At 66.8% G+C, this 57,478-nt stretch carries 50 protein-coding genes and 1 pseudogene (1 of these 51 only partly in view); 15 read left to right on the top strand and 36 right to left on the bottom strand.

The window, feature by feature from the left end:
* From ADL12_RS40140 to ADL12_RS57340, 3 genes are all read left to right on the top strand, one after another.
* A protein-coding gene (locus ADL12_RS40140) for a histone-like nucleoid-structuring protein Lsr2 (protein WP_062712653.1) crosses the window boundary here: on the top strand, positions 1–224 show its 3' portion. 157 nt of this gene lie to the left of the window's left edge; the window shows 224 of its 381 coding nt (coding positions 158–381); the start codon falls outside the window, past its left edge; its stop codon occupies positions 222–224.
* A gap of 479 nt (positions 225–703) precedes the next feature.
* Complete coding sequence (locus ADL12_RS57345) at positions 704–1,780, top strand: WD40 repeat domain-containing protein (protein WP_244188232.1); 1,077 nt, start codon at positions 704–706, stop codon at positions 1,778–1,780.
* Positions 1,767–2,648 carry a hypothetical protein gene (locus ADL12_RS57340; RefSeq protein WP_244188231.1) on the top strand — a complete coding sequence of 294 codons (882 nt, stop codon included), beginning with the start codon at positions 1,767–1,769 and terminating at the stop codon, positions 2,646–2,648. The genes ADL12_RS57345 and ADL12_RS57340 overlap by 14 nt, the downstream gene beginning before the upstream one ends.
* Positions 2,649–2,789: 141 nt before the next feature.
* On the opposite strand, the gene ADL12_RS40130 is transcribed toward ADL12_RS57340, so the two are convergent.
* The 3 genes from ADL12_RS40130 to ADL12_RS51770 form a co-directional block, all read right to left on the bottom strand.
* A complete protein-coding gene (locus ADL12_RS40130; RefSeq protein WP_063806793.1) occupies positions 2,790–3,773 on the bottom strand; it encodes a phosphotransferase family protein in 984 nt (327 codons plus the stop codon).
* 357 nt (positions 3,774–4,130) lie between these two features.
* Positions 4,131–4,577, bottom strand: coding sequence for a hypothetical protein (locus ADL12_RS40125; RefSeq protein ID WP_062712649.1), 447 nt, complete (start codon positions 4,575–4,577; stop codon positions 4,131–4,133).
* Between the two features lie 403 nt (positions 4,578–4,980).
* The gene (locus tag ADL12_RS51770; protein WP_208614713.1) at positions 4,981–5,535 is read right to left on the bottom strand and encodes a flavoprotein; all 555 of its coding nucleotides are present in this window, start codon (positions 5,533–5,535) and stop codon (positions 4,981–4,983) included.
* A gap of 351 nt (positions 5,536–5,886) precedes the next feature.
* Here ADL12_RS51770 and ADL12_RS40115 point away from each other — a divergent pair, with 351 nt between their 5' ends.
* Positions 5,887–6,555, top strand: coding sequence for an HAD family hydrolase (locus ADL12_RS40115; protein ID WP_062712645.1), 669 nt, complete (start codon positions 5,887–5,889; stop codon positions 6,553–6,555).
* A 4-nt stretch (positions 6,556–6,559) separates the two neighbouring features.
* A complete protein-coding gene (locus ADL12_RS40110; RefSeq protein ID WP_062712765.1) occupies positions 6,560–7,414 on the top strand; it encodes an NAD(P)-dependent oxidoreductase in 855 nt (284 codons plus the stop codon).
* Positions 7,415–7,450: 36 nt separating this feature from the next.
* Here the strand turns inward: ADL12_RS40110 and ADL12_RS40105 are convergent, their stop codons facing one another.
* Both ADL12_RS40105 and ADL12_RS40100 read right to left on the bottom strand, forming a co-directional pair.
* Entirely contained in the window at positions 7,451–8,011 is a 561-nt protein-coding gene (locus tag ADL12_RS40105) for a hypothetical protein (protein ID WP_062712642.1), read from the bottom strand.
* Positions 8,008–9,048, bottom strand: a complete 1,041-nt coding sequence (locus ADL12_RS40100) for a P-loop nucleotide/nucleoside kinase family protein (RefSeq protein ID WP_062712640.1) — start codon at positions 9,046–9,048, stop codon at positions 8,008–8,010. Before ADL12_RS40100 ends, ADL12_RS40105 begins: the two co-directional genes overlap by 4 nt.
* Positions 9,049–9,569: 521 nt before the next feature.
* On the opposite strand from ADL12_RS40100, the gene ADL12_RS57890 reads away from it, so the two are divergent.
* Positions 9,570–10,175 carry a helix-turn-helix domain-containing protein gene (locus ADL12_RS57890; protein ID WP_341846400.1) on the top strand — a complete coding sequence of 202 codons (606 nt, stop codon included), beginning with the start codon at positions 9,570–9,572 and terminating at the stop codon, positions 10,173–10,175.
* Between the two features lie 223 nt (positions 10,176–10,398).
* On the opposite strand, the gene ADL12_RS51760 is transcribed toward ADL12_RS57890, so the two are convergent.
* Complete coding sequence (locus ADL12_RS51760) at positions 10,399–10,947, bottom strand: GNAT family N-acetyltransferase (protein ID WP_079052533.1); 549 nt, start codon at positions 10,945–10,947, stop codon at positions 10,399–10,401.
* Positions 10,948–11,016: 69 nt separating this feature from the next.
* Positions 11,017–11,934: a hypothetical protein gene (locus ADL12_RS40095; RefSeq protein ID WP_159053442.1), complete on the bottom strand. Its 918-nt coding sequence runs from the start codon at positions 11,932–11,934 to the stop codon at positions 11,017–11,019.
* A gap of 840 nt (positions 11,935–12,774) precedes the next feature.
* Here ADL12_RS40095 and aspS point away from each other — a divergent pair.
* Positions 12,775–14,097 (top strand): aspartate--tRNA(Asn) ligase, encoded by a 1,323-nt coding sequence (gene aspS / locus ADL12_RS40090; protein ID WP_062712636.1) that lies wholly within the window; start codon positions 12,775–12,777, stop codon positions 14,095–14,097.
* A gap of 59 nt (positions 14,098–14,156) precedes the next feature.
* Here aspS and ADL12_RS40085 read toward each other — a convergent pair whose 3' ends face one another.
* The 5 genes from ADL12_RS40085 to ADL12_RS40065 form a co-directional block, all read right to left on the bottom strand.
* Positions 14,157–14,942, bottom strand: a complete 786-nt coding sequence (locus ADL12_RS40085; RefSeq protein ID WP_062712634.1) for a cupin domain-containing protein — start codon at positions 14,940–14,942, stop codon at positions 14,157–14,159.
* A 3-nt stretch (positions 14,943–14,945) separates the two neighbouring features.
* A complete protein-coding gene (locus ADL12_RS40080; protein WP_244188229.1) occupies positions 14,946–15,854 on the bottom strand; it encodes a radical SAM protein in 909 nt (302 codons plus the stop codon).
* The gene (locus tag ADL12_RS40075) at positions 15,851–17,152 is read right to left on the bottom strand and encodes a radical SAM protein (RefSeq protein ID WP_244188228.1); all 1,302 of its coding nucleotides are present in this window, start codon (positions 17,150–17,152) and stop codon (positions 15,851–15,853) included. The genes ADL12_RS40080 and ADL12_RS40075 overlap by 4 nt, the downstream gene beginning before the upstream one ends.
* Before the next feature lie 4 nt (positions 17,153–17,156).
* Positions 17,157–17,513, bottom strand: a complete 357-nt coding sequence (locus ADL12_RS40070; RefSeq protein WP_062712632.1) for a hypothetical protein — start codon at positions 17,511–17,513, stop codon at positions 17,157–17,159.
* Between the two features lie 224 nt (positions 17,514–17,737).
* Positions 17,738–18,103: a helix-turn-helix domain-containing protein gene (locus ADL12_RS40065; RefSeq protein ID WP_244188227.1), complete on the bottom strand. Its 366-nt coding sequence runs from the start codon at positions 18,101–18,103 to the stop codon at positions 17,738–17,740.
* 374 nt (positions 18,104–18,477) lie between these two features.
* Here ADL12_RS40065 and ADL12_RS40060 point away from each other — a divergent pair, with 374 nt between their 5' ends.
* Together ADL12_RS40060 and ADL12_RS40055 are read left to right on the top strand one after the other, a co-directional pair.
* Entirely contained in the window at positions 18,478–19,938 is a 1,461-nt protein-coding gene (locus tag ADL12_RS40060) for an NsdA family TPR-like regulatory protein (RefSeq protein ID WP_062712630.1), read from the top strand.
* Complete coding sequence (locus tag ADL12_RS40055; RefSeq protein ID WP_062712628.1) at positions 19,935–20,897, top strand: FAD-dependent oxidoreductase; 963 nt, start codon at positions 19,935–19,937, stop codon at positions 20,895–20,897. The genes ADL12_RS40060 and ADL12_RS40055 overlap by 4 nt, the downstream gene beginning before the upstream one ends.
* 30 nt (positions 20,898–20,927) lie before the next feature.
* On the opposite strand, the gene ADL12_RS51755 is transcribed toward ADL12_RS40055, so the two are convergent.
* From ADL12_RS51755 to ADL12_RS58720, 7 genes and pseudogenes are all read right to left on the bottom strand, one after another.
* Positions 20,928–21,803, bottom strand: a complete 876-nt coding sequence (locus ADL12_RS51755; RefSeq protein ID WP_079052532.1) for an aminoglycoside phosphotransferase family protein — start codon at positions 21,801–21,803, stop codon at positions 20,928–20,930.
* A 171-nt stretch (positions 21,804–21,974) separates the two neighbouring features.
* Positions 21,975–22,745: an IS21-like element helper ATPase IstB gene (gene istB / locus ADL12_RS40045; protein ID WP_062712624.1), complete on the bottom strand. Its 771-nt coding sequence runs from the start codon at positions 22,743–22,745 to the stop codon at positions 21,975–21,977.
* The gene (gene istA / locus ADL12_RS40040; protein ID WP_482262891.1) at positions 22,742–24,088 is read right to left on the bottom strand and encodes an IS21 family transposase; all 1,347 of its coding nucleotides are present in this window, start codon (positions 24,086–24,088) and stop codon (positions 22,742–22,744) included. The genes istB and istA overlap by 4 nt, the downstream gene beginning before the upstream one ends.
* A gap of 174 nt (positions 24,089–24,262) precedes the next feature.
* Complete coding sequence (locus tag ADL12_RS40035; RefSeq protein ID WP_079052531.1) at positions 24,263–25,639, bottom strand: helix-turn-helix domain-containing protein; 1,377 nt, start codon at positions 25,637–25,639, stop codon at positions 24,263–24,265.
* A 104-nt stretch (positions 25,640–25,743) separates the two neighbouring features.
* A complete protein-coding gene (locus ADL12_RS40030) occupies positions 25,744–26,166 on the bottom strand; it encodes an HAD hydrolase-like protein (RefSeq protein ID WP_079052530.1) in 423 nt (140 codons plus the stop codon).
* A gap of 529 nt (positions 26,167–26,695) precedes the next feature.
* Positions 26,696–27,757: an IS630 family transposase gene (locus ADL12_RS40025; RefSeq protein ID WP_208614711.1), complete on the bottom strand. Its 1,062-nt coding sequence runs from the start codon at positions 27,755–27,757 to the stop codon at positions 26,696–26,698.
* 157 nt (positions 27,758–27,914) lie between these two features.
* Positions 27,915–28,104: pseudogene (locus ADL12_RS58720) on the bottom strand (phosphoglycolate phosphatase); the annotation flags it as partial.
* 410 nt (positions 28,105–28,514) lie between these two features.
* Between ADL12_RS58720 and ADL12_RS40015 the strand changes: the two are divergent.
* The 4 genes from ADL12_RS40015 to ADL12_RS40000 all read left to right on the top strand — a co-directional run bounded on the left by ADL12_RS40015 (position 28,515) and on the right by ADL12_RS40000 (position 32,948).
* A complete protein-coding gene (locus tag ADL12_RS40015; protein WP_062712755.1) occupies positions 28,515–28,709 on the top strand; it encodes a hypothetical protein in 195 nt (64 codons plus the stop codon).
* 206 nt (positions 28,710–28,915) lie between these two features.
* Positions 28,916–29,920 carry a hypothetical protein gene (locus ADL12_RS40010; RefSeq protein WP_062712619.1) on the top strand — a complete coding sequence of 335 codons (1,005 nt, stop codon included), beginning with the start codon at positions 28,916–28,918 and terminating at the stop codon, positions 29,918–29,920.
* A gap of 68 nt (positions 29,921–29,988) precedes the next feature.
* The gene (locus ADL12_RS40005; RefSeq protein ID WP_062712618.1) at positions 29,989–31,518 is read left to right on the top strand and encodes an amino acid permease; all 1,530 of its coding nucleotides are present in this window, start codon (positions 29,989–29,991) and stop codon (positions 31,516–31,518) included.
* A 29-nt stretch (positions 31,519–31,547) separates the two neighbouring features.
* Positions 31,548–32,948: a glutamine synthetase family protein gene (locus ADL12_RS40000; protein WP_062712753.1), complete on the top strand. Its 1,401-nt coding sequence runs from the start codon at positions 31,548–31,550 to the stop codon at positions 32,946–32,948.
* A 361-nt stretch (positions 32,949–33,309) separates the two neighbouring features.
* Here ADL12_RS40000 and ADL12_RS39995 read toward each other — a convergent pair whose 3' ends face one another.
* The 12 genes from ADL12_RS39995 to ADL12_RS39935 form a co-directional block, all read right to left on the bottom strand.
* Complete coding sequence (locus ADL12_RS39995) at positions 33,310–34,044, bottom strand: hypothetical protein (protein WP_062712616.1); 735 nt, start codon at positions 34,042–34,044, stop codon at positions 33,310–33,312.
* An 825-nt stretch (positions 34,045–34,869) separates the two neighbouring features.
* Entirely contained in the window at positions 34,870–36,435 is a 1,566-nt protein-coding gene (locus ADL12_RS39985) for a hypothetical protein (protein ID WP_062712611.1), read from the bottom strand.
* Between the two features lie 162 nt (positions 36,436–36,597).
* Positions 36,598–38,001 carry a DUF6177 family protein gene (locus tag ADL12_RS39980; protein WP_062712610.1) on the bottom strand — a complete coding sequence of 468 codons (1,404 nt, stop codon included), beginning with the start codon at positions 37,999–38,001 and terminating at the stop codon, positions 36,598–36,600.
* A complete protein-coding gene (gene eccCb, locus ADL12_RS39975; protein WP_062712608.1) occupies positions 37,998–41,984 on the bottom strand; it encodes a type VII secretion protein EccCb in 3,987 nt (1,328 codons plus the stop codon). The genes ADL12_RS39980 and eccCb overlap by 4 nt, the downstream gene beginning before the upstream one ends.
* A complete protein-coding gene (locus ADL12_RS39970) occupies positions 41,981–43,117 on the bottom strand; it encodes a CpaE/TadZ family protein (protein WP_062712606.1) in 1,137 nt (378 codons plus the stop codon). The genes eccCb and ADL12_RS39970 overlap by 4 nt, the downstream gene beginning before the upstream one ends.
* A 10-nt stretch (positions 43,118–43,127) precedes the next feature.
* Positions 43,128–44,510, bottom strand: coding sequence for a type VII secretion integral membrane protein EccD (gene eccD / locus ADL12_RS39965; protein ID WP_062712604.1), 1,383 nt, complete (start codon positions 44,508–44,510; stop codon positions 43,128–43,130).
* A gap of 13 nt (positions 44,511–44,523) precedes the next feature.
* A complete protein-coding gene (locus tag ADL12_RS57330; protein WP_062712603.1) occupies positions 44,524–44,817 on the bottom strand; it encodes a hypothetical protein in 294 nt (97 codons plus the stop codon).
* Positions 44,818–44,839: 22 nt separating this feature from the next.
* Positions 44,840–45,706: an immunity 49 family protein gene (locus ADL12_RS39955; protein ID WP_244188225.1), complete on the bottom strand. Its 867-nt coding sequence runs from the start codon at positions 45,704–45,706 to the stop codon at positions 44,840–44,842.
* Positions 45,707–45,720: 14 nt separating this feature from the next.
* The gene (locus tag ADL12_RS39950) at positions 45,721–48,276 is read right to left on the bottom strand and encodes a DUF4766 domain-containing protein (protein WP_062712595.1); all 2,556 of its coding nucleotides are present in this window, start codon (positions 48,274–48,276) and stop codon (positions 45,721–45,723) included.
* Positions 48,273–48,665 (bottom strand): DUF6507 family protein, encoded by a 393-nt coding sequence (locus ADL12_RS39945; protein WP_063806792.1) that lies wholly within the window; start codon positions 48,663–48,665, stop codon positions 48,273–48,275. Before ADL12_RS39945 ends, ADL12_RS39950 begins: the two co-directional genes overlap by 4 nt.
* 53 nt (positions 48,666–48,718) lie before the next feature.
* Positions 48,719–49,030, bottom strand: a complete 312-nt coding sequence (locus tag ADL12_RS39940; protein WP_062712592.1) for a pore-forming ESAT-6 family protein — start codon at positions 49,028–49,030, stop codon at positions 48,719–48,721.
* A gap of 67 nt (positions 49,031–49,097) precedes the next feature.
* Complete coding sequence (locus ADL12_RS39935) at positions 49,098–49,430, bottom strand: hypothetical protein (protein ID WP_048584289.1); 333 nt, start codon at positions 49,428–49,430, stop codon at positions 49,098–49,100.
* Positions 49,431–50,139: 709 nt separating this feature from the next.
* Here ADL12_RS39935 and ADL12_RS57325 point away from each other — a divergent pair.
* Together ADL12_RS57325 and ADL12_RS39925 are read left to right on the top strand one after the other, a co-directional pair.
* Positions 50,140–50,658 (top strand): hypothetical protein, encoded by a 519-nt coding sequence (locus ADL12_RS57325; RefSeq protein WP_244188224.1) that lies wholly within the window; start codon positions 50,140–50,142, stop codon positions 50,656–50,658.
* A 131-nt stretch (positions 50,659–50,789) separates the two neighbouring features.
* Positions 50,790–51,137 carry a hypothetical protein gene (locus tag ADL12_RS39925; RefSeq protein WP_062712589.1) on the top strand — a complete coding sequence of 116 codons (348 nt, stop codon included), beginning with the start codon at positions 50,790–50,792 and terminating at the stop codon, positions 51,135–51,137.
* A gap of 7 nt (positions 51,138–51,144) precedes the next feature.
* Here the strand turns inward: ADL12_RS39925 and ADL12_RS39920 are convergent, their stop codons facing one another.
* The 5 genes from ADL12_RS39920 to idi form a co-directional block, all read right to left on the bottom strand.
* Positions 51,145–51,666 (bottom strand): hypothetical protein, encoded by a 522-nt coding sequence (locus ADL12_RS39920; protein WP_159053441.1) that lies wholly within the window; start codon positions 51,664–51,666, stop codon positions 51,145–51,147.
* Between the two features lie 1,088 nt (positions 51,667–52,754).
* Entirely contained in the window at positions 52,755–53,600 is an 846-nt protein-coding gene (locus tag ADL12_RS51745; protein ID WP_079052529.1) for an IS5 family transposase, read from the bottom strand.
* Positions 53,601–53,708: 108 nt separating this feature from the next.
* Complete coding sequence (gene uppS / locus ADL12_RS55785) at positions 53,709–55,391, bottom strand: polyprenyl diphosphate synthase (RefSeq protein ID WP_208614710.1); 1,683 nt, start codon at positions 55,389–55,391, stop codon at positions 53,709–53,711.
* Positions 55,392–55,449: 58 nt separating this feature from the next.
* Positions 55,450–56,586: a polyprenyl synthetase family protein gene (locus ADL12_RS39910; RefSeq protein WP_062712582.1), complete on the bottom strand. Its 1,137-nt coding sequence runs from the start codon at positions 56,584–56,586 to the stop codon at positions 55,450–55,452.
* The gene (gene idi, locus ADL12_RS39905; protein ID WP_062712579.1) at positions 56,583–57,182 is read right to left on the bottom strand and encodes an isopentenyl-diphosphate Delta-isomerase; all 600 of its coding nucleotides are present in this window, start codon (positions 57,180–57,182) and stop codon (positions 56,583–56,585) included. Before idi ends, ADL12_RS39910 begins: the two co-directional genes overlap by 4 nt.
* Between the last annotated feature and the right edge of the window lie 296 nt (positions 57,183–57,478).

Below are 57,478 nucleotides of genomic sequence, written 5' to 3'. Positions count from 1 at the left end.
TGAAGGCTGGCCGGAGGACTTCTTCCGGCAAGAGGAAGCGGCCGCGTAAGGCGTCTACCCACGCTCAGAAGCGGGTTCCCGTAGCGACGTTCAACGACACAGGCGCGGATCCCGCCGAGATCCGCAGGTGGGCTAAGGAACGGAAGATCGCCGTACCTGCTCGCGGGCGAATTCCGCGGTCCGTTCGGGAGCAGTTCATCGCACTCCACGACAATCCTGTGTAGGACAACAAGCAGGGCGCGAGCCCGACATGCACGGTCCGCGCCCCAGTGCTCCTACCTGTCGTGGCGACGCTACTGCCTCCTGCACTCTGTCTGCGGCTCGGGCCGCATGAGACTGGGGCAACAGGCACAGGATGCAATGGGCAATGTCTGGTCGGAACGCGCAGCAACTCCTCGTCGTCCACAGGCTGTGGACGACGAGGAGTTGCTGGTTTGATAGCCGGTTCCAAGTGGCCGAAGAGGTGGGGCTGTCACGCCTTCCGTCACCGGCACGAAGAGTTCCCCGCTGTCAGCCCTAGGTCTTTCATACGACGTCCGGTGCAAGATCCTCAAACTCCCGCCACCCCAGGTATCGAGTCGATAGCTTGGGCAAGCGGTCGTCCTTTGCTGGGTACTGATGAGTCCGTGAATTGGTCATACCTGCCAGGGGGCCTCGGGCCCCTCCGGGCACAGCAGGATGCGAACGTCGTAGGAGGGTGCCGGTGATCAAGGACGATCAAGAAGCTGGCCCGCAGACACCGGTGCGCTTCGGTGCGCAACTCCTCCCGCCCCTGGGCCGAGGCCGTGTCAGCAAGGTCGTGTGCGCGCTGGTCGACGACGGGCGGCCGGTGGCGCTCACCTGCGACGAGGGGGATCGCTCGGTCGGGGTGTGGGACATGGGCGATCACCGGCAGGCGGGCCGTCCCATCAAGCCACGCGGTCATGATCCGGTGTGGGGCGTGGCCTACGGTGAATTGCACGGGCGGCACGTCGCGGTTCTCGTGGGTGGCGGTCTGTGGGTGTGGGACCTGAACGAGCGGCGGCAGCTCAGCCGCGGCCGGGTCCAGCCCCATCCGCCGGGGCGCCGCGAGGGCGCCGGGCAGTGGGCCGTGGCCTGCACCCAATTGGACGGTCGGCTGGTGGCGGTGAGCGGGGGCTACGACTGCACCGTACGGATCTGGGATGTCGCCACTGCCACCCAGATGGGCGATCCGCTGTGCGGTCACACCGGCGTCATCCGGTCGGTGGCGTGCGGAGTGCTGCACGGCCACCCAATCGCCCTGACCTCCGGCGAGGACGAGACCATACGAATCTGGGACCTGGAGCGGCGCGAACAGATCGGGCGCCCGCTCACCGGCCACACCGGTCCCATCCGAGCGGTGGCCTGCGGACAGCTCGACGGGCGTCCAATCGCCGTCTCCGGCAGCAGAGACCACACGCTGCGCCTGTGGGATCTCGCGGCTCCCGACCCCGCAGGCATGCTGCTGCGCGGTCACACCAAGGCGGTGGACGCCGTGGCGCTCACCACGGTCGCCGGGCGAACGGTCGCCGTCAGCGGCGGCGAAGACGTACGGGTATGGGACCTGCGGACGAGTCGCCAAGTCGGACCGCCACTTTTCGACGGCCGCGACATCGCCTGGGTCACATCGCTGGCCTGCGGCACGCTGCACGGCACGCCCGATCGCGCTCGCGGTCTCCGGCGGCGATCGGGTACGCGTGTGGGATCTGCAGGAGCACCGCCGCATCGGCTCCCGCGAACGCACGCGGATTGCCGACGAGCTGCCGGTGAGCTGGACTGATCCGGCCACGGGTGACGTCTACGACCTGACCCGCCCTCTCGTTGACCAGGATGGGGACACATGGGAGGTCGTGGACTACGACGGCTTCGAGCCGATCGTGTGCGAGCATCCGCTGGAGCCGCGCGTCACTTTCGGCATCGCCGATGCCCACGCCGAGTACGGCTTCGACGAGGCGGTCACCCCGGGGCCGAAGCGTCGCAAGCCGGCGCGCACCACGCACTCCATCTACCGGCAGTACTTCGAGTTCCAGGTCCTGGACGAGAATCGGGTCCTCTCGGCCGAGCAGCTCGCCGACCTCGCCGACCGCTACCCGGAAGCGAAGCTCAGCCCGACCAGGATGGTGTGGGACTACGACCCCGAGGACGACGGAGAGGACAACGAGCCCGGCCACCTGCTCGGCGAACGGGAAGTCGAGGAGCTGCTGTGCTCCTCCTTCGATGCCTTCCTGGAGTTCCAGGCTTACGGCCTGCGTTGCCTGAAGTTTCGCCTGCCGACAGCCCGCCTGGGGCTGGAGCCTCTCACGCCCTTTCTCTTCGGAAGCCGCTGCGGCCACGGTCTGTCAGCGCGGGTACATGGCTCCGATTTGCTGGTTAGCTTCGATCACATGGAAGCGGACGGCGAGCTCGGCCACTGGCGAGAACGGCCCAACACCTGGCTCAAGCCACTCCTCCCTCTGCGTGCGGACCTGGCGGCTGGCAACCTCTCGGCGGCCTACCTGGGCTGGCTCAAAGCCGCCCAGGAGTTGAGGAATCGGGACGACCTCGTTCATCCGCCTCGGCCGGTGGCGCTCCGTGAGATGTCGGCGCAGCTGCGGAAGTTGGCCACCCTTCTGCATCTTGACGGCTGGGCCCGAAGGCGTCTCCCCTGACGCAGCTCAGGGGGCGGCTCCAGCAGTTTTCCAGTGGGCCGGGCAGCATGCGCTATCGGCCTCCATGGCCAGTTGAGGTTCGTTCGCATGCTCAAAGCATCAGGTCCGGCAGCGAGCTGCCTGGTGCCCGCGCACTGCGAGTCAGAATGACCAGCCACGCCGGTCGGCCAGCCACCGCAGTGTGACCTCCCCGCACCACGTCTGGTGCTGACGAATGTGCGGGGACCAGTCCGCCGGTGGCTGTCCACCGGCGGTCAGGAAGAAGCCTGAGAGCGCAGCCAGCGCCGCATCGAGTTGCTCATCGGTGACTCCCCGGGCGGTGGGGTGCTGCGTGAACAGGGATGTGGCATCGTGACCGTCGGCGTGAGCGGTGGCCAGAAGCAACACCAGATCGAACCAGCTCGCTCCCAGGCACGGCCAGTTCCAGTCACAGATCCACGCGGCGCCGGACGCGTCGATCAGCACGTTGTCCTGGCGCAGGTCGTGGTGGAGGACGGCATGGCCCGCAACGGCCTCCCGCCATCCGCTCTCCAGGCTGGCCAGCGCCTGCAGCAGATCGAGCGGCATCCAGGCGGGAAGAACCTCCGTGGGTGTGGCGCCACGAGCGAGGTTGCGCCAGTCAGCGAAGTCACCGTCGTCCCCTACTGGCTTCAGCCCAACGTGCTGGAGTGATGCGGGTGGGGTGGAGAGTGCCTCTGCAGTGAGCGTGTAGGCGTCAAGGGTGGCCGTGAGCTCGTCAGCTCTCCATGGCGTGGCGGGCAGGCGACCACCGTCGACAGCATCGATGCCGAGAACGACCCAACCGTCGTGCTCCTCCAGCCACCGCAAGCGCGGCGCCGGAATCTGGGCGGACAGCGCCTGGTTGATCAACGCTTCCCGGCGGTAGCAGTCGGCGACCACAGGGTTGTCCAGGCTGTTGACCCCTTTGACGAACTGGGGTCCGGACGGCCCACGGAGTACAGCGGCAAAGCCGCTGGTGAATCCGCTCCCTGTGCTGGGTCCGGGCTGCACCTCGCCCCCGAGATGCCGTGCAATGAGTCGGCGAACGTCCTGGGGGAGGTCCTGCCAGTGGGGGCGTACCGCTGTGGAGTTGTACCGGAGGCGGGGGGTGATGATGGTCGGCATGCCGTCAGGATGAGGGGCCGGTATTCGCTGGCGCCACAGAGTTGTCGCGTGGACGAGTGCCGGCCCATTCGTTGGTCGACCCGTGTGGGGCTGCCCTTCAAGGAGCGTCCTGGTGACAGGCTGGCGCCTGGTGGTGATCTCGCTGTCGTCGCGGGGCGCTTCGGTTCAAGCCTGGTGCCCCGCGCGGGCAACGAGCTGAGCAAGAGCTGCGGAACCTATCGAACTTAGGAGGGCCAGCCCAGGGATCCTCTGATCGATATCCGCCTGAAGGCTGGCCACTCGGTCATGGGACCGAAGGTGTACGGCCCTGAAGACTGCGCACATGGTGCGGGAGATGCGGCAGCAGATGTGTTGCGTTCAGTCGAGGTCTCCGGTCGCGACGAGGTGTTCCGTGAACGTAGTGGCGATCCGGGGGCGTGTGGCGTCCGGAACGGGTGTGTTCGGGAGTTCGGCTTCCAGTCCCCACTCCGTGTTGAACACGATGCTCATGCCTGTCGGTACCACGTCGGTCTTGAGCCAGAGGGCGAAGCGGGCCGCTGAGCCGGTGGTGCAGTCCAGGACCGAGACGCCTTCGGGTGACAGCAGGGCCATTCCTTCCAGTTGTTCGTCATCCAGGGTGATCCCGAAGTGCATCGAGGAGCCGCGGACTGGCCCGTCGGAGCCGTCGTCGACGCGGATGAATTCGTCGGGGTTCCGCTGTCGCAGTTTGGCTTCCAGGCTCTCGTACGTCAGACCCCAGCCCTCCCTGGCGGGCGGGGAGAAGATGTACATGGTGCGCAGCTGTGCGATCTCTTCGGGTTCCATCGTGGTGTGGTGCGTCCTGTACGAGGGCGTAGTGGCGTTGGTCAGGGAACGTAGCGTGCGTGGCCTTTGACACCGTAGGTGGCCATCGTGATCCGCTAAAAGGGCGGCGCGGTGCGAGGGCGGGCTCCATCCAGTCTCCCCGCCCGTACACGGTCGGGCAGGCCATCGCGGCAGACGTCGAGATGGTGCCCTGCCCTTCGGCTACGGGGGCAGACCGAAGGACAGGGCGGCTCTTCACCTGACTGGGCCACAACGGGCCTGGGCGTATGTGCATTCGCTCGCGATCGCGAGGTGCTGTCGCTGTGCTTGCGGCACCTACGGTGGCCCAACTGTGCACTGGAGGTACGGTGCTTCGCACATCACGTGCGTGATACTGCTGTCTGTATTGGCTGGCTATCCTGTGTCAGGAAACTGCCCTGTTGGCCTCGTCTAGTACGACTTTCCACGGGTACCGGCGCCCCGGCATCCCAGCACCCGGCTCGGCGAGCGGCCATACCTCGCCTCCGTAGATCAACCGCACCCTCGATTCGTGAAGGGCTTTGATGTGCCCATCCCATGCGGGGTGGCGAGCATGCGCGGCGTTCACCCGGGGCCAGACGACTACCGGGAGGTCCAGTGTTCCGATGGCTTCGTTGACCTGTGTCAACGCCTGATTGTCTGAGATCCCCAGGGCAAGCTTGGCGACGGTGTTGGCACTTGCCGGGGCCACGACGTAGCAGTCCACAGGCGGATGCGGCCGGGAGTCACCCGGCAGACGTGATTCGGACCGTACGGGAAGGCCAGTCAGCCCCTCGAGCTTCGCCGTCTCCCCGCTCGCGCGGAGCCACTGACCTGCGGTCGGTGTGAGCGTGACCGCAACCGTCCAGCCCCGTTCGAGCGCCGGGACCACGAGCCCTGTACGCAGTTCATCAATCCCGCCGGCGCTCGATCCGACGACGCCCAGCACTTTGCCCTGCATCGAACTCACTGCACCACCCTGCATCGTTGGGCCATGGCCAACGGCCCGGACGAGTGGCTGCCGCCCGTGACCAGTGTCTGCTTCCTCAGACCACGAAGCATCTCCCGCACCCGCGGATTGTTCCGCGCGAGCTGCGAAGGCGTGCGTTCAGCCTCACGTAGCTCGTTGAAGGCTTCGTCGACGGGTCCGCTGAGGCACAAGGCGCGGGCACAGTCGATGCGGTAGGACACCTCGCGTTCTGGCGGCATGTGGTACGCGAGTACGGCTACGCGCAGGGCTGGCATGAGGTACACGAGCGTCGTGAAGGCGGGGCGATCGCAGAGTTGCCTCTGGCGCATTAGGGTGCGGGATGTGCAGCGCCTTCTGGTTCTCTTCGACCTCGACAACACCCTCGTGGACCGGCAGGGAACGCTCGCCGACTGGGCCGCCGTGTTCACCGCCCGGCACGGTTTGAAGGACGAAGAGCAGGCGCACATCTTCGGCATGGTGGCTGAGCGGGCTTATCCGTCCACCTTTGACACGATCCGAACCCGATACCGGTTGTCCATGTCCACGGCGGAGTTGTGGCACGCGTACTGCACAGACATCGCGGCTATGGTGTCGTGCCCGGCCGAGGTCCTCGACGGCTTGGACGAGCTGCGTGCGACCGGCTGGCGAGTGGGGGTGGCGACCAACGGCGCGGTGGACATCCAGCGCGCCAAGCTGCGGGCCACTGGTATTTCGGAGCGCGTGGACGGCGTCTTCGTTTCCGAGGAGTCCGACGCGCGCAAGCCGCAGACTCGGCATTTCGACCTGGCCGCAGCCCGCTGCGGCCGTGTGCTGGGCGACGGCGGTTGGATGATCGGCGACAATCCGGTCACCGACATCTGCGGCGGGCGCTCCGCGGGACTGCGCACCGTCTGGATCGGCAACGGCTGCTCCTGGCCGCCGGACTCCCCCGGGCCAGACCATGTGGTGCCGCACGCACGCGCCGCCATCGACTTGCTGCTTCTGCACTCCTCCGACTACATGAGGCCATGACGTGATGGACACCATAGGGCTGCTGCACCCCGGCAGCATGGGATCCGCCTTCGGCGCCCAGCTGCGCGCCCGCGGCCACATCGTGCTGTGGTGCCCTGACGGACGCAGCGGCACAACCCGCCGACGAGCCGACCAGGCTGGCCTCGAACCCGAGACACTGCCCGAGCTCGTTTCCCGCTCCGACGTGCTGCTCTCCCTATGCCCGCCCGCCGCAGCGGAGGAGACTGCCGCCCAGGTAGCCGAGCTCGGCATGGCCGACGCCGGCACGATCTACGTCGAAGCGAACGCCGTCTCGCCGTCGCGCATGCAGCGCATCGCCGACCGCCTGGCCCCGATGCCGGTCATCGATGCCGCCGTGGTCGGATCGCCTCCGGTGGGCGGTAAGTATCCGACGCTCTACCTGTCCGGCCCGAGCGAGCAGGCCGACCGGATCTCCGAACTCTTTGTCGGCACCGATGTGCGGCCCCACGTCTTGGGCGACAGCATCGGCAAAGCCTCCGCACTCAAGCTCGCGTACTCCAGCTACCAGAAGGTCTCCCGAGTACTGGCCGCGGTGGCATATGGGGCAGCCGAAACGCACGGTGTCGCGGACGAGCTACTGGAGATCGCAGCCAAGCGCAGCCGCAGCTACCTTGTGGAGATCGACTACATCCCCAAGACCGCGGCCCGCGCCTGGCGTTGGGGCCCGGAACTGGAGGACGCGGCGGCTTTGCTCGCCGACGCTGGACTGCCGGACTCTCTCATGCACGCCGCTGCCGCGACGCTCGCCCGGTGGGACGACAACCGAGACGACCGGCTGGATGTCGCCGACGCGCTGGAAGCCCTCCGAGCCGAGGGAGACGTGGACAGCCCGAGCTGAGCGGGTCGTGTCCGCTGCGTCGATGACGTCCTGCTGTCAGGAGCGAGGGGACGAGCCACGGACGATCACGTCGATCCCCTCTGCGGCTTCACCTGGTGCCGCCGCATCCGTGTCCACGCGCAGCTCCCACTGAGCCCGCGGATGAGCCGCAAGATCGGCTTCAGTGGCGTCCCAAGCGGCCAGCCGGGCCGCCGTGTCAGTGTCGCCCCGCTGCGGGGAGCGTAGGGCGGTGGTCTCCTTGGAGCACCACAGCAGAACGCGGGCCCACTGTGCCGGGTAGAAGGCGGTCACCTGCTCCATCCCTGTCATCTGACCGAGGTGGACGACGGGGATCCTGCCGTCCTCCATGGCCTGGTCGAGGCCAGGGCGGTCGACGACGTAAATGTTGCTGTACCGGTCGTTGCGGTAGATGACATCCCGGCGTGCCTCCAGGGCGGCCAGCTGCTCCGGTGTGCCCATCCGGTAGCCCTGGGTCTTTCCGGTCCCGATCTTCAGCCGGGTGAATGGGACGTACCGTGCGTCGAGTGCGGTGAGTGCCGCCGTGATCGTGTCCTTGCCTGCTGCCGGCGGCCCGTACAGCAGGATGCCTTGCCTCACTGGAACACCGTCCCGAAGACCTGGCGCACCTGGTCCGTGAGGGAAATCGCGGCGCCAAGCCGGTTGTCGACGACCAAGTGCGGCACGACGGGCCGCAGGTCGAGATCGATGCCAGCGGCGTAGGTGTCCCAGTTCTGGAGTTTCCAGCTGTCCCGGGCGGCGGACCGGAAGCTGATGTATTCGTGCATCGTGTCGAGGTCGCACTGAATCCAGACGACGGCCACGGTGACGCCACGCGCTTCACAGCGGTTGATCAGGCGCCGCATCCAACGAGGGTCGGCGGCCTCGCTGATGAAGGGTGCGCTGAGCACGGTGCTGATCGCGCAGTCGATGTTTGCGTACGCGGTCTCCAGCAGACACTGGTACTCCAGCGGGCGGACCTTCTCCCGATAGAGGTCAGTGTGCCGGTCATTCGGCTCACTGCCCATCTCCACGAGGAGGCGCTCGACGAGCGGGCGCGTGATCGGATCCTTGTCCAGGACAGGCCAGCCCGTGAGCTGGGATATGAACCGAGCGAACTCCGACTTCCCGCTCCCTGCATAGCCACCGACCATCATCAGGGTCGGCTTGTTCGGGTCGCCGCCTGTGTGGCGGCGCTTCCAGGCGTCGAGGACACGCTGCTGTACACCCTGCCCATCAGCATCCTCCGTACCGGGCGCGAGTTGGAGCAACGCGCGCTCCACAGCCAGCACGTGGGCTCCATTGTGCGGTTCGCTCGACGCGGTGAACTGAAGCTTCCTGGCTTCGTCGGGCAGAGCATTGCGAAAGCCGAGCTCAGGCTCGGTCGCGCGGTACAGCAGGCAATACGCGCGTCGGTAGTGCGGTCCGGGATAAACCTCACCCTGCTCGTGCTGCCACAGCGTCTGGAAATTGGCGGCCGGCACCGCGAGCCCCGCAACCCGGGCCACCTCGCGCAGCTGCTCGCCCGCGCCCTCCAGCGTCAGGCCGTGGGCTTCGCGTTGCTGTCTCAACTTGTCCGGGCGCCACCCCGGGCGACTCTTACCCACTGCCCCTACTGCCTGCCCATCCCTGGTCATGATTCGGACCCTAGGTCAGCCTCTCATGAGCGCGTGTGTAAGCGGATGTTGAAAAGTCAGACCAACCGGCCATGAGTCGATGATGAGCGGCTTCGACAACAGCTCGTGATACTCCGCCTCCCTCCGGACCGCTGTCATGGTCACACCGACGCGGTCGTCGCTTACCCGCCTCGGTCTTGGAATCTACGAGATCGGAGGGGACTCCGCAGTGGCTGTCGATGTTTCTGTCCTGCTGATCCTCGGCATCGTGATCGTCTCCTTCTCGACTGGACGGAGAACTTTGGCCCGTTCCTAAAGGACGGCACGGGTGCCGGTCGCGAACCTGCTGTCAGGGCTGAGGCTGTGAGCGCGCCAACAGCCTCGCCAGCCCCGATGGTCCAGCGAGGCCTCCTCGACTCGGAGGCAGTCAAGCCGTTCTCCCTCGCCTCTTGGATGCCCGCGGCATCACAGGTCGTCGAGATCCAGCCAGCCGGAACGTTCGGTTCCGCATGAGATTGCCGAACTACTAATGGAGCCTGGCCATGCCCTATCCGGCGACGAGCACCCCCTTCTCCACGAGTCTGTCCGAGATCACCACATGCCCGGCAGGCGATGTACTGCTTGACGCTTCCAAACAGCAGCGGGATTACGCGCCTCAGGATCCATACGCGCCGGTCGAGACCATGGCGCCCCCGGGGATGCCCTGGCACGTCTCCGCCCCGGATCTGCCCACACCCCCACCTGCTCGTGACACAGGTGCAGGCACACCAGAGTCCACGCGCCGGTGCCGGGACTGTCAATGCGTCCTTAGCCGATACAACGAGGAGCCATACTGCAGCAGCTGTTCACGCAGAACGCGGCAGCAGTTTGGGGCGACTCCCTACGTGCCGACCGACGTGTGGGACCGTTCCGACGTTCAACAAGCATTGTTCACTCACGACTTCGGCCGGTTGTGTCAACTCGTACGTATAGCAGGTGACTTACGGCAGAGCGATATGGCAGAGCTCACAGGGCTGAGTCAGCCATTCTTGTCCATGTTGGAGTCAGGGGCACGGCGGCTGACGAACATCGACAAGATCGTCACGCTCCTCGCAGGGCTCAACACTCCCGCAGAACTTACAGGCCCTATGCTTCGAATGCCGAAATGAACGAGTGATGAGGCCGAGTCGTACGGCAGTCGCGAGTGACCGAATGACGCAGAGAGCCCCACTCTCGTGGGTTACAGAACCACCGCGATCGGAGCCTCCACCCGCGAGATGACAGACGGCCGTGCCTGCCGCTGCCCGTCCACCAACATCGGCGGACTGGGTCATGCCCGTTCATCATCACGATGACAGAGCCGAACAGCCCGACGGGAGGGTCGAGAACCTTTCACCAGCAGCGGTCCATGAACGCCGCGCGGTCAAGCCGCCATGTGAGGCGGACTCCACACTCCGCGGGCGCTTGCGGTGCCCCTCTACTGATGTCGATCAGCGTAAATCCAAGTCGCCTAGGAATGGCATGACTTGGGTGATTCGCTTCGTCGTGGAGGATTTCCACGCACTGGTTGTCGGGGAGGCTGAAGGCCTGGATCGTCAGCGCGGCAACTGCGGAGGTTGCCAGGCCGCGTCCGGTGTATGAGGGTGCGAGCCAGTATCCGATCTCCATACCTGCGATTTGGTCCTGGCGAACGACGCCGCAACTCCCGACCAGGGCGCCTTCCGAGAGGATGGCGTAGGTGTAGGCGGTGTCTGCCGTCCACGCTCGTTCGCAATTGGCGGTGAACTCGGCACTCTGCTGCCGGCTGTGGTTGGCTGCCCATGGCATCCAGGGGCGCAGGTGATCGAGCGACTCGTCAACGATTTGGTACGCGGCATCGGCTTCCGCGGCTCGCCAGCGTCGTAGTGTGGCGGGCCCGTATTCGGTGGTTTCAGCAGGCATCGCGGTCTCTCTGCTGGTCGGCCCTTGTACTCCACCCGGCGCCTGGTGCGAGGTGGCTGTGTCGTGATGTCAGTCGATGCCGTGGGTTACAGCGTCTGCTGATGTGCCGAGTTGCAGGATGCTGGCGCGAAGCTGCCCGCAGGCGGCGGCTGTTGCTCGTCCAGCAGAGGAATGGTGGGCAACCGTCCACCCGGTCAGCTTGCTGGAGAGTGCGGCGATGAATTCGGTTTCCCGTGTGCTGGGTCGCAGGGGGCTGCCCTGTACGGGGTTGAAGCTGGAGAGTCGCAGCAGAAGGAAGCGTCCGGCGTAGGGCGTGAGCAAGTCAGTGAGTGCCGCCTCGTCCTCGGGTCGCGTGTTGTGCTCGCAAAGGACGTAGTTGAGGACCACGGGGCGCAGGTCGGCAGCAGTAGCCCACAGCGGTAGTACGGCAGCTGGGTCGTCAGCGCGTGGAATGACCACCCTCCGCTGAGCAGCATCGGCTCCGTGCAGCGAGAACATGAACCGGTTCGGCAACCAGACCTGGGGCTTGAGGAGGCTCCGGACCCACGCTTGCGGAGCGATGCTGGTTACCTTCACCTCGTGAGCCAGTTCCCGGCCGGTGATCGTTCTCGCGGCGGAAGTGACGTGGGCCCAGTTGGCAGCTGCATCTCCGACGCCGGCGAAGTCGACCCAGACGAGAGGACCCTGCTCAGCGCGAACGTTCACCTCCACCTGCTCGACCGCGGCGACTATCTCTTGGGCTTGCAGGTTCCGGACGAAGGGTGTGCGAGCGAAGGTAGTGGCGCAGTGTGTGCAGCCGTACCGGCATCCTGCCTGAGCCGACATGCACACCGAATAGGCTCCGCGGTCTCCCTCCCAGAGTTGCACAGCCTCGAAGGTGGCCCCGTCTGATGTTTTGAATACGTACTTTATCGTGCGGTCGGGAGATTTCGCTGGCACGGTTGAGATAACCTCAACCAAATTCTCGGGAGCCGACGTCCCTTCCATCGAGTGGTCCTTTCTCTGAGTCGTTTCGCCGGGTCACAGCCATCGGGACGATGGTTCATGCCTGGTGTTCACATTGGCCGATCGCTCATCACTCAATGGGCCGACTCGCGCCAACGCCATCGCATGCAAGTTTCTTCAGATGCCTGAGGTGAGCAAATATGCGCGAGGATCTCACCAATGCACGATAGAGCTTGATCGCAGCTATCTAAAATCACTCTCGTGATATCTCTCATGTGATTCTTGGAGGCATGTTTCTGCCTGCTCGGTGGGCTGTGGCGGGTTGTGCGCGGCCCACCGGATGGTGGGCCTGTCGCGGTGCTGAGGGCTGGGCACCCTGGTCAGGGGAATGCAGCCCGGCGCCGAGCAGTCCGCCATGGGCGCCCGGATTCGCTACGCGACGATCCTGGACAACGACCGGACCTTGGCTGAACGCCTCCCCGTCACGTCTGACACGGCAAGACGGTGGGGTGGCGGGACGGCATCTGGGGGTAGCCACGTCGCGAGAGGCCAACCCGTTGGCGTGATCTTGCTGTCGCATCCCTGCCTGCCCAGCTATGCTCAACAACAACGCGTTGATGGAGACGAGTAGCCGCGGGATCACGCGAGCAGAGAGAGCCGCTGGTAGCTGGGAAGGCGGCCTTGCACCCCGAGGTGAAGACCCTCCTGAGCGCGGAGAGGAACGGCCTTGTGAAAGGCCCAATGCTCCGCCGGCCGGCCCCCGTCACCGGGCACGAATGAGGCCGCAACTCTCCGAGGTGCGGTAAAGGCGCGGTGGCACCGCGAGTACCCTTCTCGTCCGCGCCCCCAAGGGATCATGACGACGCCCCTGGGAGGGCTGCGATGATCCACACGACTAGCCGTGTACTGGTGTCTGACCTGCGAGAACATGTCGGGCAGACGGTTTCTGTGTCAGGCTGGGTGAACACGCTCCGCCTGCAGAGCAAGATGCAGTTCGTCGTCGTACGCGACCACACCGCAATGGTGCAGGTCACCCACAAACGCCGCGGTGAAGGCGACGAGGTTGAAGCTGCGCTGGAGGGATTGACGCCCGAGTCTGCGGTCCGGATCACCGGTCGCGTGGTCGACAACCCGATCGTGAAGCTCGGCAGCCTGGAGATCATCCCGGAATCAGTCGAGGTTCTGAACCGGGCAGAGACGCCACTGCCGATCGACGAGCAGACCGGACTCGAACACCGCATGGACTGGCGCTTCCTGGACGTACGGCGCCGGTCGCAGGCGCAGCTGCTGTTCGCTGTGCAGACCACGTTCGAGCAGGGGATGCGCGAGTACGCCTATCGACAGGGGTGCACCGAGATGCACACCCCGAAGCTGATGGGCACCGCGTCCGAGTCCGGCGCCGAGGTGTTCAAGCTCGGCTACTTCGACCGCTCTGCCTACCTGGCGCAGTCGCCTCAGTTCTTCAAGCAGATGGCGATCTCTGCAGGTATCGACAAGGTCTTCGAGATCGGGCCTGTCTTCCGCGCTGAGCCGTCGTTCACGTCCCGGCACGCCACCGAATTCACCGGTGTAGACGTGGAGTTGGCATGGATCGACGGTGTCGAGGACGTGATGACGTTCGAGGAACAGATGCTCGCCCATGCCCTCACCAAGGTCGCCGACGCACACGGTGAGGCGATCCGGGAGACGTTCGGTGTCGAGGTCACGGTGCCGTCGACGCCGTTCCCACGGATCACGATGGCCGAAACGCAGGAGATCCTGCGGGCCAAGGGCTGGGACCCGGCGGGTGTGAAGGAGGACCTGGACCCGGAGGGTGAGCGCGGAATCGCAGCGCACATCAAAGAGCAGACCGGCCACGAGTGGGTGTTCGTCACCCACTATCCGACGAGCATCCGGCCCTTCTACCACATGCGGCCGGCAGACGACTCGGGTGTGACGCTCAGCTTCGACCTGCTGTGGAAGGGGCTGGAGGTCACGACTGGTGCGCAGCGTGAGCATCGTTACGACGTGCTCTTGAAGCAGGCTGCGGAGAAGGACATGAGCACTGAGCCGATGCAGGACTACCTGAACGCGTTCCGGTACGGGTGCCCGCCGCACGGTGGTCTGGGCATGGGGCTTGGGCGTGTCCTGATGGTGATGCTCGGCCTCGACTCGATCCGGGAGGCCACGTTCCTGTTCCGTGGTCCGAACCGGCTCACCCCGTAGAACCCCGAAAACAGCAGGGGCCGCCGCACCTCTGAACGGTGCGGCGGCCTCCGGCTCGGTCAGTAACGGACGTTGCGCAGATCCAGCTTCCACGCCTCGTCGGGGTGCCGATCCCAGTAGGCACGGAGTGCTAATTCACGGTCCGCGAAGTGGCCCTGATGGCACAGGCCGCCATGAGAGAGGGTGACGCTCATCGCGAGCGGGGACTCGGTGGTCACCCAGTGCGGGGTCAGGGCGTGGCTCCACAGCAGGTCCCCCGGCTCCATCCGTACGGATTGACGGTCGGCCGGGTCGTGTTCGGGCGGCTCCTCTGCGGTGGTCTCGCCTACGACAGCGGCTTCGGCCGTGAGGTAACGGTCGGGGTCCTTGTAGCTGTGGAAGGTCTTGGTGCCTTCGATCTGACACACGAGTCCGTGTGAGTTGTCGTTGTGGTACGTCGATGAGGCGCCATCCGTCGAGATGAACAGCAGCGGAGCGCAGCGTTGCCAGGTGAACCCCCAGCTCGATAGCTGGGTTCGCCAGGGGATCATGACCTGCTCTTGGAATCCGCTGAGGATCCCGTCGTAGAAGCGGGTGAGGTTGAAGTGGACCAGGCGGAAGGTCCAGGTGGCTACTTCTTCGATCGGCGCTGTGCGGAAGGCCGACGTACGGTCCATACGAACGGACCAGTCCTCGTCTCCGAGGATGGTGAAACGCACTTCTTCGTCCTGCCGGATCGCGTCGAGGACGTCGAGGGCAGGCGGGAAGGTGAAACCGGTGGCGGTGAGGACGTTGTTGACGCGCAGGTTGGGAGGAGTTCGCCACCGTTCGATGAACTCTTCTGGTGTAGTGGCTGAGTTCGTCATCGTCTACTCACGGGTGTCGTCGGCACGGCAGATGGCCGCACACTCTGGGGTAGTCCGGTCGTGGGGTTCAGCGTGGAGAAAGCGGCTGATCTCCGCGCGAGGTGCGCGGACACTCACCCCTGACTTGCTGTAGGGGCAGCGGCGGATCTCGCCGCTTGCGGACACGTACAGGGCCGCGGATGCGCAGGAGGGCCGCCGCTCGGGGTACAACTGCATGGCTCGCAGCGTGGTGAGGTGCTCCTGGAACCGCTCGGCGAGTTGGAAGAAGCGGCCGAGAAGATCGGCGTCCTCCCGCTGTCGGGCAAGGTAGTCGTAGGAGGTGTAGCCCGCGCGCTCGCGAGCCGTATCGTCGAGCGCCACCGGGCTGATCTGGATCTGGATTCCTGACTTCTCGACCCGCTCGTGGATGTCCTGGCATTCGCGGGCTGTGAGGTTCCAGTACGTGACGTGGAGAACTCTCTCTGCCGCGGGGACCTGCTCCAGCGTTGCGATCGCCGACGCCACGGAACGCGTTGTGCGCCCAAGTTCCATGGCGCCGATCGAGTCGGCGGACACAGTGACGTTCGCGAGCAGGCGCCCGACGCCGGCCAAGCGATCGACGTCATCGGGATCTCGGGCCGAGGTGACGATCGATACGGGAATCCCGAACTGGTGGGCGAGCCGCACGAGTTGGCGGAGCTCGGGGTGGTGCGCGGGTTCGCCGCCAGTCAGGCAGATCGCTTCGACGCCGGTCTCCTTCAACCTGGACAGTGCCCGGGTGTAGGTGGGGATGTCGAGGAAGCCGTGGGCCCGGTCAGCTCGGAAGCAGAACCCGCAGGCGATCTTGCAGTGGCCGGCGGTGCTGATGAGCGCGGATCGGAACCGCTGTCGGGCTGGCGCGGGCAGACTCTCCGGGTGGGTGACGGTGTTCACTGCACCCCCGTGCTGTCCCAGACCGCGATCTCCACGGTGCTGGTGTAGAAGTCGCACATCTGCGGGTCCGGTCGGTCTCCGCCGATGAGGAGTTGTTCATTGCGGGAAGGCCCACCGCAGATCGCAAGGGCCGGGCACTGCCCGCATTCGGGGATGGGGGCGACGGTCTTGGCGATGCCACCGAGCAGGTTCGGGTCCGCTCGCACCTCGTCGAGGGTATGCAGGAAAGAGGGCGAGGTGAAGTTGATGTCGCAGAGGCTGACCCGATTGCCGGGCAGCAGGGCGACGTTCAGGGTCCGGTCGCTCTGCATGTGGTCGAAGAGCATGGGGCGGCGCCGGTCGAGGGCCTGGAAGGCTCGGTCGAGGACGGAGAACATCATCCCGCCACGCCCGAGGGCGACAAGGCGTGCCTGGTACAGCTCCTGAGCCAGTTCCCTGCCCTTAACCGTCCAGCGTCCGCTGGTAGGTATCGGGGTGTTGGCGTAGATGAACCTCAGCCCGAGATGGTCGATGATCCAGGTAACGGTTTCGGCCAGGCGGCCTATGTTCGCGGACGTAGGGGTGAGGTTGCAGCCCACGTGGATGCCGTCCGCGTCGAGGAGCCGACGGACGTTGCGCTGGATCCTGTTGTCGGCCGGTTGCCCGCCCAGGAGCCTTCGGTGCTCGGCGTTGATGGCGGGTGGTCCGTCGATGGAGATGCCGACGCCGTACTGGTAGCGGGCGAAGTGGTCGATCATGGCGTCGGTGATGCGGGCGCCGTTGGTGACGACTGTTCGGCGGACCCGTTTGACGTCGTACTGCTCGGCGAGGGAGTCCGCGAGGGTGTCCCCGTACTGCATCAGGTCGAACCGGGTCGTCGGTTCGCCGCCGAACCATTGGATGGCTACCTCGTCGCGACCGGCGTTCGTCTCGAAGAGATAGGTGAGGCCGTCGGCGATTTCCTGCTCGGTCATGTCCGGCTTGCCGGTGTTGGTCTCGACGAAGCAGTAGCTGCACTTCATGTTGCAGGCGTCGGTGAGGACGACGCGCAGGCCGCTGATCCGTACGGGGACGGAATCCAGGCCGAGTTGGTGGAGACGGCTGTGGAGTGCTTCACGCTGGTCGACGTCGGGGCTGTCGGGCGAGAAGCCGAGCTCGGCGAGAGCTTTGTGTGTCGCGGTCGGGGGAACCGCGGAGAGGTCGGTGACCTCCCCGCGGTCGAGGTACACACTGTCCAGCGTGACCGGGTCGAGGAGGGCACCCTCGCCGTCCCGGACGTACTGGATGTACTTCCCCCACAGGAGCTGTGAGGACGTCACGGTGTTACGCGGCTTCCTCTTCGACGATGCCGCGCTCGGCCATGACCTTGCGGACGAGCTCCTCGCCGGCGGCCTGCAGCTGTGCTGAGGCCTCCGGTGAGCCTCCGTCGGCGAGGACGATCACGCCGGGGAGGGTCGGGTTCGGCGCGATAACCGTGATACCGGCGGGCTCGGTGCTGACCACCATGATCGCGTTCTCGACCGGGACCCAGTCCGCCTTGTCCTTCACTGCTTCCAGGATCTCGGCCTGCCTGGCCTGGAAGGCGTCACGCTCGCCCATCCAGACGCCGGCCTTCTGCTTGGAGTCGACGACGTCGGCGTAGAGCAGGTGGTCGTTCTTGTTCCGACGAGGTGTCGGCATGCTCTCTCTCCCTTCGAATGCTCTCTTCTTGGCGACGATCGGTGTTGCTCTGTGCAGAGCCCTGAAGGACTGTGCGGCGAGTAGCTTTCCGCACGATGAGGATTGGGAACATTCCGCGAGTGATATCACTGCAGCAATATGGATTCGGCGACCGTATCTGCCACGCCACTGAATCCCAGTCCCGCCAGCATGTTTCAGCCGTCAAACATTACGGTTGTGATATCTCACAGGGGCGCTTTGGTGTATACCGGAATTGTGGATGCTTCGAGGGCCCCCGGTGATTGAGTTCCTGGCGAAATAGCTCGGTTTGGAGTGCAAAGCATCGGCCCCGTAAGGGAACCGGGCACGTTCATGCCGTCCAGGAGGGTGACGATCTTGTCGATGTTGGTCAGCTTGCGCTGGCCCGATTCCAGCATCGACAGGTAGGGCTGACTGAGGCCTGTGATCAGCGCCAGGTCGTCTTGCCGCATCGATGTCAATTCACGGATGCGTAAGCACAGGAACCCGAAGTCGCGGGAGATCAGAGCCTGCTGCACTTCGCAGTTGTCCCAGACGTCCTGTGGGATCGCCGGTGCGGATGCCTCCGGCATGGCGGCGTTGTGGCTGCACGCGAAGCAGCGACGGCCGTCGTTGTACCGGTTGAGGCGGCATCCGCATTCCGTGCATCGGCGACCGGACCCTGGAGGTCGTGTCTCGGTGATCTGTCCGGCCAGCACGACGCTCACTCCTTGCGGACGGGGTGCCCTGCTTCATGCTCGGGCTCCGAGCCGGTGTCCCGGCCTGATCTGGGCGCTGAGGCCACGTTCGTAGCCCGAAGCACTAGAACACCGGATACATCGGTGCTCAGCGCAGGCCATCAGGCGGTCAACTCGGTCAACTTTCCTACGGGTTGATCGTTGGGCCGAACTTGGGAAATGTCTTAGCGAGAGCACGTAGTACGTGCAACGCAGAGAGGAGGCCCGGAGTGTCGAAGGCAGCCAAGGGGTACAACGAGGTGCTGTCGGCGCTCCTGGACGAACTCGGCTGGAGCCCCAAAGCTCTTGCCCGAAAGCTGAACCGAGTCTTCGGAGCTGGGACGGTCGCCGAGACTGCGCCCTACCACTGGCGAGACGCCGGAGGTGTGCCGCGCTCGCCGTTGCCCGCGATGACGGCACATGTTCTCTCGCACGAACTCGGCCGGCCGGTTTCTGTGGAACAACTGTGGCAGGGCAGGGCCCTCGACGCTCCCCTGCTGCTACCCGCAGATGCGAACCTGGAACACCCATGGACCGTCAAAGGGCTTGATCAGATCGTGGAGGACTGGGTGCTTGGCGGGCTTGTCGACCGCCGCCGCTTCTTGGCCATCTCGGGGGCAGGGCTGCTTGCGGCGGTCTCTCAGTACCTCGACGGAGTGGCAGGGCGTGGCACCTTCACGCCGAGGATCACCGACAGCGAGGGCTCCGATCCTCTCGTCGCCCAGGTCGAGCAGAACCTGCCGTTGCTGCAACTCCTCGACGACGCGAACGGCGGCGCGCGGCACCTGCCGTACGTCGGAGCACAGTTTCGCGCTGTCGGTCTCCTGCTGCGCGAGGGCGGATTTTCCCAGGACGCGACCGCCCGGTTGATCCGTGCCTTCGCCGAGATTGGGCAGCTCGCCGGCTGGATGGCCTTCGACTCCGCCAACCACGGTCTCGCTCAACGGTATTTCGTTACGGCTCTCAGAGCGGCGCACCAGGTCAACGACCGAGAGTTGTGCGCGCACATCCTCGCCGACATGTCCTTTCAGGCAGCCAGTCGACACCATGCTGAGGATGCGATCACCCTGGGCGAAGCCGCTCGGCGAGCAAGCGAGGCCGGCACAGCAAGCGTCCGGGCGTCAGTCCTCTCCCGCTTGGCGCACGGATACGCGGCTGCTGGACGTTCGGCAGACTTCGAGCGGACCAGTTGGCTCGCCCGAGAACTGATCGAGACCCGAGCAGGGTACGAAGTCGAGCCACGGTGGATGTACTTCCTCACGCCGAACCACTTGGAGTGCCAGACCGGCTACTCGATGATCAATCTGGGGCGCTCAGCCTTCCGCGAGGGACAACGGTCGACCGGTCGTCGCTTCATGCGGCGCGGGCAGGATCTCCTGGAGACCGGGGCTCACATGGTCAGCAACGGGGACCCGAGTCAACGGAGAGCCCTGTTCGAAGGCGCCTGGCTAGCCCTGGGCTACAGCGCCTCAGGGGAGATGGAACGCTCCATCGAGATCGCGAGGACCGCCGTCGCACGCCTCGAAACAGTCCGCTCCCCCCGCAGCACAGGGCTTCTTCAGCAGTTGGCTGTCGAGTTGCGTCGGAGGCAGAGGAATCCGCATGTGAAGACGTTCTTGCCTGAGTTGGAGGAGGGCCTTCGGGTATATGCCGGAACTGGGCCTGGTCAGGCGGATACGGTCGGGGCATGACAGCAGAGCGGACGATCGTCATCATCGGCGCGGGCGTCTCAGGCCTCACTTCAGGGGTTGCGCTCCTCGAAGCAGGGTTTCCCGTGCGTCTCGTGGCGGAGGATGTTCCTGGCGTGACATCGCTGGCGGCCGGCGCGATGTGGGGGCCCTATCTGGTTGAGCCGCGGGCGCGGGTCCGCGAATGGAGTCTCGCTTCTCTTCACGTCTTCGAGGTCTTGGCCGACGATTCCGCGACCGGGGTGCGCATGGTGACCGGGATCGAGGCGGCCAGGACCGCTGTGTCGGCGCCGGACTGGAGCGGCCTGGTGCCCGACTTTCGCACCTGCATGTCGGAGGAATTGCCCGCCGGCTTCGCCAGCGGCTACCGGTTCACCGTGCCGCTCATCGACATGCCGGTCTACTTGCAGTACCTGCTGGACCGCTTCCGGAGCACGGGCGGGATCGTTGAACGCGGGACAATCCGTTCACTGGATGAGATCGAAGGCGCCTCCGTGATTGTGAACTGCGCGGGGCTGGGAGGTGGAAACCTCGCCGGAGACTCCGATATCCGACCCATCCGCGGCCAGCACGTCGTGGTGAAGAACCCAGGCGTCACAGAATTCTTCTCCGAAGACACGGGCCTGTCGTCCGATCTCCTGTGCATCTACCCGCACGGCGACACCGTTGTGCTCGGCGGAACCGCGATCGACGGAGAGGCACACCTTGGAGAGGATGCTCAGGCAGCCCGGGCCATTGTGGAGCGGTGCGCTGAGATCGTGCCTGGGTTGGCGAAGGCACCCGTGATCTCCCACCGAGTGGGTGCCCGGCCGACACGATCTGCCGTCCGGGTCGAGGAGGAGCGCCACGAGAACGGCGTCACGGTGGTCCACAACTACGGGCACGGCGGCAGTGGCGTCACCCTGTCGTGGGGCTGTGCGGGCGACGTCGTCAAGTTGATCTCCACAACGACGGCCACGTGACGACAGCTCTAGTGGCGAGAGCAGATCGCCTCAGGCAGCCTTCCATTGGGCTTGGAAGTCGCGGTTCCTGAGGGTCGCAATGCGATGTGCAAGCTGCTGCGCGGCAGCGGAATCTCCGCGATCTGCACGGCGGATATAGGAGCCGAGGGTGTGCAGGTCGCGGATTTCGCAGAGAACGCGGAGTCCAGGCCACTGTCTGATGTCGCATCCGTACTGCTGACTAAATTCGTCAAGTTCTTCTGTGGTGCGACCGAAACGGACCCCTTGAAAGGTGTTTGCCAGGTCGATCTCACGCGGCCCGACCGCTGCTTCGTCCCAGTCGCCGAGCCGGACGCCTTGGCCGGCCCACAGAGTGTTGCCCGGATACGCATCTCCGTGGACATGACCGCGGCCTAGCGGGAAGTCAAGCTGTTCGTACTCGTCGAGGAGTTCTTCTCTCCTGGCAGTCAGCCACGCTCGCTGGCCTTCCTCTAGGTGGGTGCTGGATTCCACGGTGTCCTTGAGCGAGGCAAGTGGTTTGTACGGCGGGAGGGCCAGCGGGGGTGACGACAGGGCGTGGAAGGCGCGAAGCAGCTTGCCGAGCCATCCCGCAGGTGGTGCACCGTTCGCAGGTTGGGGGTAGTGCCGCCAGAACGTCACGATGTAGGGGGCGTAAGCCACTGGCTGTGGAATGTCTACAGGTTCTGTGGCTGGGAAGTCGTTTGCGACGAGCCAGCGTGTCAGAGATATGGCGGTCTCGAGCCTCTGTTGCTGGGAGACAGGGCTGACGCGAACGACCACGCCTTCTTGGGCAAGCAGGAATACGGAGGTGGCGTGTTCGTGGAGTTGGGTGAGCGATTGGTCGGCCATGCCTGACGCCCGGCAGGCCTGGCGCGCGGCGGACTCTGGGGAGACCGTCAGGGTCATGGAGTGAGGGCCTTCGTTCGGGTGTCGATCGCCTGGTAGCCGCGCGTTGCGTCCGCGAGCTCACGGGCGAGCGGGCTGCGAGCGAGTCGCGGTTCCTCCAGCAGCCTAGTCACCGCCTGTCGGCGTACGGGCTTGTCTCCCCGGTCGCGTACGGGCGAACGTCCCCAGCTGTCAGGCCACTTCGGTCTCTCGCTCGATGGCCTGGAGGCGGTTCTTGAGCCGGTAGCTCGGGCCGTTGATCGCGATCACTTCGCAGTGGTGGAGGAGTCGGTCGAGGATCGCGGTGGCGAGGACTTCGTCGCCGAAGACCTGGCCCCACTCGCTGAAGGTCTTGTTCGAGGTCAGGATGATGGAGCCCTTCTCGTAACGCTTGGAGATGACCTGGAAGACCAGGTTCGCCTCGGCGCGTTCGAGGGGCTGGTAGCCCACCTCGTCGACCACGAGGACGCTCGGCCGCAGGTAGGTGCCGAGTTTGTTGACCAGCCGCCCGGCCGACTCGGCAGCCTTCAGGTTGCGGACCATGTCGTCGAGGCTGGTGAAGTAGATCGAGTAGCCGGCCCGGCAGGCCGCGACCGCGAGAGCGACGGCGATATGCGTCTTGCCCACCCCGGGTGGCCCCAGCAGCGCGGCGTTCGCCTTGCCGTCGACGAAGGAGAGGGTGGCGAGGTCTTTGACCTTGCGCGGGTCGAGCTCGGGCTGGAACGAGAAGTCGTACTCGTCCAGCGTCTTGTGGTGCGGCAGCTTGGACAGCCGCAGGCCCTGGCGGAAACGGCGGTCGTCGCGGACGGCCAGTTCCTCGGACAGGACCAGGTCGAGGAAGTCGAGGTAGCCCATCTTCGCCTCGTCGGCCCGGCGGGTGTATTCGTTGATGGTCTCTGCCAGGTGCGGCAGGCCGAGCTTGCCGGCCGTGGTGCGGATGCGGTTGCCGGTCAGCTCGCTCAAGACGACTCCATCGTCGGGGAGTTGGTGGTGAAGGGCCGGGTGCCGGTCAGTTCGTCATAGACCGACAATGGCCGCCGGCCGACCTCAACACGGGTGGCCGCGGCTCGGTTCAACAAGGCCTGCAGTGGGCCTACTTGGCCGCCCGCAGACGGCTCGCGACGCGGTGGCGGTGTCACGTCGCCCGTCGTGGTGCGGCGGTTCTTGCCGGCCGGCAGGCCGTCCCAGTGCGCGTCTTCCTTGACGACGACGCCGCGGCCGACCGCCCGCGGATGGGTGGACAGCAAAGTCTCGCCGCTGGCATCGGGGACGGTCGAATGCAGCATGACCTGGGACTTCGTCGCCCGGATCTCGACCAGCTGACGTGGGCGGACCTTGCGGGCGGGCACCGAGTAGAGGTTTCCGCCGAACGCGACCAGGCAGTCCTTGCCGACCGGCCGCAGATGCCGCTCGGCCACCAAGTACGGAGTCGGCGGCAGCGGTTTGAGGGCCGCGTGGTCGCGGGCGGCCCGGATGCCGATGACTTCCCGGTGCGTCTTGTGGATCTGGTCCCGCCGCCTGGGCACCCAGGCGGCGAACGCGGCGTCCATCTCCTCCAGCGAGGAGAACGCCCGCCCGGACAACACATGATCGCGAACGATGAGAACCTGGCGTTCAACCCGCCCTTTGCCGGTGGGCCGATAGGCGGCCAGGACGTCGATGTCGAAGTCGTAGTGCCCTGCGAAACCGACCGCCTCCGGATGCAGCGGGACCGCCTCGCCGGGAGCGACGTGCCGACGCACGACGGTCTTGGTCCGGTCGTAGACGATCGTCATCGGCACCCCGCTGAAGTGCGCAAATGCCCGCCGGTGGCAGTCGAAGAAGGTCTGCAGGTCCTGGCTGGCGGTGAAGCAGCAGAACGGGTCGCGTGAGTACGACAGCACCATGTGGAACGAGTAGACCTTCGGGATGCCCATGTGGGCGAGGACCTTGCCCTCATCACCCCAGTCGACCTGGGCCTGAGCCCCGGGGATGACCTCGAAGCGCCGGTGGAGCCCCGCCAACTCCTTCGGTTTGATGCCGAGTTCCTCAGCGACACGCGGGCGTGCCTGCTGAACGTAGAGCTTGACGCGCTGGTAGTTACCGGTGAATCCGTACTCCGCGGCCAGGCGCTCGTGGATCACTGATGCCTTCATCAGGATCTCGGCCCGCAGCATCGAGTCGACCAGCGGCGCGAACTCGTCGATCTTCCTGGGCACCAGCTGGCCACTGGCCGAACGGCGCGGCGGCGTCGCCGGCCCCGCGAGGTACTTACGGACCGTCTTGCGGTCCAGCCCCGTCTCACGGGCGATCTCCGACAGGCTCATCGCACCTGACTCCAACAGCCCACGAAACCGCCGGAGTTCCGACCACCGACGCGGATCCAAGACCACTGCCGACCACCCCCTGCCGCAGCACACCGACTACGCAGCAGAGTGCCGACCAGCCTGCCTCACCGCATCAGGAACTGGCCGCGTTCATCCGTACGCGGGTGGGGACGTTCAGGTGTACGCCGACACCGCCTGCATCGCGTCGCCGAGCTGCCGGATTCGCAGGTCCGCGGGGAGTTCGAGGATGGGGGTGAGTTGTTCCCCGGCTCCTTCGATTTCTCCGACGGCGATGCGTGCAGTGACGATGTCCAAACGGGCCAGAGCCTCGTCACCGTATGACCGGTGCTCCTGGGGCCCGCTCTCGTACAGTTCGATGGCTGCGGTGGCGTGCTGCTCGGCTCGCTGGTGTTCTCCTAGGAGGGCGAAGGTTCCTCCGATGTAGTAGTGCTGCTTCGCCTCGGGAAACGTGAGGAGCCCCCCGAACCGGGTAAGTGCGTCAGGGGCTGCTTCCTGGTCCCGGGCTCGCTGAAGGTCCTCGAGGGCGGCCATGGCTGTGGTTCGGTCTCCGATGCGTGCGGCCGATCTGGCTTCGATTGCCGCGATCCGGATCCGCGTCTGCCCGCCGGGCGCCAGTCGGATCGCCTGACGTGTGTAGTCGAGAGCTGTTTGCCGCCGAGTGGACCATTCCGCGATGAGTGCGGCTGTGCCTTTGACCCAAGCCCGCAGGTCGTTGTGGTCGGCCTGTTCTGCGAACGTCCAGGCTGTTTGGAGCTGTGCGATTGCGGCGTCCTCGTCGCCGAGGTTCTGTGACGCGTGCGCGAGCAGGAGGCAACTCGTGCCGGCAAGGAGGAGGAGCTCCCGGGTCTGACCCAGTGGTTGGCGGCCGTTCAGGGCGGCGAAGAGGTGGTCTCGTGTCGTGACGAGGTCGGTGAAGATCCGGTGCAGCGGAACGTGGACGTAGTCGCTCGCGATCCGTGTAAGCGTGGACTCAAGTCCCTCCAGTTCGATATCGCTCACGTTGGTCATCGTGATCTCGTCCGCGAAGCGCAGCGACTGCACCGCCGCCTGCGCCGCCAGATCGTTGAGGTCCGGGTCGTCATGTTTTGTCGGCCCGCCCTCCTCCAGACAGGACTTGACGTACGAGGTCTGAGCGGATGCCGGCGCTGCTGAGTGCTGCCGGAATGGTGGCGCGAGCAAGGCGTCTGGCATTCCAAGGCCTTGGACGAACCGTGCGGCCCTTTCGAGGTTTGTTAAGCGTCGGCTGCCAGCTTCGAGCATCGACAGGAAGCTCTGGCTGAGTCCGGTCATGAACGCCATGTCGTCCTGCCGGAGGCCTGCCTTGTCGCGAATGAGGCGGCTTGCAAGGCCGAAGTCCCAGTGGGCAATGGCGCTTTGAATGTCCAGGTCAAGCCAGACCTCGTCTGGGACGCTCGGTCCGTGGCCGGCGTCCAGTCTCCTGTCGCGGGAGCACGCCGCACAGCGGTCTTCCTGGTTGTACTGGCTCAGTCGGCAGCCGCAGTCGGCGCATGCCCGAGCGTTCCTCCTCATCGCACCCCCGTTCCTCGTCTGCGCGCGCCAGCGTATGTGCAGGGGCCGTCGAGCCCGTATCACGCATGTGATACGGGCAGGTGAAGGGTTCTACGAGGAGGCGGTCAGTCGCCTTCGCCGGTCACTGCTGTGATCGCGCCCACGAGTTGAGGAACGTCTTCCAGGCTTTCGAGTACGACGTCGACTCCGGCAGACTGCAGCTCGTCGGAGGACGTCTTGCCGGAGGCGACTCCTATGACGGGAGCGCCACCTTCAAGGCCCGTGCGGACGTCTTCGAAAGAGTCACCGATGATGACGGTGTTCAAGCGCGTGAAGCCCGTGCCGTACTTGGCCTGAGCTCGCCGCTGCGCGACGCCAACGAGGGCAGGACGGTGATCGTTGTCAGAGGAGTACCCGCCGATCTCTGTGTCCAGAAACCCGGCGAGATCGAACGCTTCCAGCTTCAACAGCGCGTTCGGCTTGAGGTTGCCCGTAACGACGGTCGAAACCAAGCTCGGTTGCGCGTACACGGTCTTGAGAGCTGACATATTGATCCGAAACGCTTTGGGTTCGGAATGACGGCCCGCCGACAGGGCGTTCCCCTACCCGCACCAAGCCCAGGGAGAGCTACCGTGCTCAGTGGCGATGCAATAGTTCTTGCACGTGCTCCACATCCCACGGCAGCACGCCAAGCGATAGGTCACCGGCCGAGGACTGGCATTCAATGATGATGAGCTGCGGATTCAAGCCCCACATCTCCTTGGCTCGCGGGCGGCGCTGACCGACTGGACGCAGGTCTAGTGGGAGTTGGAGCACCGGGCCGATCCGCGACCAGGGCTGCCATGTAAGGGGCACTGCCGTCGTTCGCACCCTGCCGTGCCGCCAACGCTGGCTTCCGGACAGCCCTTTGACTGCCATCGTCAAGGCATCCGGATATCCGGCTGTTGAGCGGGCTTTGGAGAGACGCAGCTTGACTTGGAACACGAGGGCCGGCCCGACTCCGGCGAGCAGTCCCCACAGCGCCGCTTTAATCATGCACCGCACTAAACCAGGAACCGTCTGGCACGGCTATACCGATCAGGCGCTCATGGGGTTCTCGTCCAGGACGTAGCGGACGTGTGGGCCGCCGAAGTAGCCGCGGACGATGTGAGGCTGACGCTGACGTCGACGGAAGAAGCGGCGGGTCTCTGCGGCGAGTTCGGCCTGATCCCGGGCTCGGTGCTGCTTGGGCAGGCTGTGCTTGAGGTCGGCGTTGACCAGTTCGTCGGGATTCAGCTCGGGCGAGTACGGCGGCAGGAAGTGCAGTTCGACGTCGTCGGGATGGGCGGTGAGCCAGTCGCGGACCTTCTTGGAACGGTGGGCGGAGTGCCCGTCGACCACGAGGTGGACCTTGTGGTCGAAGTGGCCGGCGAGCCGGTCCAGGAAGCGGCACATCGTCTCGGCGGTGAAGCTCTCGGTGAAGACCATGAAGTGCATCCGGCCCTTGGTGCTGATCGCCGACATGGCGTTCACCGAGAACCGGTTCCCGCTCCGCCGCACCACAGGGGTCTTGCCCCTCTCGCCCCAGGTGCGGCCGGTGACCTGGTCCGAGCGGATGCCGACCTGGTCGGCGAAGAGGATCTCGCCGCCGTCCTTCCTTGCCTTCGCGCGGATCTCCGGCCAGGTCTCCTGATGCCAGCGCCGGATGGCCTCGGGGTCCTGCTCGACGGCTCGCTTGTCCGGGCGCTGGAAGGACAGACCCCACCGCTTCAGGTACTTGCCCACACCCGGTTCGGTCAGGCGCGCCCGGTATAGCTTCGCGATGAGCTCGCCCACCAGCCGCCGCGTCCACAGCTGACCGGAAAGTCCCACGTCACAAGGCCGGTGGTCCAAGACCGCCTGCCGCACCGCCGCCTGCTCGGCCGCCCCAAGCACCTGATGCATCCCGACCGGCTGGCCCCGCGGGCGCATGACCAGTGCGTCCCGCCCGCCGGCCTGCCATTTCACCCACCACACGTCGACCGCCTTCAGCGACACCCCGAAGATCGCGGCCACGTCCTCACGGGCCCGTCCCGCCACGAGCGCGGCCACTGCCCGCAGCCGCAGGGCTTCCTGCGCCGACGGCGACAGATGCCGCGCGTCCCCCACCAGATCACTCACACCCGTCCAACGACCCAGAACCCAAACCGTTTCTGATCAATAGCACCAGGCAGGAGGACACCTTGCTCGCACAGATCCCCGACACGCGCGGCGAGGCGCTTAGGCAAGAGCTTGACCATACGCGTCAGCAGGAAGGGGACTTCAATCTCGGGGATGCCGTTGTCCAGGAGGAGGGATCGAATTGCGAGGGGCATGGTCACCCCGGTGCCCCGGGCCGGAAGATGCTCTGCGGGACGGCCGACGACCTCGGCGAAGGTCTCCCGATAGACCTGCCGGTCGATGTCGCCGACGTACAGCAGAGTGCGGTCGATGTCCCACAGCACGAGGATCCGCCCGGCGTCGGTCAAGTTCAACTCCTTGTTGCTCAGCGGGCCGCCGCACCGGTCGCAACTTCGCAGCGCCAGCTGATACACGCGGCGCCTCCCCGTGAGCGAGCTCGTAACCACTCAATTGCGCTCGGTCGAGCCGGAATCACACAAGTGATATCACTCTCGGAATGTGTGCACGGCCCGCTTTACCGCCAATGATGGGGCAGTCCCGCATCAGGACGCGCAGACGAACCGACTGAGAGTGTGACCATTCGGTCGATGTAGTGCTGGTCGAGGTGCGGGTACGTAAACCTGCTGCTTTCTTCCCTCGGAGGCCATGTTGCCCTCGGCCACGCGAGCAAGGGTGGCCCGGAGCTCGCTCCAGACCCCCCGGCGCTTACCCGATGCACTTCGCCCAGCGGGAGTGCGCCATCGCTGGGTGGTACGCGGTGGCCATTAGCATCTCCGCCGTCGTGCTCCTGGGAATTCTCGTCTTCATCTTCGTCAAGAAGAGCGGGCTGAACGCCGGGCACGCAATCGTGTGCATTCTCTTCGGATTCTTTCTGGCCAGTACCTCGATGGCACCGAGCATCAACCGGTTCGTCACCGGAATTGCAGAAATGATCGGTCAGATTCGCTTTTAGACGTACACACACGTGGCCGAGCCGCTTCGCGCCGCGCGAACACTCGCGTCCCCGTTCTGCGCCCCATCCCCCACATCATCCCAGAGGCCCTCGATGTCATTCGCTTCCAGCCGGCACGACTCGCCGTGCTGCAGTGCCCGTGTTCCTCCGGCGGCCAACTCTCTTCCGCCTTCGGTACGTCGCGCGTGCCGATTCGAGGGCCCGTGATGCGTCTCGTGTATCACCCGGCTGGCCGCGACGACGACCTGCGCGTGGCCTTGGTTGAGTTACAGGCGGGCCGCTGGAGAACGGCACGGGACCTGTTGCTGGCGACGAGCACACATTGGGCGCTGCGCACATCACGTACCCAAGTATTGGCAGTGGCAGCCGCCCGGTCGGATGTGATCGGCGTATGGCTGGCAGAAGAACCCGGCAGCTACGACGCCCAGCTGATGAGTGCTCGCGTCGCTGTCGAGCGGGCGCTGCGAGCGCACCGCCAGCAGCATCCGATGACTCTGGAGTTTGAGACCAAGGCCAGGCGCGAGGCGTTGCTGGCAGCTCGTCGGGCGCCCCGTGATCCGGTTCCGTGGGTGTGCCTTGTGGCGTTGGCGCAGATCGACACGCGGCAACTGCGTCACGAACACCGCCTGGAGCCCGCCGAGCCAATGCTGCCGCGCGGCCCGTGGGGGCTGCTCTACGAGGTTAACCAGCGCGACCCGTACAACCGGGAGGCCTACCACCGCGTATTGCAGTTCATGCTCGCTCGCGACATTCCGCTGGCTGCTTCATTGGCAGCGGTCGTCGACTTCGGCCGATGGGTTGCGTCGCAACGGCCTGTCGGATCACCGCTGTTGCTTCTGCCCGCCTACGCGCTCATTGAGCAGCGGCGGCGATCGCGCACTGATTTGCTCTGGCGGCGGCAGTGGGCCCAGGAGTCGTCTCTCGACTACACACTGGCCGCCTTCCACGATTGGTTCCGCAAGACAGCGATCGGGGAGCGATCGGTCGCCGACCTGAACCTTCTCGCCTATGCGTTGTGGGCGGGCCATCAGTACTTCGAAGCCGCCGAGGTCTTCGAGGCGATAGGCGCGTATGCGGCTCGGGAGCCGTGGGCGTCCGTGCACGACGGAACCGCAGCGCCGGACCCCGGCGAGGCGCTCCTCCTGCGAGCACGCGCCGAGTCTCTCTCGTACACGCGCTCCCACAAGCCACGCGCTGGACCCCACCCGTGATCAACGCACGCCACCAGTTGGCATGAACTCGTCCAGCTTCGTTGTCCCTGAACATTGGAGGTTGTCCCGTGTCCCCCTTAAGCCCGAGCCACCGCGCCAAGCCCCGGAAGTCCGACGACACGTATTTGAGGGAGCTCGGCTACGAACCCGTGCTGACCCGGCGTATGGGGCCGTTCGGGAACTTCGCGATCTCCTTCAGCGTCATCAGTGTCCTGTCGGGCTGCATGACCTTGTACGGGTTCGGGCTGAACACCGGAGGCCCGTCCGTGATGCTGTGGGGCTGGCTCGTGGTCGGCGCCATGGTGATGTTCATCGGTGCTGCGCTGGCCGAGGTGACTTCGGCCTATCCGACCTCGGGGGCTCTGTACTACCAGGCGGAGCAACTCGGCGGCCGCAAGTGGGGCTGGTACACGGGCTGGCTCAATTTGTTGGGCCTACTCGGTGCGATCGCCGGCATCGACTACGGGGCCGCGCTGTTCACTGGGGCCTTCCTCAACTTGCAGTGGGGCTTCGAGCCGACGCCCGGAAAGATCATGGTGATCTTCGTGTGCATCCTTGCCCTGCACCTGGCCCTGAATCTGTTCGGGGTCCGGCTGGTCAGCATCCTCAACAGCATCAGCGTCTGGTGGCACTTGGGCGGCGTCACCGTGATCGTCGGCGCGCTGGCACTCGTGCCGTCCCACCACCAGTCCGCGGACTTCGTGTTCGGTGAGTTCGTCAACAACACCGGCTGGTCCAGCCCCCTGTACGTGGCCGTGATCGGGCTTCTGCTGGCCCAGTACACGTTCTGCGGCTACGACGCCTCCGCGCACCTGTCGGAGGAGACGACGGACGCACAGGTGTCCGCATCCCGCGGAATCATCCATGCGATCGGCTGGTCGTGGCTGGCCGGGTTCGTGCTGCTGGCCGGGCTCACGTTCGCCATCCAGGACTACGCGGGCACCGTGGGCACGGCGACGGGAGTGCCGCCGGCGCAGATCTTCCTCGATGCGCTGGGCGTGGCGGGGGCGAAGGCGCTGCTGCTGGTCGTGATCGTCGCGCAGTTGTGCTGCGGCAACGCCGAGACCGCCGCGGCCAGCCGGATGGTGTTCGCGTTCTCGCGCGACGGGGCGCTGCCGGGCTCGCACCTGTGGCGGCAGGTCGACCGCCGAACCGGCACGCCACGCAAGGCCGTGCTGCTGTCCGTCGTGTGCGCCGCCGTGTTGGCCCTGCCGAGCCTGTACAGCCCGGTCGCGTACGCGGCGATCACCAGCATCAACGTCATCGGCATCACCCCCGCCTACGCAATCCCGATCTTCCTGCGGATCAAGAACCGGCACCGGTTTAGGCCCGGCCCGTGGAACCTGGGCAGTTGGGGCGTGACGGTAGGCACGGTCGCGGTGATCTGGGTGGTGTTCGTGACCGTCCTGTTCTGTCTGCCGCAGACCCGCCCCGACGGCGCCTGGGTGTCCGTCGACACGTTCAACTACGCGCCAATAGCTCTGCTCGCCGTGCTCGCGCTGGCATGGGCGTGGTGGCAGAGGCAGGGCAGCTCCTACGAGGTTCCGGCCCAGAACTTCGACCGCTCGGCGAGCACGTACGAATACGAGGTCGTGTGATGACGGCGACCAGGACTGACAACGGCACGATGACCCGTCTGGCTGCGGTGCCTCCTGCTGCCCCGGGCGAGCGCGGTGAGAAGCGGGTGTCTCTTTCCGATCTGCGCAATCTCGTCAGGGCGGGCGCGGTCGACACGGTGCTGCTCGCGCTGCCCGATCTGCAGGCACGGCTGAAGGGGAAGCGGTACGACGCGGGTCACTTCCTCAAGCGCGTCGCGCATCACGGCGCGGAGGTGTGCGCCTACACCCTGGCAACCGACGTCGAGATGAGCCCGGTGGACGGCTTCGCACTCACCTCGTGGGAGACCGGCTACCAGGACTTGTCCGTTCAACCGGCCCTATCGACCCTGTGCATGGTGCCGTGGCTGCCGCGCACCGTCGTGGTGCTCGGCGACGCCGCCGACCACGACGGCACCGTCATCGAGATCGCGCCCCGCCAGGTCCTTCACCAGCAACTGACCCGACTGGCCCGGCACGGACTGCACGCCAAAGCAGGGATCGAGACTGAATTCGTTCTCTACCAGGGCACCTACGCGCAAGCCGAGCAGGCGGGGTATCAGGGGCTGCGGCCGGTGACGGCGGAGAACCTGGACTACGCCCTTGACCACGATCCGGTCTCCGACCGGTTCTTCCGACGCCTGCAGCGGGCACTCGCTGGCGCCGGGATGCCAGTGGAGTCGATCAAGACCGAGGCCGGCCCCGGCCAGGTCGAGGTGACCTTCCCGTACGGTCCCGCGCTGACCGCATGCGACCGCCACCTGCTCTTCAAACACGCCGTACGCACCTTGTGCGCACGCGCTGGACTGGCACCCACGTTCATGGCAGCCCCCGAAACCGGCCGGGCCAACGGCCTGCACCTGCATGTGTCGCTGTGGTCGAAGGCCATCAGCCAGTTCCACGCCCCCGACAACGATCACGAACTGTCCCCCACCGGGCAGCACGCGATCGCCGGCCTGCTCGACGGCCTGCCGGAACTGGGACCGCTGTACGCGCCGAACGTCAACTCCTACAAGCGGTTCACGCCCGGCTCGTTCGCGCCGACCAGGGTCAGTTGGGGGCGGGACAACCGTACGTGTGCCGTCCGCGTTGTCGGCCACGGCGAGGGCCTCCATCTGGAGATCCGCGTGCCGGGGGCGGATGCCAACCCGTATCTGGCGATGGCCGCCGTGTTGGCGGCCATCGACCACGGAATCGAGCACAAGCTGCCCCTGGGACCGGCGGAGACCGGCAACGCCTACCACGGGAGTGGAACCCCCGTGCCACCCGGACTCGCCGAGGCCCTGGCCGTTTTCCAGGACAGCGCCCTCGCGCACAGCGCGTTCGGCGCCGAGGTGGTCGAGCACTACGCCCGTCTCACCCGCGTGGAACTCGACCACCACCAGTACCTGGTCACCGATGCCGAACGGCAGCGGTGGCTGGCCCGCGCCTGACCCAGCGCAGGCCGCCTTGTCAGTGGCTCCTGGCACACTGCCCAACCCCACAAGAACACCCAGAGCACCGGCGCGTCACCCTTTGTGGCGCTGCTGGGTGGCTCGACCAGCGGAAGGGCACGCCGACGTGACTGATATGCCCAGTGCACTCCACCAACTGGCGGGAGCGGTAACCGGGACCTACACCGTTGTGGCCGAATACTCTCGACCCGGCGGCACCAGACCGTCGGTCTGGGAGATCCACGGGCAGGGCGGCGATCGGTGGTTCGCCAAGCAGCACGCCGGACCGAAGCTGCACCGGCGGGAAGTCCTGGTTTGTGCACGCTCAGTCAGTGACCGTGTAGCTGTACGGTCCGCGGCCTTACGCAGTCGACCACATGGTGGCCTTGAACTCGATCTGCCGGGGAGGGTCGCCAGGGTCAGTGCCCACGTGCCGGGTGATCTCGGCACGGACGATGTTGCCCTTATCGGTCACGATGCACAGCACCGTCCCGACCGGTAGCTGTGGGGGACCGTCGGCCCCCCACAGCTGAGCCTCGCTGAAGCCCCCCACCTGGGCGTGGCGGGCGCACTCCTCGCCGGTAGCAGGAGCGTCCTCCTTCTTCAGTTCGGCGGCGTTGCGGCCGTCACGTAGCTTTACGTACCCCCAGATGTCGTTCTGGTAGGACAGGTCCGGCTCCATGGGGGTACCGGTCTCCTCGGCATCGACCTTCAGCGCCTCCCATTCGGCGTCGCTGTAGCGGCGCGTCGAGGGCGCGTCGAAGTCGACCACTGTCCAGTCGTCGGAATCCAGCCCCAGACTGATGGATTGGTCGTAGACGAGTTGGTATGACGCCGGCGCCGTCGATGACGGGCTCTGACTGGGCGTCGCCTCCGGCTGCGGGGACGGGTTCTTACCCTCCGGTGGACTCGCTTCGCTCGACACCGACGCGGACGGGGTCGACTGCGCGTCGTCCTTGTTGTCGCCCCAGATGACCGGGATGAACGCGGCGACGACTTGGAACACGCCCGCGACCACGGAAGCCGCCACCGTGAAGACACCGGCCACGATGGCGCCCTTGGCGAACTGGCTTTTCCCCTGGAACCAGGTCTGCACCCGGCGCCACACCGGCGGCCGAGGCCCCGGCGGCTGCGGAGGCGTGGGTGTCGGTGAAGGCACAGGGCCGGACGGCGGCGGTACGGCAGGAGGCGTTGCAGGCGGCGGTGACGTCATCGATCCCCCGAGATCCATCAAGCGAGGAAAGCTGTGTAGCACACCGCCCATTGCTGCTCAACTGCGGTTTTCAGCCACTGTCTTGACCTCGCGGCACGAAGCCCTCCGTAGATATTCAACGCAACAGCAGTCACCCGGCCAACGCCACTCCGAGTTCACCACACCCCCTGACCCCGGCCCGAGCGTTCCCGGCGGGCAGCAACAGCAAAGCCGTCGCCTGGGACCGCGACGCCCGTGGGGCCAGCCCGCGACTGACGGTGTACCCCGCCGGAAGTGCTGCCCCGGACCAAGGACCACACGTCATTGCAAAACGCCACGCTCGCCTCGTCTTCGACTGGGGAGTGCCTGGCCCCTCGCCCGTCGTGCCCGCATCCCACCGAGGCTCCAGCGATCGGGAGACCTCATGACCCCCGCGCCCCGAGGACCGTAAGGAGCACCCTGCCAGCCTGACAGCCGGTTATCGTCGCCGACCTCTGCATTGAGCCGTTTGCCGGGCCGCACGCCAAACCGCCTTGGGCGGCCGAGAACCCAGCCCCGGCGGCGTGCCAGCCCAGGACAGACAGCGCGGGCCACAGCCGCTTCCCGCCCGCGGCCATGAAGTCACATAGGAGTTGCGTCAATTCGCCTATGTCCGGCCGTTGTTGCCCGAGACTCTGCTGCGCGCGGGTCGCACCGCTGGAGCTCATCCTCGAACAGTCCTCTTCCCCGCTAGTTCTTCTGCAGGGTGCGGGTGACACCCGCGATGACGGCGGTCGTCAGCACCCAGCCGAAGGCGATCAGCAGGTAAGCCAGCCACTGAAGGCCGTCGTTCGACCAGTACCAGGCGGTGCGCTGCCCCAGACCCCCGATGGGAATCAAGAGGTCGAGTGTGTAGACGAGGGGCTGGAACGGCGCGCCTTCGCCTCGTTTGACCGGGTTGGGGGAGTCGGTACCGAAGGACAGCGCGCCCAGCAGGATCAGCGCGAGGAGCCAGACGCCGGCCAGCCAGGGGCGGTAGCCGTAGCCGACGGTCACGTCCAGGAGATGGCCCCATGCGCGGGCTGCCGGGGACAAGGCGCGGCGCCGGTGGCGTTGCTTGGCGAGGAGGACGCGGCGGGCGTCGTCGTCGTGCCCAGCCTTGCGGTACCAGGCCGCCAACTGCTCGTACGGTTGTGGGTTGTAGCCCGGGCTGCTGCGTATCCATGCCAGGCGTCGGGCCACAGACTCCCGGTCGCCCACGGCCTCGTGGCGCTCGTCGTTCGCGTCCGTCGTCTTGATGGAGCCGTAGACGAACCCGTCCAGCTCCACTCTCTCCGGCCAGCTGTGCTCGTTCTCGTGGAGGTACGACACCTGGGCGCCCCGCAGATCGAGCGGGCCGGACGGGCGTCGGGCGAGGCTGAGGTCGAGGTCGACGGCTCGCAGGTGCATGGCGATCACGGCCGGGGCGTTTCCGTCATCGGTGGGCGGGCCGTTCAGGACGGCTCCGTCGAAGGTCACGCTGTCCGCGACCTGGGTGCCGCGCAGTCGAACGGTGCCGTTCGCGGTGAACCCTTCGGAGAACTTGAGCGACGAGGCCGTGGCGTTGTCGAGGGTGAGGGCCACGCCGCGTGGGCCCGGCCCTTCCAGTCGGGCACCCTGCATGACCAGAGTTCCCGGCAACTGCGCCCCCATCAGACGGACTTCCCCGTGTGCGACGAACCCGTTTTTGCAGAAGACGCCTCCTTCCATGGCCAGGCCGCCGGCCGACAGGGCCCACCCGTCAGGTGCGATCAGCTTGGCCCCGTTGAGGAGCAGGCCGCCGTTGACCCGGGCGTCGGTAAGTGACAGGGCGGTGCTCACGCGGTTGAAGGGTGTGGGGGCGCCGCCCTCCACCACGGAATGCCGCAGGGAGAAGTTGCCCTCGATGCGGGCCGAATCGGCCTCGATGCCGGGTATCCGGCTGTCCGTGAACACGAGGGTCTGCGTCGACGCGCCGAGGAGGTTCACCGCCTCTTCGAACCAGCATGCCTCCAGCCAGAGGGCATGGGCGATCTGCGCGCCGGCCAGGTCCAGGCGTCCGGAGATCCGTGCCCCGGTGAGCCTCAGACGCGCCACCGCACCCGGTTGTCCGGTGTTCGCGCCCAGCAGCAACGCGGCGACCACCGCCGCCCGCACCGTTCGCTCAGGTCCCCACCGTCCGCCGTCGGCGACCTGATCCTCCTCCGGCGTAGCCGTACGCAGGTCCACCCGCCGCCCCTCGGGGAACGCGTCCCACAGCTCACGCTCAGGGGGAGTCAACTCGTCGTAGGAAAGCACTTATGCAGAGTAGTGATCTTCCTTCGTGCTCGCCTGGCCCCACCGCATCCGGATCGGAGGGAGACAAATTCTGTTAGGAGTTCTCAATCTGCCCTGGGCGGCAGCGGCCGACGCGATCGCGGCGCTGGACGGTCGCCGTTCAGAGCTCGGCTGGTCGTGTGGTCATGCGTGTTGCTTCAGATGCCGCGTGAGCTGTTGGAAAGTGGACCAGGCGTGGGGGTCGGTTCCGTTCCCCATGTAGTAGTGGAGGGCGGGTTCGGCTGGGTGGCCGAACAGCGTGGGAGCGGGGCCGAGAGGTGGATGTTGAGCGTGGGTCAGACCAATGCGCTTTGCCTCGTCGTGGCCGAGTGTGAACGTGACGGGAACAGGTGGGCGTTCGAGGCGTGGGGGGATGGTGAGGTCACGGCGGGCGGTGCGGAGTGAGGTGAGCAGAGTGACGAGCCCGTGCCCGGTGTCGAGTTCGGCCGCGAGGGCCTCGACGGCGTCCAGGGGCGGTGTCTCGTCCCCGCTGTAGCCGAGGGCGAGGGTGATGTCCTCCTCGACGCCCGCTCGTGTGCGCAGCACACGGATGGTGGCGAGGGCGGGTCGGTCAGGGTGGCCGACGGCGATCAGCAAGGTGGGCCTGGGGGCTCGTGCCCGGGCCAGGTCGGTCAACTCCCGTGTGGACCAGGGAAGGTTGATCGGTTCGGCGGTGCTCCATCCTGCGGGCGGGGCGCCGGTCAGGTGTCGGAAGGTGGTTTCCAGGGCGCGGCCGAGGACGAGGTCTGCGTCGGCACGGTGGCGGGTCCTCAGGGTGAGGATCAGCTGGCGGCCGCCGCTGTCGGTGGTGGCCGTGAAGGCGTCGGCGACCCGGGGGTTGCGCTTGTCGTCGTGAATGGGGGTGAAGGTGCCGTCTTTCCAGTGGAGTACGGCGCCGGACAGGCCGTCGTAGTAGCCGTGTTCGGGGTCTTGGATGACCCAGCGGTTGGGCAGGCCGTGCAGGGCGGTGCGGGTGGGCAGGGTGAGCCGGGTCGTGGGTGGGGTGACGATCTGCAGGGCGCGGTCGGCAGCGGTCGTGGTGCGCAGGGCGTGGGAGAGCCAGCTGGTCATGGCGACCAGGGGGCGGTCCTGGATGACCACGGCCGTGGAGTCGCTGAGGACGTCGACGGCGGGGGTGGACGTGGCGGGGACCGGGATGGCCGAGACATCGGTGATGAGGGGGACGACCTCGGTGGTGGCGGCTTCCGGTGGCCAGACGGTGCCGCCGAGGACGGTGGCCAGGCGTCCCGCGAAGGATCCGGCGAGGCGTCCGGCCTCGGGGACGGCGGTGGAGGCACGGGCCTCGGTCCACCACACCGGACCGTCCTCGACCGCGTGGTTCAGCAGGCGGGTGGTCTCGCCGGGGACCTGGATGAGGATGGGGGCTTCCACGGAGACGAGAGGACGGCCGTCAGGGGCGCAGAGCTGGACGACGGCGCCGTCCGCGGTGGTGTTCACCCCGAGGTCGGAGCCGCCGGCGTAGAGGCCGGCGAGCAGGGTGGGCAGGTCCGGCATCTTGGGGGTGAGGGCGATGACGTCCTTGGTCACTCTTCGTCGGCCTCTTCAGCGGTCAGGGCGGTCTGGATCAGCTGGTGGGGGCGGCCCCGGCGGACGAGAGTGCCGCGGCCGGGCGGCTGCTGGGTGGCGTAGAGGCCGGGGAAGAGCTGTCCTTCGGTGCGTTCACCGGTCATGAGGAGGGTGGTAGTGCCGGTTTCGCGCAGGGCGGTCAGCAGCGGTTCGTACAGGGCGCGGGAGGCGCCGGCGGTGCGGCGGGCGAGGACGAAGTGCAGACCGATGTCCTGGGCGGAGGAGATGTAGGGCAGGAAGGCGTTCAGTGGCTGCTGTCCGGCGGTGGTGAGGATGTCGTAGTCGTCGATGAGGATGACGATCCGGGGTCCGGTGACGGCGGGTTCGGCGGTGATCGGTGTGTCGGGGTCGGCCGTGTCCGGGAGTCGTTTGGCCAGTTCGGTGGCGATGCCGGTGGACAGGGCGGCGGCGAGTTTGGCGTTGTGGGCGTAGCCGCCGCGGTAGGGCTCGGGGATCGTGCCGCGCAGGCCGCGGCGAGGGTCGTAGATTCCGAAGACGAGTTCCTTGTCCCCGTACCGCTCGACCAGCTGGGCGGCGATCAGCTTGAGCAGGTTGGTCTTGCCGCATTCGTTGTCGCCGAGGATCAGCAGGTGCTGGTCGGTGCCGAAGAGGTCGAGCAGGACCGGTGCGAGGGCGTCCTGATCGACGCCGAGGGAGATCCTCGCCGGTTCGGCCGTCAGGTTGGGCAGCTTGGCGGCGGGCAGCTTGGTCGGCAGGACCCGTACGGTCGGGGCGAGTTCGCCGTGCCAAGAAGCGCGGATGGTGCGGGCCGCGCGCTCCAGGGCCGGTCCCAGGTCATCCGTGGCCGGGCGGTTGTCGACGCGGGGCAGGGCCACCTGCGCGAACAGCTTGCCGTCCGTCAGCGCCCGGCCGGGGTTGTCGGGAGTGAGGGTCTCGGAGAGCTTGCGGTCGATGCCAGAGTCGGCCGGGTCGTTCAGGCGCAGCTCGATGCGGGTGCCGAACATGGACTGGGTGGCGATGCGCACGTCGTTCCAGCGCAGCATGCCGGCGACGACGTGGATGCCGTAGCCGCCGCCGCGTTTGAGGAGGTCGGCCACCGTGTCGTCGAGGTCGGTGAACTCCTCGCGTAGGGCGCCGAAGCCGTCGATGAGCATCACGACGTCGGTGGCGCCCAGCCCGGGCAGCCGCCGTTGGGCGCGCAGGTGGCGGAGCTGATCGACGGAGTCGATGCCGTGCTCGCGGAAGAGTTCCTCGCGCTGGGTGAGCATGGTGCGCACCTCGGCGACGGTGCGGGCGGCGCGTTCGTGATCGGCGCGGCCGGCGATGCCGCCGACATGCGGTAGATCGGCGAGGGCCGACAGGCCGCCACCGACCAGGTCGAGGCCGTAGACGGCGACGTCGTACGGGGTGTGGGTGAGGGCCAGGGAGAGGACGAGGGTGCGCAGGAGGGTGGTCTTGCCGGACTGCGGGCCGCCGATGACCGCCACGTGGCCGCCGGCCACGGTCAGGTCCAGCAGCCACGGCCGCTGCCACTGGCGGGCCGGGTCGTCCAGGACACCGAGCGGGATCCGCAGCGGGCCCTCGCCGTGGGCGAGGCGCAGACCGTCCGTGCCCGCCTGGAGGGGCCCCGCAGCAGCGTCCAGGGCGGTGGCGGCAGGTAGCGGAGGCAGCCAGATCCGCCGTACCGGCGGTGCGGCAGCGGCGAGTTGGCCGACCATGACGGACAGCACGCTCGGCCCGGTCTCCCGTTTGGTGGCGACGAGCTCTTCCACCTCCTCGGCTTCCTGCGGGGTGTTGTACGTCGGATACGGCCGGGCGAGCGGCTCGTCGTCACGCTCCTCGCGCAGCGCGGGACCGTGGTAGGCCCCCGACACGTAGCCGGCCTTGAACCGCTCGTACGTGGAGGTGTCGACCTTCAAGTAGCCGAAGCCGGGCAGGGGCGGCAGGTTGAAGGCGTCAGTGGTGTCCAGGACGGTGCGGGACTCGTCGGCGGAGAAGGTGCGCAGACCGAGCCGGTAGGACAGGTAGGTGTCCAGGCCCTTGAGCTTGCCGCCTTCGATGCGCTGGCTGGACAGCAGCAGGTGGACACCGATGGAGCGGCCGATGCGGCCGATGGACAGGAACAGGTCGATGAAGTCCGGTTTGGCAGTGATGAGTTCGCCGAACTCGTCGATGACGACGAACAGATGCGGGAGAGGCTCCAGGTCGGGGCGCTCTGTGGCGCGCAGCGTCGCGTAGTGGCCGATGTCGGCGACGTTCCCGGCGTCCTTCAATACCTGCTGGCGGCGTTTGACCTCGCCGGCCAGGCTGGAGTGGACACGTTCGACGAGACCGGCCTGGTTCTCCAGGTTGGTGATCACGCCGGCTACGTGCGGGAGGTCGGCGAACGGGGCGAAGGTGGCGCCGCCCTTGTAGTCGACTAGGACCAGCGCCAGGTCCTCCGGGGAGTGCGTGGTCGTGAGCGCGAGGACGAGGGTGCGCAGCAGCTCGCTCTTGCCGGAGCCGGTGGCGCCCACGCACAGTCCGTGCGGGCCCATGCCCAACTGGGAGGACTCCTTGAGGTCCAGCAGTACCGGTTCGTGGCGGTCGGCCAGGCCGATGGGGACGCGCAGGAAGTCCCGCTCGCCGCGCGGGGCCCACAGGTCGTGCAGGTCGAGGCGGGCCGGGTCGTCGATGCCGAGCAGGGCGGGGAAGTCGACCGGCCCGGACACCGGGGTGCCTTCGGCCGCCGACTCGGCGGACAGCCGCAGCGGGGCCAGCATGCGGGCGATGCCCTCGGCGCCGGGGACGGTCACCGCATCAGACATGCCGCGGGCGGCAGGGACCTGGGGCGTGCGCAGGTCCTCCACAGTGATCTGGTGGCCGTTGACGGTGATGCGCACGCTGACCTGGTCGGGTTCGTGTATCTGTCGCTCGAGCAGGTGCAGCACGGTGACGCTCATCTCCGGCAGGCCGATCGCCGAGTCCGGGCGGGCGAATTCGGCCGCGGTGTCGCCGTAGGTGTCGCTGATCACGAGCATGCGGGACGTCAGACGCAGGGCATCCGTGCCCCGGCCGGACAGTCCACGGCGCACCTCGGCCGCGTACGAGGCGCGCTGTCGCAGGTCGGGCGCGCACAGCCGGGATAGCGCGGCCAGGTCGGGCGCGATCCGGCGGGCGGCGACCGGACCGTCGTACGTCTGCGTATCGAGGACGTGGGGCAGCCACTTGGCCCACGCCCACTCCGCCTCGTCGGCCGTGGCGAAAGCGAGGGCGAGGTCGTCTGGTGCGTGCGTGACCGCTGTCTGGACCAGGAGCGCACGGGCGACGCGGAGGACGCCGTCGCGGTCGCCGACGATGCTGACGTTCCCGGCCCGGTCCAGCGGCACGGTGAGCGGGAAGTCGGTGGTCGTGACGAAGCGGTTCTGCAGGGCGTGGGCCTCGTTCAGCATGAACGGGTCCGGTGGGGTGAGCACCCCGCCTGTGCTGTTCTGGCCGATGGCCAGTTCCTGTGCCGGTACGTCACCGGTGCCCGCCCGCACCCGCAGGAAGTCGGCATCCTGCCGACGCCGCTCCCACAACCGGGCCGGATCGCGCGCGAGGTCGTACAGGGCCTCCGGCGGCGGGTTGAGCAGCTTTGATCGCTGCCTGCGCTCCCGCTCGGCCCTGCCCAACTCCTCCCGCTGCTCCTCCAGATACTCCAGATACCGCTCACGCTGGGTACGCCGGGTGCGCTGCGCCTTCCCCCGCTGCGACAGGAACAGTGCCACCGCCCCGAGCAGGGCAACGACCAGGACGATCGCGCCGATCGCCGCGAACTGGCTGTTGCGGATGACCGTCATCAGCACGACCGAGCTGAGGACACCGGCCATGGGCAGCAGTGCAGTGGCCGCGTTGCCGATCTTGCCCTCGGGCAGGTTCGGAGGCGCCTCGATCGTGCGCGGCTCGGCAGCGGCGAGCGGGCGGGTGGAGCGCGCGGGCCGGTGGACGATCTGCTGGGTCACCGGACGCGCACCGCCCGCTGCATCGCCTCGGCCGCCAGGCGGACGGCCGCGTCGCGGGTGGCTTGGCCCAGCATGGCGGTGTGGATGGGGCCTCCTTGGGCGAGATGACGGTCGTAGGGCAGGGCGATCACCGGGACGCCGGACTCGCGCAGGTGCGCCGCGGCCGACTTCACATCCAGCGTGGTGTCGGGGGAGGCCGCGCTGAGGGCGACGACGGTGGTGTCCAGAGCGGAGTGCGGCAACTGCCCGAGCCAGTCGAGGACCTGCCGGGTGCCGTGCACGCCCTCGGCGGTCATCGGCGCGACGACCACCCTGGCATGGGCGGTGTCCATCGCGGCGCGCGCCACCTCACCGGGCAGGCTCTCGCAGTCCACCACGGTCACCGCGAAATAGCGGCGCAGCGCCAGCGTCACCGTCATGTAGGTGCGCACGTCCAGCGGGGCACCGACCCGGCCCTGGCCCGCGGGCAGCAGCCAGCCGCCGTCGGCCACCGGCACCAGGTAGCCGGTGACATCGGTCAGCCGCATGGCAGGGGTGAGAATCCGGGCCAGGTCCGCACAGCACCAGCGCACCGTGTCCGCGCCCAGCCGCACCGGGAGCGTGCCGAGCGCCGCGTCGGCCTCCAGGGCGAGCACCGGGTCGTGCCGGTAGTGGTTGAAGGTACGGCCCAGCAGCGCGGACACCGTGGACTTGCCGACACCGCCGCGGATCGAGGTCACCGCGATCACCCGGCCGGTCGTCACCGGCTGCTGCAACTCCTGGGCGAACCGCGTCTGCTCGGTGACCTCGGGCCCGGCCGAGGCGGTGAGCTGTCGCAGGGAGCGCCCGGCTCGGCGGGCGACCGAGTCACCGTGCTGGGGGCGGCCCAGGGCAATGGCGAGACGAGGGTCGACGGTGGGCAGGGACTCGGGGGTCGGGGCAGTGGCCTGCGGGTCGTGCCCCTGGCGCGGGACGGGATGGGCAGCGGGGGACGGCTCGGAACCCGCTGCCGATTCCTTTTCCGTCCGCGCGGGGGAGCCGGGGACCGCGCCGGGCTCGGAGGGAGAGGACGGGATCGGCGTGTTGCCGGAGCCATCGCCCGCCAGCTCCCGCAGAAGGTCGTGCTGCCAGTCTCCTGCCCCGGTCATGCCCATCTCCGTGTCCTCACGCGAAGGTGCCGAGCAGCCGCCCGTACACCCCGAACACGCCGATGACCAGCGGAAGCATGGCGATCACAGCGACCGATTCCAAGGCGTCGCCGATACGCCGCAGCCGCACCCGCACATGCTCGGCGGGCTCCACTCCCAATACCGCGAGGGGGACGACCGCGAGCAGGGCCAGTACGGCGACCGGCCCGGCTGCACCGGTCTGCTCCAGCCACCTGACGGCGAGCCGCACCGCGACGATGCTCGCGGCCACCAGCAGCACCACCACCTCGGCGGTGAGCGGAAACGCACGCGCCCGCAAGGCGAGCGCCACCATGACCATGACGCCGAGCAGCACCGTCCACACCGACACCGAGCGCAGCACCATGACTCCGGCCGCAGCCGCGGAGGCAGCCAGCACGCCGGTCGCGATCACCAGCCCGCGATGAGTAGCCGCCAGCGCCGTGGCCACCTGATACCGGCTCACCGACGCCCCGCCCGTACGCCGGTCATCCAGCCCGGTCAGACCCGATGCCGTCAGCGCCAGCCGCGGCAGCACACCCAGGACGACGATCGAGGCAACGGCGAGCAGCGCACCGGCCCGGGCCTGCCCGGCCGCCGCCCCTGCACCGTCTTGAAGCCCTATGGCCACTTCCCACAGCACCAGGCACCCGCCGACCGTAGCGGCCCCGATCAGCGCCCCGCGTCCCAACGGCGTGAACCATCCGGCGAGCAACAGCGCGACCGCCAGGGGAACGGCGAGACCCGCGAGCCGCAGGGCGCCGGACCAGTCGTAGGCGTCAGCGCAGGTCCAGGCACCGACGACAGCCACCGCACCGGCGGTAACGATCAACGTGGTGGCAAGCCCGTGCCGACGAGCGCGCCCGCACAGCACCCCAGCAAGCGCAACCACACCCGCGACGGCGAGCAGCCCGGCACCGACCGCCGACAGGGCGAACTCTGCGCGGGCCAGCACGCCGGCGGCCACCGCCCAGAACACGGTCGCAGCCCCGGCAACAACCCTGCGCACCGCAGGCTGCCACCGCCACGCCCGTACATCGAGATCGTCGGCGACTTCGTCGCTCACGTCGTGTACGACAGGAGCCGAAGGCGCGTCCTGGACGCGTATCAGCCGCAATACAGCGCCGTCCGGCACACCGGTCGATGCCAACGAAGCGTCGTGCGCCAGTGCAGAGCCGTCCGCAGTCACCAGATGCCGCGACTCGGGCCGCGCGCCCACGCGGTCGTCCAGCAACCGCATGATCTCCGGCAGGAGAACCCCGACCGGCTCCAGCGAGGGCAGTACGAGGTCGACCCGGCGTCCCTCGCCGACCAGGGTGACGCGGCTGAGCGCCGTCCGCTTGCCGGTCGCTGAACGGCTCAGAGTCCCCGTGGCTATCACGCGTTCGAACCTATCACCGGGTCGGAGGGGCCCCGGAGGGCGAGGGCGACGGCGATCCGGACGGCTGGGACGACGGCACCGAAGCCCCGTACGGACTCTTCCCGATGACCCGGTGCGACACGAACGACCACCCCACGCACCCCGCGCACACCACCGCCGCGATCACCACTCCGGCGAACACTTTCCCCAACCTCTCGTCGAGCGTGCGTCGCTGACGCTGGGGACCGAAGAGGAGAGCGTCGCGGAGGCGACGGCGGCGGACGGAGACCGACTCGAGGAGCTGGTTGTCGTAGTCCTGGGCTGCCATAGATATCCGTTGCCTTGAGTGTCTACGTGTCGTACTCGCCCACCCAGGTGCGCTGCAGAAGCGCCTTGGGCAGGTACTCGGACTCGACCTCGATCGGCATACCCGCGTCATAAGCCATGCAGGCGATGGCGAGTGGACCGAGGGCGACCAGACCTTCGCCGCTCAGGGAACGTGCGTCGTCGGCGGTCCAATACTCTTTGTGCCAGGTGATGGCGTCGACCAGTGCCGCGTTGAACTGTTCGGCTTCCTGGCGCTGGTAGCGGTGGAAGAGTTCAAGGGGCGGATACAGGATCTTCAGCATCAGCTCCTTGCTGGCGACCTGTGTGATCTCGGGGTCGGTTCCGTTGACGGCAGTGACCAGGGTGTCCCACGTTTCCCGTCGGCCGAACCAGGCATTCTGCAGGGTCTCCACCCAGGCGTAGATGTATTCGTCGAACTCCGCGCCGGACGCGCGGAGAAACGAGACGGGCACTTGAGCCAGCTGGTTGGCCCGGTCGTTATCGCGGCAGATGGCCGCCAGGTAGAAGGCAGTGAGCCAATTTCCCGCGTGCAGGTAGTCCTCAGGTCCGGTCGCGGGAAGGTGCTTCACCTCGCCCATGCTCCCGATACGGCAGGGTACGGGTCCTTCCGCCGCCGTGCCAGCGGTGAACAGTGCGGAGCCTACCTGCATGGCTGTGACCCACGCTTCCCATGTCGGGAACTCCCCCGCCACAGGGTCCGTCAGGCAGCGCCACTTCGCGACAGCCAGGGTGAGCATCTGAGCGTCGTAGCGGTAGTCCGCCGACGTCTCGATCTCGTCGAGCACTTCCTTGGTGCTGTCGATGATGGGCGCCATGGCTTCGGCCGCATTGTTCGTGCGGAATTCATGGCGAGGAATGCGCGTGACCACTTGTCCTCCTCTTACTAGATCTTCAAGTGTTCCAGCACGGCACCAGCGTAGGAGGAGCCTGGGTTGTTGTTCGCCTTGACCAGGACGTACTGCAGTTTCCCTTGCGCCAACGCGGTGCGGAGAGCCTTCGCGATGTCGGCGTCCCGTCCGCCACGTAGCGTCATCTCGGCAAGGATCGTACGTATGTACAGCTTAGTGCCCTGCTTGACCCGCAGTCCCTGGGCCCCACCATCGTCGCCGATGTGTGGGTTCGCCGGGTCCTCCGGGTCAGCGCGTCCACGGCGCCAGTCGAGGTCACCCGTCGGTGCCTTTTCCTCGACGATGAGATAGTGGCCGTCGTCGCCGAGCCTGTACACATCGTCGAACATGTTGGCGCCGTTGGGCGTCTTCGGGAGCTTGATTCTGTCGGCTGTCGGGAACTCGCGTGGAATTACGTGCAGTCTGGCAGCCTTCTCGCCGAGAGCCTCGGAGATCTTGCTATTGTTGGGCACGTCACCGAGCCGCGCCGTGTATTCCTGCTGCGCCTTCGTGAGAGCCTCCTGCGCGGCGGCGGAATGTGTCTCATCAAAGGCCTTTTCGGCGTTGGTGAGGTCCACCGACGCCCTGCGGTTCGCCGCTGCGGCGTCGAGGGCAGACAGATTTCCGTCTGGGACCGTGTTTGTCCCGAGGTTCTTCGGCCCCCACTTGACTTCAGAGGGTCCGCTCGGCAGGTCGTTTGCGGCGACCCACTTGCCTTCAGCATTCTTGGCCAACTGGGGGAGCTCGACGCCGTCCGCCAACTTTGGGGTGCCGTCCTTGTTCAAGATGTTCCTACGGCGCCCCAGAATGTCGTAGTGCTTGTTGAACCACGTTCGGTCGGGGTCGTTGGCCTTCCGAATGTGCTCGTCCTGGATCTGCTTCCGCTCTGCGACGCTCAGCTCCCGGTCCCCACCGTTGTCCGGTCCGCCGGCTCCCTGGTTCTCAGACGTGGCCGCCCCATCGTCGGACCCTCCGGTGGCACCGGCTCCGTCGGCGTCGTACGAGCTGCCGGAGTGCTGCGACGTTCCAGCTCGCCCACCACCATGCGGCGTCCCATCGCTGCTCCCCGCCCCGTGCCCGCCGTCCGATGCACCGTGGCGCGCGAACGAGGCCTCCGAGGCGTGCCCCCGCGCACCGCCGCCGTTGTCTACCGCATCGCCAGTAGACCCATCTCCAGCCTGCGCGGATGCCTGTGGCGACTGCGACCTGCCGCCCACCCCAGCCAACTCTGGCTCCCGTACCGGTGTCTGTTCTGGTGTGGTCTGCGCGGTGGTGGATCGCTCCTGCTTCGGTGCCTCGCTGACAACGTCGCCGTGTTTGTCGTAGGGGATGAACTCGCCGTTCTCGATGACGACCTTGGAGCCGTCGTCGAGTTCTAGGACGCTGTGCGGAGCGCGCAGGTCGGGGACGTTGTTCACGCCGCGCAGGTTCTCCGTGACCTGGGCGATGGTGGGTATGGCGTGGCCGGTCACCTTGACTGCGGCGCCGACCGGGTCGATCACGTCGCCGACCTTCGCGACCGTGGTGGCGACCTTGGCGGCGGTGCCTGCTTTACCGGCGGATGCGATCTTGAGCGGGCCAGCGCCCAGAGTGAGGCCGTTGAAGACGACGGTGGCCGCGGCGCGGGCCGGGTTTTCCTTCCACATGTCCCAGGCGACGAAGGACTTGCCGAACTCCTTGGCGTACGCCTTGCTTTCCTGGGCGAAGTCGGTCGCGAAGACCCCGGTCGGCTCCTTGCCGCCGGACTCCATGAGGTAGGTCTCGGCCCCGACGATCGCCCGCACCACGCCTTCCCATGCCTGTCCTGCTTCGTCCGAGCCATGGACGCCGGCCAGGGTCGCGATGCCGTCGATGGTGCCCCAGACGTTGTCGACGATGAACCCGTCCCAGAAGAAACTCTTGGCGTAGTAGCCGAGGTCGTCCGGGTCCCACCAGTCGTGGGACTGGGTGACCGGTGTGCCCCAGGGGAGTTCCTTGGCCTGATCGAGTACCTCGGCGCTGTAGCCGTAGAGTTCCGCGCCGAGCGGCATGAACTGCTTGGCGCCGGTGTTCATGACGTACTGGGTGCCGCCCACCAGTGCCGTGATCTTGTTGTTGCAGTCGATCTCGGCGGCCGTGAACTGGGCCTGCGCGACGTTCACATCATGCATCAGCGCCTGGTGCTCATTGACCTTGTCCGCGTCATCGGTCCAGTTCTCGTCGAACTCCCCGCTGGGCGTCTTGAGCCCCGCCACGAACGTGGTCGCCTTGCTCTGCAGGTGCTCCAACCGCTTGATGAGTGGCGCGACTTCGGCCGCGTACGTCGACAGGGCGTCGGCCACCGTGGCGACCTTGTCGGCGAAGGCGTCGGCGCCATCACGTGCTGGCGCGGTGGACGCGAACAGCTTCTCCGCCTCCGGGGCGTGGTAAAAGGCCGACAGCCCCTGAAACTGCCGATGGGCCTCCGCGCCGGCTTGGCGGATGCCGTCGGCCTCGACCCGCAGGGCGTCGGTGTGCTGCTCAAGTTGGCCGAGATCGCCGGTGAACAGCGGGATGGAGTCCGGCTGGATCACAGACGGCCCGCCTTCCAGCCGGCCGGCATGTCAGGCATGACCAGCCCGGACGCCCGCCGCTGCACCTCGGCCGCCATCGCCAGGTCGCCCTCCTGGTACGCGACGGTGGCCTCCACCGCGCCGTTGACCGTCTTGCCGACGCGTGTGCCGATGAACTTCAACTCGTCCGCCGTGCCCTCCATGAACTCCGCAATGGCGGCGGCCACCAGCCCGGTCTGTCCCTTGTGCTCCCCGCTAGCCCCGCCTGGAGCGAGCGTCCCGGCCGCGGTGGCCGCGCCCTCTACGTCCTTCGCGTACGCCTGGACAATGTCGTCCAGGACCTTCATGACCTCTCCGACATTCGAGACCACACTTCCGACCCCGGACGGAGATACGTCCCACCTCGGCATGCGTCAGCCCCCGCTTCCCTCTCCCCGTTCCTGCTACTGCTGCGCGTCGGGTGTCAGCCGATGTTGTCGACGGCCGCCTTCGCCTTGGTCAGGGTCGACTGCGCGGTCCCGTCGTTCTGCTCCATCGTCGTGCGGACCAGCCGGATGATCTCGCGGACCTCGCCGGCGGCGCGGTGCCAGCGCATCTCCTTGCCGTGGTACTCGTCGGCCACGCCGTCCGCGGCGAAGTCGGCCATTGCCGCCTTCACTGCGCGCTCACGGTCGGTCAGCACGCGCTCCAACTGGCCGATGATGCCCTGCAGGCTGATCTGCACTTCGCTGGAGGCGCCGGTGTCGTAGGAACGGCGGTCCTGGTTCTGAGGCATGGTCAAGTTCCCCCTGGAAGGACGATGAAGGTGTTTTCGGCGGACGTGTGCGTGCGCGCTTGTGTGGTTACCGTGCGCCGAATCGGGCCGCGTCGAAGTTGGCGGCGCCCATGTTCTGGTTGGCGTTGTCTTCCAACTCGACGTCACCGGTGCCGAACGCTGTGTCCATGCCGGACTGACCGCCCAGGATCGCGCTGAGCGAGCTGTTCAGCGCGTCCGTGATCTCGTCGGCATGGATCTTGAAGGTGTCGAACGCGGCCTTGCCCGCCCCGTTGAACTTCCCCTCCAACGGCTCCGCCGCCTGGATCAGCTGCTGGATCAGCGTGCCCAGGTCCTCACCGGACCCGACGGTGCTCTTCCCGAGATCGGACAGGGTCGTCGACCCCATGTCGAACTTCATCAACCCACCCCCGTAAGCGTGTTGTCTGCTGCGATTGCTCGATCGCCTTGGCGTGATCGTGTGTCATGTGTTCACAGCCTGTCGAACATCCTCACGTATCACGCGTTGCAGGCGCAACGCAGATGCTGCCGAAGTGGCGTGATCTAGTTCATGAGAAGCTGTGAAGCCGCTTTCCGCGCGGCTCGCATCTCCTCCGGGAACAGTCCGGCTGGCGGCAGGCTAGGGCACGCGTGGCGCTGCTCGTGAGTGCTCCCTTCAACCGTCGGCCAGTCGCACAGATGCCGAGACTTCTACCGATCTCGGAGGCGTCGATCTACGCCGTCATCCACTCCCCGATGAGGCGAACCGACGAGCGGTTTCCGAGGTGACGAAATGGCACGCCGCCCTGTGCTCGCAGGGCGGGCTCATCATGCGGTACGGGTGTACAGGCGATGGACCGGGGCAGACGACTGAATCCAGTGCCAGCTGACGGGCGCCCCCACTGGGCGCTTTCTAACGTGAAGTTGCTGATCGCGGGGTTGGTGTGAACCCCTTGAGCATGTACTCGCGCTGGTCGTGGGCGCTTGTCCACCGACAAGATCGTCTGTCCCCGGGCAATCTCGGCGGCGCTGGTCACGGCGCGGTTGCGAACGTCCCCCGGACGTCTTGACGGCGCGCCTGCCCGGGCGGCGGGGAGGGGTCCCGGTCGTGGCGGAGTTCCATGGCGACCATGATGCGTAGCAGAACGTCATCCACCGCCGTCGTCGCCGCTGTTGTCGCTGTCGTGTTCGCCGCTCTCACGTCGTGTTCCTCGGATCCTTCGGGCGGGTCCCCCGCCGAGGGCCAGCTCAACGGATCCCGCTCCGGGGCACCGGCGTCCAACCCCACACCGCCTCCCACGGAGACCGCCCCGAAGTCGCCCTCGCCGACCGGGCCGTGCGCCGACGGGACGTGCGAGATCAAGGTCGCCGTGGGGGACGTCGTGACAGTGCCGGAAACGTACGGCCTCGGGCCGATCGAGGTGACGGCGATCACCGGCAGCAGGGTCGAGATGGTCGCGCAGCTGACGGGGTCGGGCTTCAGCGTTTCGGGCTGTTCCGGTGGCGGCGGCGTGTCGTCGGAGGGCGGAGGCGGCGTCCGGCTCAGCTGCGGCGAGGGACCCGCCGCGACCATCAACGACGCCATGAGGCTTCAGGTCGTCCAGATCCGCGACACCGCCGCCGTCCTCCGTATCGAACCCGCCGGGTGACGTACGGCTCGGCCCTTGGGCAAGGGCTCCCCCGCGGTTCCGTACCAGGGTGCCGGTCACGCGGGAACGGTGCCGATGACGGCTGGCACAGACGGCCTCACCGGCTGGTCGGGGAAGACGGGGAGGAGCAGATGGCGACCATGATCGTGCGGATGCGGGTGCTGACTGAGGCCGGGTCGCGCGTGTGGATCGCGGTCAGCGGGACCCTCAGCCCCGCCACGCAGCACCACATTCAGCAACGCCTGCATCATCAGGCTGCGACCGGAACCCGCGAGTTCTACCTCGACCTCCGAGAGTCACGGTGCACCGACGCGGTAACCAGGGAGCACGTCGGGTTCCTGTTCGCCGCCGTCCCCGACGCGCACTTCCATCTCATCGCCGCCCCTGACGCGGTCCGCGACGGGATCGGCACCGACCCGCGGTTCACTGTGCATCCTCACCTGGCGTCCGCTTGGAACATCTGGTCCCAGGGCGACTGATGAGGATTCAGTCCTGTCGTGTCGAGCGACGAGCCCTTCTCCGGCGCGCCCACATCCTTGCAAGTTCCCAGACGGTGATCGCGACGATCAGAGCCAACGCAATCGCGCCCGGCCCAACCATGCTGAGGGCCGGCGTAGCCAAGTCGGTCAAGGCCTGCAGAAATGTCAGGACCGCCAAGGCCAGCACGGTGATCTTGATGCCCTTTACCAGCGCAAGCTGGTCGCCTGGGCTTTGCTGACGCGTTGGCTCCCGCTTTTCCTGAACGGTGACATCGACGAGGGATGCCCGGCAGGAGAGGGTAGGGGCGGGGCCGTCGACGAGGAGCGAGAAGGAGATCGTTTGACCTCTGGCGATCAAACCAGGGGCGATCTTTACGGCAGTGTCATCTATGACCACTGCCGGCACGTGAAGCGAGGTGGGTTGGGACGTGATTCCCAGGATCTCGACAATCGGAGCCCCGACATCGAGCAGGATCGGTAGATCACCGTCAAAGTGGCTGCTGGCAACGTCGCGGCGTCCACTGTTCATGAGCCTGACGTCCAGAACGTGTGGATCCCTCAGTGCCTGTCCTCCGCGCGTCACCAGGAGATCTCCGACGGAGTCCGACGCGTTCAAGATCGGCGTGGCCCTGGCCATCCAGTAGGCGAGCAGGCGTTTGGGGTTCGCGGCCGCAGTGTTGCCCAGCCGCTGAAGAAGCCCGTAATGAGACCCGCCACCAGGGTCAGCAGGGTCCCGAGACCTTGTGACTCGTACCAAGGCGTTGCAGGCGTCATCGCAGTGTCCGTAGTGCGGTTGGACCGGACGCGAGGGCGGCTTCGATCGTGTACGACCAGCCTCTGCCAGCCCGTTTCATGGGCGGAACTCGAAGGTCCCGCAGCACCATCCCGCTTCGCATGAGCCCCCCTCGCCCGTCGACCGCCACGCGACGAAGAGGCTTGCCAGGATCGGCAAATGAGAACGTGACCGGTCTAGAGATCGCCCCAACGAGTGAGCCGGAGACCCGCAGGGTGATCGGTAAAGGCGGCATCCCGGTCGGTCACGTCTGCGGAGGTGACCAGCACCAGCGGTGGAGTGCCCCTGGTGTCGACCACGAGGTGCCGCCCCCGGCCGTTGATGGTCTGTAGGAACGGTCCTGGGCGATGCCTGGCTGCCGGAGTCTGTGGCGGAATTGGGCACAGGAGGGAACAGTCAAGCTGGTTGGGGGATTCGAAGCCGCCGTGCGATGCGGTGGGCCCGGAGGCGAGCTACGCAAGCGGGGAGGGGCCGACGACATCCCAGACGGCGACGGGCTTGGGGTATGGATGATTCGCGACTACGAGGGCAGATGCTGGCATTGAGGGCGGCTTCCGCTGTGAGGGCGCCGACCACTCCGCCTCCGGCAGCGCGAGCCCTCCGGGAGGGAACAGGCGAGTAGCGAGAGGAGAAGGAGCGCGAAGCCGAGGGAGACCAGGAGGGTGTTCAGAGCGTCCAGCAGATGGCCGACTTCGTAGCCCGCAAGCTGCCGGCCGGTGGACGTGGCCTGTGATCGCCATCTATGCCCAGCTGCGGCTCGCCCGCTAGCTGGCAACCGGCCTCCCACGCCCCTGGAAGAGGCTAGCTAGGGCGCTTCTTCTGGATCATCGTGCGGACCAGAGAAAGATGCCTGCGACGTGTAGACCGGCAAGGTAGATCGTGGCGGTCTTCTCGTAGCGGGTGGCGATGCCTCGCCATTGCTTCAGGCGGCCGATGCATCGCTCGACGGTGTTGCGCTGTTTGTCTGCTTCCCGGTCGAATGCTGGTGGCCTGCCACCGCGGCTGCCGCGCCGCTGGCGATGCGCACGCTGGCCTGCCGGCACCGGGATGACAGCGCGGATCCCTCGGCGGCGCAGCCTGCCTCGGATCGCGCGGGACGAATATGCCTTATCCACCAGGACCATCACAGGGCGGGTGCGCGGCCGCCCCGTGGGCCGAGGTACCCGGAGAGCAGCCATAACTGACTCGAAGGCGGGTGCGTCTCCGAACTGTCCCGGCGTGAGGACGAAGGCCATTGGCCTGCACTGGCTGTCGGCGGCCAGATGCACCTTGGTGGTCAGTCCACCGCGGGAGCGTCCGAGGGCATGGTTGTCCGGCTCGCCAGTCAGGGGCCCCTTGTTGCGGGCTCCTGCAGCGTGCTGATGAGCGCGGACAATGGTGGAGTCCACCGCCACAATCCAGTCGGGACCTTCTTCAGCGTCGGCCTGGGCAAGCAGGGCAGTGAACACTCGTTGCCACGTGCCATCGATCGACCAGTTCCGCAATCTGTTGTAGGCGCCCTTCCAGGAGCCGTATCGCTCGGGCAGGTGGACCCACTGTGAACCCGTCTGGAACTTCCAGACGATCGCATCGATCACCTCCCGGTGGTCGCGCCACTGCCCGCCTCGCTTCGGAGTACGGTCGGGCAGTAACGGCTCGATTCGCGCCCACTGCGCGTCAGTCAACGGCATGCCAGATCAACGATCGCGTCACCACACGAATGGTCTGGTGCTGTGATCGGCAAAGAGAGCGCGGTTGGTTGCACTGGGGTGTCCGTCGGGGTGTCGCTGCCTCCGTCGTCAAGCGCCGTGTCGCTGCTCGCGCTTGCCGTACTCGCTCAGCGCCAGGTGGAGGTCCTCGCGGGTGAAGTCGGGCCATGGGGTGTCGGTGAAATACAGCTCGGTGTCGGCGGTCTGCCAGGGCATGAACCCGGACAGACGCTGTTCTCCGGAGGTGCGGATGAGCAGGTCGACGGGGGGCTGGCCATGGGTGGACAGGTGTGCCTCGATCCGCTCGTGCGTCAGGGCGGCGGCCCCTTCGGGCAGGCAGGCGCGCATGGCGTCGATCAGGTCTTGTGTGCCGCTGTAGGCGGCTGCCAGGTTGACCGTCATTCCGTGCACGCCAGCCGTTGCCTCGGCTGCATCGTGCAACAGCGCGGCGAAGTCGGCCGGGAGGAGGGTGAGGTTCCCGATCGGGCGAAGCCGGAAGTGTCTGGAGTGTGCCAATTGTCGGACGACGTCCGCCGTGTAGCGCAGGGCCACGGCTACTTCGTCAGTCGGTCGTTTGGCGAGGTTGTCCGGTGAGGACATCCATAGGGACACCACCTCGATGCTGGCCTCGTCGCACCAGCCGAGGAGTGCGGCGAAGTTATCCGTGCCGCGGCGGAATCCCTCGGCCAGCGGGACGCCGTTGTTGCGGGCCCAGCGGCGGTTGCCGTCGGGGATGATGGCGAGGTGCCGGGGCCGCCGTATCGCTGGACTCGGCGAGGTGGATGCAGTTCGCAGCAGCGGGGCGTCTTCGTATCCGGAGGCGATGGCGTCTCCCGCTGCCTGCAGGTCGTAGCGGGCTGTTCCCTTTTGCCAGTCATAGAGCCCGCGGACACAGTCCCGCATGGCCTTAACGTATGAGTCCATGGCTGCCAGGTCCGAGGGACCGAGCGCGAGGGTGGTGCCAAGCTCAGGGATGCGACTTTCCAGCAGGAGGAAGCGTTTGCCGGCGTCGCGGACCATGGCCTGGATCTCGGTGATCACCTGAGCGCGGGGCTTGCCGGTGGCGTGCTCCATGACCAGCACCATGTTGTCCACCTCCCCGCGGGCTTCTTCCCGTTCAACGGAGAACACATCGTGGGGAAGAATCAGGAGTTTGACGGCTTCATCGCACAGGTCACGGATCAGCGCCGAGGCCCGGACTGGCTCGGGAAGTTCGAAGTGACTGGTGCGTTCGGCGACATCTAGCCACACGGCAAGTCCAGAGGTGATGAATCTCCGGTCGAGGTACTGCGCCTGGGTGAGGATGATGCGGGGAGCAAGGTAGGCGCTGAAGAGCTGAGAATGATGGTGGCGGGCTCTGTCCTGCCACTCCGTCGGCATTCCGTCGGCCAGGCGGAGCCATAGGTCGCACCAGGCCGCCCCGTACGGCGTGGCAGGCTCAGCAGGGCTGTCGTGCTGGAGAAGTGCGAGCAGGTCGTTGCAGATCGCAGCGGCGTGTGCGGCACGCTGCTCGGAGGCGCTGTGGACTTGGTCGTTGACGATGCCGTGGAACGCGAGAAGGTCGGACGCGAGATCCAGATCGGTACCCAAGCTGTTGGGGAAGACGAAGGCAGCACCCGTGCCGATCCGCATGGCAGTGAAGTACTGAGTCTCCGCGGGACTGCGTAACAGGCCGTGGCTGTTGAGCCACTGGACGATGTGCGCCTCGGCTGCGGCAGAATCTGGAGGACGCTTGCGCGGGAACGGGAGGTCAAACTCAACGTCGGCTGGCATGGTTTCTTCCTTCTGAAGACGCGCCCAACTCGGTAAACTTGCGGGTGATCCGACACAGTCATCTGTCGCGTCGTAGGGCGAGGCGGACGAGCTCTTCCAATGCCTGTGCTGTCTCTTCGGGGAGGCGGGCTTGGGACAGGGCCTTGGCCGCGGCCTCGGCGCGTTCACCGATGGCAGCTTCCACCCCGGCAACGGCCCCCGTGGCGCGGAGTAGTGTCCGCAGTTCTTCGACGTCGCCGTCGGTGAGCTGGGCATTGCCGTAGAGGTGGAGGATCCGCCCGGCCTGGCGTGGGTCGGCGCGGTTGAGGGCTTCGGCTACCAGGACGGTGGGCTTGCCTTCCTTGAGGTCGTCGATATCGGGTTTGCCGGTGATGGCCGGTTCACCGAAGGTTCCGAGAAGGTCGTCGCGGAGCTGGTATCCGTCACCGACGGCCACGCCGAACTCGGTGAGAGCGGCCAAGAGTTCAGGTCCGGCGTCGGCGAGATGGGCGCCCATGCGCAGGGCGGGCATGACCCCGTACAGGCCGGCCTTGTAGCGGACGACGTCCAGGCAGTGCTGCCTGTCGTAGGCGCGCTCGGATTGCAGGAGGAGTTCCAGGCTCTGCCCGTACGCGGCGTCGGTCTGCATCCGGTCGTGGACCGTCTTCAGGGCGCGCACACGGGCAGGGCTGTCACCGGCGCGGTCCAGCAGCATGCCCGCCCACCCCGCGCACAGGTCGCTGAGCAAGACTGCGGTGGAGATGCCGAAGTCCCGGGCCGAGCCGTGCCAGCCCTGGCGCTGGTGGTGGGCTGCGAGCTGGTAGTGCATGGCAGGGCGGCCGCGCCGGGTGGCGGAGTGGTCCATGATGTCGTCCTGCAGCAGCCAGAACGCGTGCGACAGCTCCAGCGACGCCGCGGCAAAAAGGACGGATTCAACAGGACCATCACCTCCTGCACCGCGCCAACCCCAGTAGCAAAAGAGCGACCTCACCCGTTTTCCCCCGTCCAGGACGAAGGTGCGCAGACAGTCCAGTGCGTGCGCCATCCCCGGATACGGAAGCTGGCTGGTCTGTTCGTCGAGGAATTCCGCGAGCAGGGCAGTAACCCGATCACGAACTTCCGCGTGGTCCAGCGCGTTCTCACCGCGGTCCGGGCTGTCAGGCACCGTCCCGGGGGCGGCCCGGCCAGAGCCGGCGGCGGTCGGATTGGTGGTCATGCCTGGCTTCGAAGAGCAGGCGGCAGCGCCGCGTCATCGGCAGCCGGCCACTGCCACGGATCGGGGCCAAGCGAGGCAAGCCGCTCCACGGTGATTCGGCTCCACGGGGAGATCTCCTGGGACCCGTCGAGCACGCTGGCAACGAAAGGCTCCCAGGACACCCAACGGACCCCCGCGATCTCCTCCGGGTCAGGGACAACAGGCAGGCGCGGCAAGACCCGCAAGACCGGACCCAGCTCGTTCTCCACGATCCCGTTGGACATGACGGCCCGATAGCGGACGACGGGCAGCACCACGTCCATACGGACGGCGGCACTGCCGAGTTCATCGTGCAACCGCCGGTCCACCGAGTCACCCAAAGGCTCCCCCGGCAGCGGATGACCGCAGCAGCTGTTCGTCCACACCCCTGGCCAGGTCTTCTTCCCCAGCGCCCGCCGGGTCAAAAGGAAGCGGCCCGCCTCATCAAACAGGTAGCAGGAGAACGCCAAATGCAGGGGGGTGTCCGTGCTGTGCGCGGCAGTCTTCGGCGCCACGCCCACCTCCTCACCGTCCTCGCTCACCAAGACGATCAGGTCATCCCTCGCCGTGTTGGTCATCGCGCCCCCTGGGACGGTGCTGTCAGGCCACGGCCCTTGCCTCTTACCAGCCGAGCCGACAACGAGTAAAGGACTGCTGTGACCACTCATCGAACGGGAAGCTGCGCCTCCCGCGATGCCCTCCCAGGCACCCGGCTGATCCATTCCCTTCCGAGCACCGTTACGACCCGCACAGCGGAAGCACACACGACGCACGGGGAGTACGCCCGGCGTACACGGCCACCCCTGTACGCGCCGAAGGCACGTACTCACGCCCCTATGGCCCTGCGCGGTCGCACTCAGACAACGGCTCGTCG

Origin of the sequence: Streptomyces regalis (assembly GCF_001509475.1) — a bacterium.
GTDB classification, from domain to species: Bacteria; Actinomycetota; Actinomycetes; order Streptomycetales; family Streptomycetaceae; genus Streptomyces; species Streptomyces regalis.
Note: the sequence above shows the minus strand (reverse complement) of the source record. Positions and strands in the feature narration are given on the sequence as shown.

Excerpts from the sequence above, each read along its gene's own strand:
- ADL12_RS39910 (WP_062712582.1), bottom strand. The coding sequence starts at position 56,586 with ATGACCACCAATCCGACCGCCGCCGGCTCTGGCCGGGCCGCCCCCGGG.
- ADL12_RS40070 (WP_062712632.1), bottom strand. The coding sequence starts at position 17,513 with ATGCCGACACCTCGTCGGAACAAGAACGACCACCTGCTCTACGCCGAC.
- ADL12_RS51770 (WP_208614713.1), bottom strand. The coding sequence starts at position 5,535 with ATGCAGGGCAAAGTGCTGGGCGTCGTCGGATCGAGCGCCGGCGGGATT.
- ADL12_RS51745 (WP_079052529.1), bottom strand. The coding sequence starts at position 53,600 with ATGCCGTTGACTGACGCGCAGTGGGCGCGAATCGAGCCGTTACTGCCC.
- ADL12_RS40035 (WP_079052531.1), bottom strand. The coding sequence starts at position 25,639 with ATGAGGAGGAACGCTCGGGCATGCGCCGACTGCGGCTGCCGACTGAGC.
- ADL12_RS40125 (WP_062712649.1), bottom strand. The coding sequence starts at position 4,577 with ATGGAACCCGAAGAGATCGCACAGCTGCGCACCATGTACATCTTCTCC.
- ADL12_RS39940 (WP_062712592.1), bottom strand. The coding sequence starts at position 49,030 with ATGCCTCAGAACCAGGACCGCCGTTCCTACGACACCGGCGCCTCCAGC.
- ADL12_RS39920 (WP_159053441.1), bottom strand. The coding sequence starts at position 51,666 with ATGAACAGTGGACGCCGCGACGTTGCCAGCAGCCACTTTGACGGTGAT.
- ADL12_RS57325 (WP_244188224.1), top strand. The coding sequence starts at position 50,140 with ATGATGCGTAGCAGAACGTCATCCACCGCCGTCGTCGCCGCTGTTGTC.
- ADL12_RS39970 (WP_062712606.1), bottom strand. The coding sequence starts at position 43,117 with ATGGGCATGACCGGGGCAGGAGACTGGCAGCACGACCTTCTGCGGGAG.
- uppS (WP_208614710.1), bottom strand. The coding sequence starts at position 55,391 with ATGCCAGCCGACGTTGAGTTTGACCTCCCGTTCCCGCGCAAGCGTCCT.
- idi (WP_062712579.1), bottom strand. The coding sequence starts at position 57,182 with ATGACCAACACGGCGAGGGATGACCTGATCGTCTTGGTGAGCGAGGAC.
- ADL12_RS40065 (WP_244188227.1), bottom strand. The coding sequence starts at position 18,103 with ATGCCGGAGGCATCCGCACCGGCGATCCCACAGGACGTCTGGGACAAC.
- ADL12_RS51755 (WP_079052532.1), bottom strand. The coding sequence starts at position 21,803 with ATGACCCTGACGGTCTCCCCAGAGTCCGCCGCGCGCCAGGCCTGCCGG.
- ADL12_RS40055 (WP_062712628.1), top strand. The coding sequence starts at position 19,935 with ATGACAGCAGAGCGGACGATCGTCATCATCGGCGCGGGCGTCTCAGGC.
- ADL12_RS40000 (WP_062712753.1), top strand. The coding sequence starts at position 31,548 with ATGACCCGTCTGGCTGCGGTGCCTCCTGCTGCCCCGGGCGAGCGCGGT.
- ADL12_RS57330 (WP_062712603.1), bottom strand. The coding sequence starts at position 44,817 with ATGGCAGCCCAGGACTACGACAACCAGCTCCTCGAGTCGGTCTCCGTC.
- aspS (WP_062712636.1), top strand. The coding sequence starts at position 12,775 with ATGATCCACACGACTAGCCGTGTACTGGTGTCTGACCTGCGAGAACAT.
- ADL12_RS40085 (WP_062712634.1), bottom strand. The coding sequence starts at position 14,942 with ATGACGAACTCAGCCACTACACCAGAAGAGTTCATCGAACGGTGGCGA.
- ADL12_RS51760 (WP_079052533.1), bottom strand. The coding sequence starts at position 10,947 with ATGCCTGCTGAAACCACCGAATACGGGCCCGCCACACTACGACGCTGG.
- ADL12_RS40010 (WP_062712619.1), top strand. The coding sequence starts at position 28,916 with ATGCGTCTCGTGTATCACCCGGCTGGCCGCGACGACGACCTGCGCGTG.
- ADL12_RS40110 (WP_062712765.1), top strand. The coding sequence starts at position 6,560 with ATGGACACCATAGGGCTGCTGCACCCCGGCAGCATGGGATCCGCCTTC.
- ADL12_RS40030 (WP_079052530.1), bottom strand. The coding sequence starts at position 26,166 with ATGTCAGCTCTCAAGACCGTGTACGCGCAACCGAGCTTGGTTTCGACC.
- ADL12_RS40100 (WP_062712640.1), bottom strand. The coding sequence starts at position 9,048 with ATGACCAGGGATGGGCAGGCAGTAGGGGCAGTGGGTAAGAGTCGCCCG.
- ADL12_RS40130 (WP_063806793.1), bottom strand. The coding sequence starts at position 3,773 with ATGCCGACCATCATCACCCCCCGCCTCCGGTACAACTCCACAGCGGTA.
- ADL12_RS39945 (WP_063806792.1), bottom strand. The coding sequence starts at position 48,665 with ATGCCGAGGTGGGACGTATCTCCGTCCGGGGTCGGAAGTGTGGTCTCG.
- ADL12_RS39925 (WP_062712589.1), top strand. The coding sequence starts at position 50,790 with ATGGCGACCATGATCGTGCGGATGCGGGTGCTGACTGAGGCCGGGTCG.
- ADL12_RS39935 (WP_048584289.1), bottom strand. The coding sequence starts at position 49,430 with ATGAAGTTCGACATGGGGTCGACGACCCTGTCCGATCTCGGGAAGAGC.
- istA (WP_482262891.1), bottom strand. The coding sequence starts at position 24,088 with ATGAGCCTGTCGGAGATCGCCCGTGAGACGGGGCTGGACCGCAAGACG.
- ADL12_RS57890 (WP_341846400.1), top strand. The coding sequence starts at position 9,570 with ATGCCCTATCCGGCGACGAGCACCCCCTTCTCCACGAGTCTGTCCGAG.
- ADL12_RS40095 (WP_159053442.1), bottom strand. The coding sequence starts at position 11,934 with ATGGAAGGGACGTCGGCTCCCGAGAATTTGGTTGAGGTTATCTCAACC.